This is a genomic window from Flavobacterium croceum DSM 17960, assembly GCF_002917885.1.
In the GTDB taxonomy this organism is placed as follows: Bacteria; Bacteroidota; Bacteroidia; order Flavobacteriales; family Flavobacteriaceae; genus Flavobacterium; species Flavobacterium croceum.
This window is the reverse complement of the sequence record NZ_PQNY01000014.1, coordinates 1-57671: the sequence shown is the minus strand read 5'-3', so window position 1 is coordinate 57671 and position 57671 is coordinate 1. Positions and strand designations below refer to the sequence as shown.

General features: G+C 31.1%; 51 protein-coding genes and 1 tRNA gene (1 of these 52 running past the window's edge). 26 read left to right on the top strand and 26 right to left on the bottom strand.

Features of this window, described 5'->3' with window-relative positions; translation table 11 throughout:
- Positions 1 to 54, bottom strand: the 5' end (the start) of a protein-coding gene (locus Q361_RS10765; protein ID WP_103726738.1) for a FemAB family protein. The gene continues 888 nt to the left of window position 1, outside the view; only the first 54 of its 942 coding nucleotides appear in the window; its start codon is at positions 52 to 54; the stop codon falls past the left edge of the window.
- Positions 55 to 66: 12 nt separating this feature from the next.
- Positions 67 to 795 (bottom strand): RDD family protein, encoded by a 729-nt coding sequence (locus Q361_RS10760; protein WP_103726737.1) that lies wholly within the window; start codon positions 793 to 795, stop codon positions 67 to 69.
- Between the two features lie 20 nt (positions 796 to 815).
- On the opposite strand from Q361_RS10760, the gene Q361_RS10755 reads away from it, so the two are divergent.
- The 15 genes from Q361_RS10755 to Q361_RS10685 all read left to right on the top strand — a co-directional run bounded on the left by Q361_RS10755 (position 816) and on the right by Q361_RS10685 (position 18959).
- Positions 816 to 1796, top strand: coding sequence for a stage II sporulation protein M (locus Q361_RS10755; protein ID WP_103726736.1), 981 nt, complete (start codon positions 816 to 818; stop codon positions 1794 to 1796).
- Positions 1786 to 2541 (top strand): DUF4129 domain-containing protein, encoded by a 756-nt coding sequence (locus tag Q361_RS10750; protein WP_103726735.1) that lies wholly within the window; start codon positions 1786 to 1788, stop codon positions 2539 to 2541. Before Q361_RS10755 ends, Q361_RS10750 begins: the two co-directional genes overlap by 11 nt.
- Position 2542: 1 nt before the next feature.
- Positions 2543 to 3856, top strand: coding sequence for a hypothetical protein (locus Q361_RS10745; RefSeq protein WP_103726734.1), 1314 nt, complete (start codon positions 2543 to 2545; stop codon positions 3854 to 3856).
- Between the two features lie 7 nt (positions 3857 to 3863).
- Complete coding sequence (locus Q361_RS10740; RefSeq protein ID WP_103726733.1) at positions 3864 to 4868, top strand: AAA family ATPase; 1005 nt, start codon at positions 3864 to 3866, stop codon at positions 4866 to 4868.
- 20 nt (positions 4869 to 4888) lie between these two features.
- Complete coding sequence (locus Q361_RS10735) at positions 4889 to 6220, top strand: DUF58 domain-containing protein (RefSeq protein WP_103726732.1); 1332 nt, start codon at positions 4889 to 4891, stop codon at positions 6218 to 6220.
- 16 nt (positions 6221 to 6236) lie between these two features.
- Complete coding sequence (locus tag Q361_RS10730; RefSeq protein WP_103726731.1) at positions 6237 to 7142, top strand: DUF2167 domain-containing protein; 906 nt, start codon at positions 6237 to 6239, stop codon at positions 7140 to 7142.
- A 4-nt stretch (positions 7143 to 7146) separates the two neighbouring features.
- Positions 7147 to 7941, top strand: coding sequence for a TrmH family RNA methyltransferase (locus Q361_RS10725; RefSeq protein WP_103726730.1), 795 nt, complete (start codon positions 7147 to 7149; stop codon positions 7939 to 7941).
- Between the two features lie 156 nt (positions 7942 to 8097).
- Positions 8098 to 9627: a serine hydrolase gene (locus Q361_RS10720; RefSeq protein ID WP_103726729.1), complete on the top strand. Its 1530-nt coding sequence runs from the start codon at positions 8098 to 8100 to the stop codon at positions 9625 to 9627.
- A gap of 52 nt (positions 9628 to 9679) precedes the next feature.
- Entirely contained in the window at positions 9680 to 11902 is a 2223-nt protein-coding gene (locus Q361_RS10715) for a RelA/SpoT family protein (RefSeq protein ID WP_103726728.1), read from the top strand.
- Positions 11903 to 11965: 63 nt separating this feature from the next.
- Positions 11966 to 12430, top strand: coding sequence for a Fur family transcriptional regulator (locus Q361_RS10710; RefSeq protein ID WP_103726727.1), 465 nt, complete (start codon positions 11966 to 11968; stop codon positions 12428 to 12430).
- 30 nt (positions 12431 to 12460) lie between these two features.
- Complete coding sequence (locus Q361_RS10705; protein WP_103726726.1) at positions 12461 to 13732, top strand: adenylosuccinate synthase; 1272 nt, start codon at positions 12461 to 12463, stop codon at positions 13730 to 13732.
- A 124-nt stretch (positions 13733 to 13856) separates the two neighbouring features.
- The gene (locus Q361_RS10700) at positions 13857 to 15494 is read left to right on the top strand and encodes an OstA-like protein (RefSeq protein ID WP_103726756.1); all 1638 of its coding nucleotides are present in this window, start codon (positions 13857 to 13859) and stop codon (positions 15492 to 15494) included.
- A 26-nt stretch (positions 15495 to 15520) separates the two neighbouring features.
- Positions 15521 to 16711: an aspartate aminotransferase family protein gene (locus Q361_RS10695; protein WP_103726725.1), complete on the top strand. Its 1191-nt coding sequence runs from the start codon at positions 15521 to 15523 to the stop codon at positions 16709 to 16711.
- A gap of 98 nt (positions 16712 to 16809) precedes the next feature.
- Complete coding sequence (locus Q361_RS10690; RefSeq protein ID WP_103726724.1) at positions 16810 to 18210, top strand: tetratricopeptide repeat protein; 1401 nt, start codon at positions 16810 to 16812, stop codon at positions 18208 to 18210.
- Positions 18210 to 18959 (top strand): shikimate dehydrogenase family protein, encoded by a 750-nt coding sequence (locus Q361_RS10685; protein ID WP_103726723.1) that lies wholly within the window; start codon positions 18210 to 18212, stop codon positions 18957 to 18959. The genes Q361_RS10690 and Q361_RS10685 overlap by 1 nt, the downstream gene beginning before the upstream one ends.
- Before the next feature lie 241 nt (positions 18960 to 19200).
- On the opposite strand, the gene Q361_RS10680 is transcribed toward Q361_RS10685, so the two are convergent.
- Positions 19201 to 19851: a DUF5661 family protein gene (locus Q361_RS10680; RefSeq protein ID WP_103726722.1), complete on the bottom strand. Its 651-nt coding sequence runs from the start codon at positions 19849 to 19851 to the stop codon at positions 19201 to 19203.
- Positions 19852 to 19995: 144 nt separating this feature from the next.
- Here Q361_RS10680 and Q361_RS10675 point away from each other — a divergent pair, with 144 nt between their 5' ends.
- Positions 19996 to 22014, top strand: a complete 2019-nt coding sequence (locus tag Q361_RS10675; protein WP_103726721.1) for a DUF349 domain-containing protein — start codon at positions 19996 to 19998, stop codon at positions 22012 to 22014.
- A 105-nt stretch (positions 22015 to 22119) separates the two neighbouring features.
- Entirely contained in the window at positions 22120 to 23484 is a 1365-nt protein-coding gene (gene hemN / locus Q361_RS10670) for an oxygen-independent coproporphyrinogen III oxidase (RefSeq protein ID WP_103726720.1), read from the top strand.
- A 40-nt stretch (positions 23485 to 23524) separates the two neighbouring features.
- Here hemN and Q361_RS10665 read toward each other — a convergent pair whose 3' ends face one another.
- From Q361_RS10665 to Q361_RS10625, 9 genes are all read right to left on the bottom strand, one after another.
- On the bottom strand, positions 23525 to 23755 hold the full coding sequence (locus Q361_RS10665; protein WP_103726719.1) for a YdcH family protein: 231 nt from the start codon (positions 23753 to 23755) through the stop codon (positions 23525 to 23527).
- Positions 23756 to 23786: 31 nt separating this feature from the next.
- Complete coding sequence (locus tag Q361_RS10660; protein WP_103726718.1) at positions 23787 to 24488, bottom strand: sulfite exporter TauE/SafE family protein; 702 nt, start codon at positions 24486 to 24488, stop codon at positions 23787 to 23789.
- An 11-nt stretch (positions 24489 to 24499) separates the two neighbouring features.
- A complete protein-coding gene (locus Q361_RS10655; protein ID WP_103726717.1) occupies positions 24500 to 24946 on the bottom strand; it encodes a FixH family protein in 447 nt (148 codons plus the stop codon).
- Positions 24947 to 24978: 32 nt separating this feature from the next.
- Positions 24979 to 26400 (bottom strand): cytochrome c oxidase accessory protein CcoG, encoded by a 1422-nt coding sequence (gene ccoG, locus Q361_RS10650; RefSeq protein ID WP_103726716.1) that lies wholly within the window; start codon positions 26398 to 26400, stop codon positions 24979 to 24981.
- 156 nt (positions 26401 to 26556) lie between these two features.
- Positions 26557 to 27519 (bottom strand): cbb3-type cytochrome c oxidase N-terminal domain-containing protein, encoded by a 963-nt coding sequence (locus Q361_RS10645; protein ID WP_103726715.1) that lies wholly within the window; start codon positions 27517 to 27519, stop codon positions 26557 to 26559.
- Positions 27520 to 27537: 18 nt separating this feature from the next.
- Positions 27538 to 27705 (bottom strand): CcoQ/FixQ family Cbb3-type cytochrome c oxidase assembly chaperone, encoded by a 168-nt coding sequence (locus Q361_RS13935; protein WP_103726714.1) that lies wholly within the window; start codon positions 27703 to 27705, stop codon positions 27538 to 27540.
- A gap of 5 nt (positions 27706 to 27710) precedes the next feature.
- Positions 27711 to 29894 carry a cytochrome-c oxidase, cbb3-type subunit I gene (gene ccoN, locus Q361_RS10635; protein ID WP_103726713.1) on the bottom strand — a complete coding sequence of 728 codons (2184 nt, stop codon included), beginning with the start codon at positions 29892 to 29894 and terminating at the stop codon, positions 27711 to 27713.
- A gap of 2 nt (positions 29895 to 29896) precedes the next feature.
- Positions 29897 to 30088: a cbb3-type cytochrome oxidase assembly protein CcoS gene (ccoS, locus tag Q361_RS10630; RefSeq protein WP_103726712.1), complete on the bottom strand. Its 192-nt coding sequence runs from the start codon at positions 30086 to 30088 to the stop codon at positions 29897 to 29899.
- 72 nt (positions 30089 to 30160) lie between these two features.
- Positions 30161 to 32536, bottom strand: coding sequence for a heavy metal translocating P-type ATPase metal-binding domain-containing protein (locus tag Q361_RS10625; RefSeq protein ID WP_103726755.1), 2376 nt, complete (start codon positions 32534 to 32536; stop codon positions 30161 to 30163).
- 105 nt (positions 32537 to 32641) lie between these two features.
- Between Q361_RS10625 and Q361_RS10620 the strand changes: the two genes are divergently transcribed.
- The gene (locus Q361_RS10620) at positions 32642 to 33322 is read left to right on the top strand and encodes a Crp/Fnr family transcriptional regulator (RefSeq protein ID WP_103726711.1); all 681 of its coding nucleotides are present in this window, start codon (positions 32642 to 32644) and stop codon (positions 33320 to 33322) included.
- A 53-nt stretch (positions 33323 to 33375) separates the two neighbouring features.
- Here the strand turns inward: Q361_RS10620 and Q361_RS10615 are convergent, their stop codons facing one another.
- On the bottom strand, positions 33376 to 33807 hold the full coding sequence (locus Q361_RS10615; RefSeq protein ID WP_103726710.1) for a VOC family protein: 432 nt from the start codon (positions 33805 to 33807) through the stop codon (positions 33376 to 33378).
- Positions 33808 to 33810: 3 nt separating this feature from the next.
- Positions 33811 to 34212, bottom strand: coding sequence for a VOC family protein (locus tag Q361_RS10610; protein WP_103726709.1), 402 nt, complete (start codon positions 34210 to 34212; stop codon positions 33811 to 33813).
- Positions 34213 to 34314: 102 nt separating this feature from the next.
- Between Q361_RS10610 and Q361_RS10605 the strand changes: the two genes are divergently transcribed.
- The gene (locus Q361_RS10605) at positions 34315 to 35811 is read left to right on the top strand and encodes an aminotransferase class V-fold PLP-dependent enzyme (RefSeq protein WP_103726708.1); all 1497 of its coding nucleotides are present in this window, start codon (positions 34315 to 34317) and stop codon (positions 35809 to 35811) included.
- Here the strand turns inward: Q361_RS10605 and Q361_RS10600 are convergent.
- The 7 genes from Q361_RS10600 to panB form a co-directional block, all read right to left on the bottom strand.
- On the bottom strand, positions 35801 to 37135 hold the full coding sequence (locus Q361_RS10600; RefSeq protein ID WP_103726707.1) for a hydroxymethylglutaryl-CoA synthase family protein: 1335 nt from the start codon (positions 37133 to 37135) through the stop codon (positions 35801 to 35803). The two genes, Q361_RS10605 and Q361_RS10600, sit on opposite strands and share 11 nt — an antisense overlap.
- A 175-nt stretch (positions 37136 to 37310) precedes the next feature.
- Positions 37311 to 38174, bottom strand: coding sequence for a KPN_02809 family neutral zinc metallopeptidase (gene ypfJ / locus Q361_RS10595; protein ID WP_103726706.1), 864 nt, complete (start codon positions 38172 to 38174; stop codon positions 37311 to 37313).
- 38 nt (positions 38175 to 38212) lie between these two features.
- Positions 38213 to 42091, bottom strand: a complete 3879-nt coding sequence (locus Q361_RS10590; protein WP_103726705.1) for a PAS domain S-box protein — start codon at positions 42089 to 42091, stop codon at positions 38213 to 38215.
- Positions 42092 to 42255: 164 nt separating this feature from the next.
- A complete protein-coding gene (locus Q361_RS10585; protein WP_103726704.1) occupies positions 42256 to 43593 on the bottom strand; it encodes an aldehyde dehydrogenase in 1338 nt (445 codons plus the stop codon).
- 9 nt (positions 43594 to 43602) lie between these two features.
- Positions 43603 to 45009: a DUF5723 family protein gene (locus Q361_RS10580; protein WP_245874627.1), complete on the bottom strand. Its 1407-nt coding sequence runs from the start codon at positions 45007 to 45009 to the stop codon at positions 43603 to 43605.
- Positions 45010 to 45054: 45 nt separating this feature from the next.
- Positions 45055 to 45756, bottom strand: coding sequence for an RluA family pseudouridine synthase (locus tag Q361_RS10575; protein ID WP_103726703.1), 702 nt, complete (start codon positions 45754 to 45756; stop codon positions 45055 to 45057).
- Positions 45757 to 45784: 28 nt separating this feature from the next.
- On the bottom strand, positions 45785 to 46603 hold the full coding sequence (panB, locus tag Q361_RS10570) for a 3-methyl-2-oxobutanoate hydroxymethyltransferase (RefSeq protein WP_103726702.1): 819 nt from the start codon (positions 46601 to 46603) through the stop codon (positions 45785 to 45787).
- 251 nt (positions 46604 to 46854) lie between these two features.
- Between panB and Q361_RS10565 the strand changes: the two genes are divergently transcribed.
- Positions 46855 to 47925 carry a DUF389 domain-containing protein gene (locus Q361_RS10565; protein ID WP_103726701.1) on the top strand — a complete coding sequence of 357 codons (1071 nt, stop codon included), beginning with the start codon at positions 46855 to 46857 and terminating at the stop codon, positions 47923 to 47925.
- Positions 47926 to 47940: 15 nt separating this feature from the next.
- Here the strand turns inward: Q361_RS10565 and Q361_RS10560 are convergent, their stop codons facing one another.
- Entirely contained in the window at positions 47941 to 49356 is a 1416-nt protein-coding gene (locus tag Q361_RS10560) for an L-serine ammonia-lyase (RefSeq protein ID WP_103726700.1), read from the bottom strand.
- A gap of 129 nt (positions 49357 to 49485) precedes the next feature.
- Entirely contained in the window at positions 49486 to 50055 is a 570-nt protein-coding gene (locus tag Q361_RS10555; protein WP_103726699.1) for a pentapeptide repeat-containing protein, read from the bottom strand.
- 76 nt (positions 50056 to 50131) lie between these two features.
- Here Q361_RS10555 and Q361_RS10550 point away from each other — a divergent pair, with 76 nt between their 5' ends.
- Both Q361_RS10550 and Q361_RS10545 read left to right on the top strand, forming a co-directional pair.
- Positions 50132 to 50653, top strand: coding sequence for an NUDIX domain-containing protein (locus tag Q361_RS10550; protein WP_103726698.1), 522 nt, complete (start codon positions 50132 to 50134; stop codon positions 50651 to 50653).
- 1 nt (position 50654) lies between these two features.
- Positions 50655 to 51911, top strand: coding sequence for an MFS transporter (locus tag Q361_RS10545; protein ID WP_103726697.1), 1257 nt, complete (start codon positions 50655 to 50657; stop codon positions 51909 to 51911).
- A gap of 86 nt (positions 51912 to 51997) precedes the next feature.
- Here the strand turns inward: Q361_RS10545 and Q361_RS10540 are convergent.
- Positions 51998 to 52071: transfer RNA gene (locus Q361_RS10540), tRNA-Arg, on the bottom strand.
- A 72-nt stretch (positions 52072 to 52143) separates the two neighbouring features.
- On the opposite strand from Q361_RS10540, the gene Q361_RS10535 reads away from it, so the two are divergent.
- On the top strand, positions 52144 to 52656 hold the full coding sequence (locus tag Q361_RS10535) for an adenine phosphoribosyltransferase (RefSeq protein WP_103726696.1): 513 nt from the start codon (positions 52144 to 52146) through the stop codon (positions 52654 to 52656).
- A gap of 245 nt (positions 52657 to 52901) precedes the next feature.
- Here Q361_RS10535 and Q361_RS10525 read toward each other — a convergent pair whose 3' ends face one another.
- The gene (locus tag Q361_RS10525; RefSeq protein ID WP_103726694.1) at positions 52902 to 53882 is read right to left on the bottom strand and encodes a hypothetical protein; all 981 of its coding nucleotides are present in this window, start codon (positions 53880 to 53882) and stop codon (positions 52902 to 52904) included.
- Between the two features lie 146 nt (positions 53883 to 54028).
- Here Q361_RS10525 and Q361_RS10520 point away from each other — a divergent pair, with 146 nt between their 5' ends.
- On the top strand, positions 54029 to 54562 hold the full coding sequence (locus Q361_RS10520; RefSeq protein WP_103726693.1) for a hypothetical protein: 534 nt from the start codon (positions 54029 to 54031) through the stop codon (positions 54560 to 54562).
- Here Q361_RS10520 and Q361_RS10515 read toward each other — a convergent pair.
- Positions 54559 to 55794, bottom strand: a complete 1236-nt coding sequence (locus tag Q361_RS10515) for an MDR family MFS transporter (RefSeq protein ID WP_103726753.1) — start codon at positions 55792 to 55794, stop codon at positions 54559 to 54561. The genes Q361_RS10520 and Q361_RS10515 overlap by 4 nt on opposite strands.
- A gap of 76 nt (positions 55795 to 55870) precedes the next feature.
- Between Q361_RS10515 and Q361_RS10510 the strand changes: the two genes are divergently transcribed.
- Together Q361_RS10510 and Q361_RS10505 are read left to right on the top strand one after the other, a co-directional pair.
- Positions 55871 to 56542, top strand: coding sequence for a TatD family hydrolase (locus Q361_RS10510; protein WP_103726692.1), 672 nt, complete (start codon positions 55871 to 55873; stop codon positions 56540 to 56542).
- Positions 56543 to 56608: 66 nt separating this feature from the next.
- Complete coding sequence (locus Q361_RS10505; RefSeq protein WP_103726691.1) at positions 56609 to 57328, top strand: tRNA threonylcarbamoyladenosine dehydratase; 720 nt, start codon at positions 56609 to 56611, stop codon at positions 57326 to 57328.
- Positions 57329 to 57671 lie beyond the last annotated feature (343 nt).

Here is a 57671-nt window from a genome sequence, read left to right as displayed (position 1 = left end):
ATTCCAAATAGCTGCGTCTTCTTTTGAATATATTTTTATACGGTAATTACTCAATTTAAAAAAGGATTACATATTTTGGGTATAATAGTTATAATCTTTCAGTATTGTACGAATAAAATCGTTGGTGTTTCCCGATTTATTTATTTCTCCTGTTACACTTTCTATTTTTGATTTAAGCTTTGATATTGTAGCTGTATCTTGCGATGCTAAAGCCGTATTAAATGTATCTTTTATAATACGTACATCATTATCTGACAGTTTGATTACAAGAGGGTACAAAGGAATATAGTGCGTGTCTATCTCTTCTAAAATTGTGTGCTCAATTCGTATTTTATTTTGTAAAGAAATAACTGTAGTTCCTGCTGCAATATCGCCCAATCGTTGCCCCTTTTTACTTACAAGAAACACAATTAAACCAATAATATTGGTTTCTACTATTGAGGCTATCCATCTTATAAAATAATCTAAAAAACTTGCTTGGTAACCATCTATTTTTACCACTTTAATTTTTCTTATTTTTTTTCCAATAGTCTGCCCCTCAAAAAGCGATTCAAAAATTAGTTCATATAAAGATGCAGGAAGCGTTACCGTAAGTAGAAAAGCCATTAACTCCATACCATCTAAATGTGATACCCACGTTTTTAAATTTAAAAGTGAAATTAATAAATACAAAAAATAAAAGTATAAAAGTTTTAAACCAATATCTATTAAAAACGCTAACATGCGATCGCCGAATTCGGCAATTTTAAAATTTATGGTAACATTTTGTGTTGTAGTAATGGTAATTTCGTTCATATTCGTTATTTTCGCTTTCTATGAGAGAGGTTGCTTTTATAAAACAAAATAAAGAAAAATGGCTTGAATTTGAACAAGCAATTTTTGGTAAATCTACTAAAAATCCTGATGAGTTGGCAAATTTATACATTCATTTGGTAAATGATTTATCTTATGCCCAAACATTTTACCCAAAAAGCAAGACTACAGTATACTTAAATTATTTAGCATCAAATATTTATCAAAAAATATACAAGACCAAAAGATTAGAAAAAAATAAAATTTCTTATTTTTTTAAGCAAGAAGTTCCGTTGTTGTGTTACCAATATCGTTCTTATTTTTTATTTGCTTTTGTATTGTTTTTTGCATTTTTATTCATTGGAATTATTTCAACAAAATATGATGAAACTTATGCCCGTTCATTTTTTGGTGACGAGTATGTAAACACTACATTAGAAAATATTAAAAAAGGAAATCCAGTTGCTATTTATAAAAGTTCGGGAGAAATAAGTAGCTTTTTGGGTATAACCATAAATAATATAAAAGTAGGTGCCAAAATGTATATATCTGGGCTTACTGGCGGAATACTTACATTTTACATGTTACTACAAAATAGTTCTATGGTTGGTTGTTTTCAATACTTTTTTTACCAACAAGGCGTATTATGGCAAAGCATAAAAGGAATTTGGTTGCACGGTAGCATGGAAATTTTTAGCATGATAATAGAAGCTGCTTGTGGGTTTATTCTTGCGGCATCTCTATTTTTTCCAAAAACTTATTCAAGAACCGACTCTCTTAAAATTGGTTTTGGAGATAGTATAAAAATTTATATTGCTACAATACCTTTTACTATAGCGGCGGGTTTTATAGAAGGTTTTATTACCCGATGGTCAAAAGAAATGCCTTTGATAATGAATATTTTTATAATTGCCGTAACATTATCTGGAATTTCTTATTATTTTTTATTGTATCCAAAAAGAGTATTTCAAAAAGTTTATAAAAATAGTATACATGCCTCATAAATTTAAAATAGTATTTCTAGTCTTATTTTTTGGCATATACTGCCATGCCTACGATCTTTTGAAAAGTGACGAGAAAACCTCGCAAGATTCATTAACGACAATAGTTAAAACAAACGAACCGACATATTCTAGAAATTTTAGTACAAATTTTAAAGAGCAATACAAAGATGCTGACTTTATATATGAAACTCAAAAAGAATCGGAATCTTTATGGACACGCTTTTTAAGGTGGCTAAATGAACTTTTTTCATTAGATAAAAATCCCGATGGGATTATACAAACATCAAAAATTATAGCATACATTGTAAAAATTGCTCTTTATATACTTATTGGTATAACCTTAATTTATATTGTAAAACTGTTTTTGTATAAAGATGGTAGTTGGTGGTTTACAAAAAATCCAAAATTAATTGAAACCGATTTAGAGGCTATCGACATTGATATAAATAAAGTAAATTTTGAAGAAATTATCTCAAATGTATTGGAAAATAACGATTACCGATTGGCAATAAGGTATTACTACTTATGGCTACTCAAAAAATTGAGTGATAAAAATTATATCGATTGGCATCCTGAAAAAACCAATAGAGAATATCTGTATGAAATAAAGTTTGAAAAAAACAGAAAAGATTTTGCTTATGCCTCTCAAATATACGAATATACTTGGTACGGAATGTTCGATTTAAAGCAGTATGAGTTTGAATTGGCAAAGAGTAAGTTTCAAAAAATAATACAAGAATTATAATATGGATAAAACATTAAAAATAATCATTGCTTTATTTGTATTACTTCTTGTATCGCTTGGGTTGATTGAGTATTTTAAACCCAAAGAAATAGATTGGAATCATACATATAGTACCACCGATAAAATTCCGTTTGGTTTGTATGTTTTAGACCATCAAATGAAATCGTTATTTCCTGAAAGTAACATAAAAAAAGTAAATAAGTCTTTTTACGAATATGTTACAGGAGATTCAGACTACGAAACGACAAATACTGTTGAAGAAATCGTGCCCGATACTCTTGATAGAGAATTAGATAGTATTGTGATTGAGAGCTACGATAATACAGACTATTACAACAATACAACACAAGATACAGTATCTGAGCTAAAAGGGCTATTGTTTTATGTTTCTGAGTTTAGTAGAATTGACAAAAATTCATTCGAAAAAATACTAAAATTTACAGCTCTTGGTAATACTACGTTTATTAGCGCTACCGATTTTCCGCCAATGCTTAAAGATTCTTTGGGTATTAATTCTGTTCTAGAAATGATAAACAAAGATAGCTTAACTGTTACATTATGCGACAATCCAACAACGCATTATAAATATAATTTGGGTGCCGAAAATGTTTATTTTAATAAATATAACATCAAAACTACTACGGTTTTGGGGTATCACCTCTTTAAAAACAAAAAAGTTGCCGATTTTATTAAAGTAAAATATAAAAAAGGATTTTTTCTCATTCACACACAACCTCAAGCCTTTATAAACTATTATTTACTAAATAAAAAAAATCATTATTTGTATACAGAAAAGGTACTGTCTTATTTACCCAAAAATATTGCAAATGTATATTGGATAGGTCATACTAATCTAACTGAAGAAGAGTTAAAAGAGCTAGGCATACTTCAATTCATAAAAAAAACACCTCCTTTATTATGGGCATGGCGGATTTTTCTTTTGGGTTTATTACTTTTTATTATTTTTTATGCCAAAAGAAAACAACGTATCGTACCTATTATAAAACCTGTTACAAATACTACTGTAGAGTTTACAAAAACCATTGGAAATTTATACTTTCAAGAGGGAAATCATCAAAACATGATTGACAAAAAAATTATTTACTTTCTCGAAAAAATACGAAGCGAATATTATATAGATACTTCAAATTTGAACGAAGATTTTGTTGAAAAACTACACCAAAAAACGGGTAAACCGCTAGACGATGTGAAACACTTGGTAAAGCTTATCAATTTTCATAAATCTTCTAAACATCAAGCTATAGAAAGCGACTTAATAGAACTTAATAAAGCAATAGAAATCATACTTAGTTAATAAAAATATGGAACAACAATTTGATAACCAAGAAAATACAACACCTTCTTTTGAAAACAGAATTGATTTACAACCCTTAAAAGAAGGTGTGGGAAAAATTAGAGCCGAAATAAGCAAAGTAATTGTAGGCCAACAAAAAATGATAGATCAACTCTTGGTAGCATTACTTGCAAACGGTCATGTACTTATAGAAGGTGTGCCTGGAGTAGCCAAAACTATAACCGCAAAATTGTTAGCCAAAACTATTTCAATAGGATTTAGCCGAATACAATTTACACCCGATTTAATGCCTTCTGATATTTTAGGAACTTCTATTTTTGATATGAAAAAATCGGAATTTGAGTTTAAAAAAGGCCCAATTTTTTCAAATTTAATTCTAATTGATGAAATAAATAGAGCGCCCGCAAAAACACAAGCCGCTTTATTTGAAGTCATGGAAGAAAGACAAATAACCATAGATGGTACAAAATATGAAATGCAAAACCCATTTTTGGTATTGGCAACCCAAAACCCTATAGAGCAAGAAGGTACATATAGATTACCCGAAGCTCAACTCGATAGATTTTTATTTAAAATCAATGTAAAATACCCGCAACTTGCAGAAGAAATTTTATTATTACAAAAAGAACACACACTACAAAATAAAAATAAACTTGAAGATATACAAGCTGTAGTATCTGGGCAAAATATAGTAGCTTTTCAAAATCTAGTCAAACAAATTGTTGTAGACACGAATTTATTAGAATATATAGCAAAAATTGTTTCCAACACACGCGAAAATGCGTTTTTGTATTTGGGTGCTTCTCCTCGTGCATCTATAGCAATACTAAATGCTTCCAAAGGTTATGCGGCACTAAATGGCAGAGATTTTGTAACCCCCGAAGATATAAAAGAAGCAGCTGTACCTGTACTACAACATCGTGTAATTGTAACTCCAGAACGCGAAATGGAAGGTATGAAAAGCGAAGATATTATTAAACAAATTGTAGATGGTGTAGAAATTCCTCGATAATTAAACCAAACAATAGCATTTTGAAATTTTTTAAGCAACTCTATATCAACCCTTTGTTTTTCTATTTAGTAATAGGAATTACAATATTATTTGGAATTTCGTTTGGATTTTTGCCGCTTTTTGCAATATCCAAAATGCTGTTACTTATTTTATTTATAGTGTTTTGTTTGGATATAATTCTTTTATTTTCAAAAAAAACAGGTATTACTGCCCAACGTATTACACCCGAAAAATTGTCGAATGGCGATAAAAACCCCATTGGAATTATTATAAAGAATAATTATTCATTTTTAATAAAAACCAAACTTATTGATGAAATTCCTATTCAATTTCAGATAAGAAATTTTGAAATTAATCGAACCATAAAAAGCTTTCAAACATTAGAATACACATATACTATAAAACCTAATACAAGAGGCGAATATCGTTTTGGAAACTTAAATATTTATACAGCTACAGCATTAGGCTTGGTTTCTAAACGATATAGTTTTGATGGCGATGCTTTGGTAAAAGTGTATCCGTCGTTTATGCAATTACGCAAATACGATTTAATTGCTTTTTCAAATAGATTGACTGATTATGGCATGAAAAAAATTCGCCGTATTGGACATACTATGGAATTTGAGCAGATAAAAGAATATGTTTTGGGCGACGATTTACGTACCATAAACTGGAATGCTACTGCCAAAAAAAACAATTTAATGGTAAACCAGTTTCAAGATGAAAAATCACAAAATGTATATATGCTTATAGATAAAGGTCGTACCATGAAAATGCCATTTAACGAAATGAGCTTGCTAGATTATGCCGTAAACGCTTCATTGGTACTCTCGAATGTTATTATTAAAAAGCACGACAAAGCAGGAATGCTTGCCTTTTCAAAAACAATAAACAATAGAGTTACTGCCGATAGAAAAGGATTGCAAATGCAATACATAACAGAAAATTTATACAATATAGACAATGCTTATTATGAAAGTGATTATTCAAAATTATATGCTGAGGTAAAAACAAATATCAAACACCGAAGCTTACTTATATTGTACACAAATTTTGAAACGTTAGACGGACTGAACCGACAATTACCTTATCTTAAAGCTATAGCAAAAAACCATTTATTAGTGGTTGTATTTTTTCAAAATACAGAGCTACATCAAATTACAAAAAATAAAGCCTCTACCCTACAAGAAATTTACGACAAAACAATTGCCGAAAAATTTATATTCGAAAAAAAACTTATTGCCAACGAATTAAAAAAATACGGTATACATTCGGTACTTACACAACCTGAAAACCTTACTATAGATACCATAAATAAATATCTTGAAATTAAAGCCCGAGGAATTTTATAAATTTAAATTAATTAAAATGAAAAAAACACTACTCCTAATTTTAACTTTTTTAGTAAACCTTATTACTTTTGGACAAAACGAAAAGCTTCTAGACTTTGAAAAAATTGAAGCTTCAATGAAATACGAACACGGAAAAATTCCCTTTGTAACTCAAAAAGCAACTTTAAATGTGCCTAAAGGATTCAAATTCCTTGATGCAAAACAAACACAATATGTTCTTAAAGATTTGTGGGGAAATCCTGAAGACACGAGTATTTTAGGCGCGTTATTACCCGAAAATAATGGCGTTACTTTTTCCAATAGTTGGATGTTTGTAATAACATATCAAGAAGATGGACATGTAGAAGATGACGATGCAAACGATATCAACTATGACGATTTACTTAAAGAAATGAAAAAAGACACCAATGAAGCTAATACAGAAAGAAAAAAAGCAGGATATCCAGCCATTACACTTGTAGGATGGGCTTCAAAACCATATTATGATAATAATTTAAAGGTATTACATTGGGCAAAAGAGTTACGTTTTGGCAATGACAAAGAAAGTACACTAAATTACGATTTAAGAGTACTTGGAAGAACTGGTATGTTTAATGTATCTGCAGTAGCAGCAATAAATCAGTTAAATGAAGTAAAAGCTACCATTCCAAGTGTTATCAATAGTATTCAATTTAATGAGGGTAGTAAATATTCCGACTTTGACTCTTCTACAGATAATGTTGCGGCTTGGACTATAGGTGGTTTGGTTGCAGGAAAAGTATTGGCAAAAGCAGGTTTTTTTGCAGTAATAGCAAAATTTGGAAAAGCCATTATATTGGCTATAATTGCTGCTTTTGCAGGAATTAAAAAGTTTTTATTTGGCAAAAAAGAACACGAAGTATCTAGACCAAAAGAAGAAAGCAATACAAATCAAGATTTGTAAATTAATGAACAAACAAATTACATCTGTACAAAATCCGCTGATAAAATCATTGCTTTTACTACAAGAAAAAGCAAAAGCCAGAAAAAAATCGGGTAATTTTATTATTGAAGGAAAACGTGAAATAGAACTTGCTCTCAAAGGTAATTATACTTTGGAGCAAATTTTAGTTTGTACCGATATGTTTGAAGATCATTTATTTATTAAAAAAATCAATGATGTAGAGACCATTGAAATTTCGAAAGAGGTCTACAGTAAATTAGCATATCGAGATACTACCGAAGGCATTATTGCTGTTGCAAAATGTAAAAACCATGCACTTATCGATTTAAAATTGCCAAAAAATCCTCTCATTTTAGTTATGGAAAACATAGAGAAACCTGGCAATATTGGAGCTATGCTGCGTACTTGTGATGCTGCCAAAGTCGATGCTGTTATTTTGGCAAATACCAAAACCGATTTGTATAATCCAAACGTTGTTCGTTCTAGCGTAGGATGCCTATTTACCAACCAAATTGCGGTAGCGAGCAATGAAGATGTTATTGCATTTTTAAACCAAAATAAAATCAAATTTTATAGTGCTACATTACAAAACTCAAATAGCTATCATGTAGAAAATTATACCAAACCTACAGCCCTAGTTGTAGGTACAGAAGCTACAGGACTTACCCAGATTTGGCGTACCCAAGCATATCAAAATATTAATATACCCATGCAAGGAGTCATTGATTCTATGAATGTTTCTGTAGCCGCAGCCATATTGATATTTGAAGCAAAAAGACAAAGAGATTTTAAACCATAGCCAAACAAAGAAAAACAATTACTAATATTGCCATTGATATTGACATTGATATTGCCATTGAATTTGAATTTGAATTTGACATTGACATTGATATTGATATTGAAATTGCCATTGACATTGAATTTGACATTAAACGAATACTAAATAACTAAAAAAATGAAAGAACTATTTCACATACTACTATTGTTATTAGGTTTTACACTACAAGCCCAAATAACCGAACAAGAGTTGGACAAAGTAGTCGAAAAAACAATGAGTACATTTAATGTTCCAGGAATTGCAGTTGCTATTGTAAAAGATGGTAAAATAGTTATTTCTAAAGGTTACGGCGTAAAAAGTATAAAAACTAAGGAAAAAGTAGATGGAAATACTTTATTCGGAATAGCTTCAAACAGTAAAGCCTTTACCGCAACAGCACTCGCAATTTTGGTAGACGAAGGTAAACTCAATTGGGACGATAAAGTAATTAAATACCTACCTGAATTTAAAATGTATAATGAGTATGTTACTCAAGAATTTACAATAAGAGATTTGCTCACACATCGTAGCGGACTTGGTTTAGGTGCAGGCGATTTAATGATTTGGCCAGATGGACATAATTTTACGTCAAAAGACATCATCAATAATATTCAATATTTAAAACCTGTTTCAGCTTTTAGAACCAAATACGATTACGATAATTTACTCTATGTTATTGCAGGAGAAGTTGTAGCAAAAGTAAGCGGTAAAAGTTGGAACGACTTTGTAGAAGAACGCATTATGCAACCTTTGGATATGAAAAAAAGTGCGTCTTCTTGGAACCGAGTTCAAGATACTACCAATGTTATTGTGCCACATGTACCTGTAAAAGGTCAATTACAAATTATTAAACGCTACACAAATCCTATTTTTGATGCTGCCGCAGGTTTATATACCAATACCAACGAGCTAAGTAATTGGCTTATTATGCAAATGAATAAAGGTACTTACAACGGAAAAAGAATTGTTTCTGAAAAACAACACAAAGAAATGTGGACTTCGCAAACCATTATGCCTGTTAGAAAATTATTTCCATATACTTGTAATTTCGATACCTATGGTTTAGGTTGGCGACTCACAGATATAAACGGACATTTACAAGTTTCGCACACAGGTGGTCTTGAAGGCATTGTTACACAAACCATGATGTTTCCCGATATAAATTTAGGAATCATCGTGCTTACAAATCAACAATCTGGCGCTGCATTTACTGCCATTTCCAATACTATAAAAGATCGTTATTACAATTTTGCAACTACAGACCATGTAGAAAGATTAGGTAAAAATGTGCAACAAAATGAAGATAATGATGATAAAGCCCTTGCCGAAGTTTGGAATATTGTAGAAAACAATACCAAAAATAAAATTACGGTTCAACCCCATTTATATACCGGAACATATACTGATGCGTGGTTTGGTGATGTAATTATTACTGAGAAAAAAGGAAAAATGTATTTCGCTTCTGTACGTTCGCCCAAACTTGCTGGAGAATTATTTTTTTACAAAGACAATACATTTGTAGTAAAATGGAATACCAGAACATTCAATGCAGATGCTTACCTATATTTCAACCCAAGCAATAAAAATTTTAGCATGAAAGCTATTTCAGACTTAACTGATTTTAGTTACGATTTTCAAGACTTATATTTTACAAAGAAAAACAATTAGCATTTGGCAAACTAAATTTTATTTTCTATTTTAGTGAAATGAACAAAAAGCTATGATAGAAATAGATTTAGAAGAAGAAAAAAAAGCCCTAGCTAGAGAATACAAAGAGTTACTGCGTGTAAGTTATCAAACACTCACAGAAGATGATAAAAAACTTATACGCAAAGCCTTTGATGTAGCTGTAGATGCCCATAAAGAACAACGACGCAAATCGGGCGAGGCATACATTTTTCATCCTATAGGTGTGGCAAAAATAGTAGCTTCAGAAATTGGTTTGGGCGCTACTGGCATTGCTGCTGCTTTGTTGCATGATGTGGTAGAAGATACGCCAATTACTGTGCAAGATTTGGAAAAAATGTTCAATCCAAAAATTGCACAAATTGTAGCAGGGCTTACCAAAATATCTCAGGTAAAAAAAGACATGAATATTTCGCTTCAAGCGGAAAATTTCAGAAAAATGTTGCTTACCTTAAATGATGATGTTAGGGTAATATTAATTAAAATAGCCGATAGATTGCACAATATGCAAACTATGGATTCTATGCCCGATTACAAACAAGTAAAAATTGCTTCAGAAACTTTGTACATCTACGCACCTTTAGCACATCGATTAGGCTTGTACAACATAAAAACACAATTAGAAGATTTAGGATTAAAATATACCGAGCCAGAAATATACAAAGATATTGTTGCAAAAATTAAAGAAACCAAAGAAGAACAAGAAGCATACATAAAATTGGTATCTGATGTTTTAAAAAAATCGTTAGACGAAGAAGGTGTAGAATATGTAATAAAAGGCAGACCAAAATCTATATATTCTATCAGAAGAAAAATGCTTGTTCAAAATGTAACTTTTGATGAAGTCTACGACAAGTTTGCTCTACGAATTATATACAAATCTGATCCGCACGATGAAAAATTCATAGCTTGGAAAATTTACTCTATAGTTACCGATCATTACCGTCCGAGTCCAAGCAGATTAAGAGATTGGATATCATCTCCAAAATCTACAGGATACGAAGCACTACACATAACGGTTATGGGGCCAAAAGGGAGATGGGTAGAAATTCAAGTGCGTAGCGAACGAATGGATGAAATTGCAGAAAAAGGTTATGCCGCACACTACAAATACAAACAAGGCGCTACAGAAGAAAGTGGTTTAGATACTTGGCTTAATTTATTAAAAGAAGCCTTAGAAAACTCCGAGACCAACGCAGTAGATTTTGTAGAAGACTTTAAACTTAATCTATACGCCAAAGAAATATTTGTTTTTACCCCAAAAGGAGAAATAAAATCGTTACCCAAAGGAGCAACTTCTTTAGATTTTGCTTTTAGTATACATTCTGAACTTGGTATAAAAACAAGAGGAACACGGGTAAATGGAAAATTAGTTCCGCTTAACCACGAGCTAAAAAGTGGCGATCAAATAGAAATTATTACATCACCAAATCAAAAACCTACCATAAACTGGCTCGATTATGTTACCACTTCACGTGCTAAAAATAAAATAAGAAATGTACTTAATGAAGATATTAAAAAAATAGCCGAAGAAGGAAAAGAATTACTCGTAAGAAAATTAAGACATTTAAAAATAACACTCAATGAAAGTGTTGTAAATGAGCTGGTAAACTTTTTTAAACTCAAAACAAGTTTAGATTTATTTTATAGAGTTGGAATAGGCTCGATAGAAAACCAGCAACTTAAAGATTATGCCGCTCAAAAAAGCAATACACTTATTAATTTCTTTAAAAATAAAATAAAGAGAAACAATACTTCAACACAAGAAGAAATTAACAGACCCGAAATAAGTAAAAATTACGATTTATTGGTATTTGGTAGAGAAAATGATCGTCTAGACTACAAACTTTCCAACTGTTGTAACCCAATACCTGGAGACGATGTTTTTGGTTTTGTTACTATAAACGAAGGTATCAAAGTTCACAAAAAAGACTGTCCCAATGCCATAAGCCTTCAATCCAATTATGCCTATCGAATTATGCAAGCCAAATGGATTGACTCTACCCAACAAGAATTCAAAGCCATTTTAAAAATAACCGGAATGGATACCCTAGGACTTACCAACGAGCTTACTCGTGTAATATCCAATCAAATGCATGTAAATATACAAAGTATTTCTTTAAGTGGAGATGCAGGAATTTTTAATGGTCAAGTTACAGTTGTAGTACAAAACAATACTATTTTAAAAAAATTAATTGAAAATATTAGAAAAATTGACGGCATAGATAAAGTGAGTAGAGTATATACTACATCATAAATTGCTCATAACTTTTCGTCTCATTAAGTACTAGATTATACAAAAAAATTATCTTTGCAAACTATGACACAAATTCTAGAAGATAATATTAAAAATCAAGAAATTGTAAAAACTGTTTTTACAGCTTACTTGGAAAACAAAGGGCACCGCAAAACACCCGAACGTTACGCTATATTACAAGAAATTTACAATAGTGATGAGCATTTTGATATAGAAAATTTATACATCAAAATGAAGAATAAAAACTACCGTGTATCGCGTGCAACATTATACAATACCATAGAATTACTTTTAGATTGTGGTTTGGTTCGTAAACACCAATTTGGTCAAAACCAAGCACATTACGAAAAATCGTATTTTGACAAACAACACGATCATATTATTATGACAGATACAGGCGAAGTAATAGAGTTTTGTGATCCACGAATTCAAACCATAAAACAAACACTCGAAGATATTTTTGGAATTGAAATACAAAACCACTCTCTCTATTTTTACGCAAATAAAAAACAAAATCAAACTACATAACCACAACTACTACACAACAACACAACAACAATGACAATAGATTTATTATTAGGATTACAATGGGGCGACGAAGGCAAAGGAAAAATTGTAGACGTACTCACCTCACAATATGATATTATTGCACGATTTCAAGGAGGTCCAAATGCAGGACATACCCTTGAATTTGATGGTATAAAACATGTATTACGCACTATTCCTTCAGGGATATTTCATAAAAATGCTATCAATATTATAGGAAATGGCGTTGTAATTGACCCAATCGTTTTGGTTAAAGAAATAGAAGGTCTAGAAAAATTTGAAATAGATATTGTTTCAAAATTACTCATCTCAAGAAAAGCACACATTATACTACCCTCGCATCGACTATTAGATGCAGCATCAGAAGCGGCCAAAGGAAAAGCAAAAATTGGTTCTACACTAAAAGGTATTGGTCCTACTTATATGGACAAAACAGGTAGAAACGGTATTCGTGTAGGCGACATTGAACTAGAAGACTTTGCCATTCGCTACAGAAACCTTGCCGATAAACATGAACAAATGATTCGTTTTTATGATGTTTCTATACAGTATAATCTAAAAGAAATGGAAGATGAATTTTTTGCTGCTATAGAGCAATTAAAGAAACTTCAATTTATTGATAGCGAAGAATATTTGGCTCAAGCGCAAAAACAAGGAAAGTCTATATTGTGTGAAGGTGCACAAGGTAGCTTACTCGATGTTGATTTTGGTACTTATCCTTTTGTAACATCTTCAAATACAACTGCAGCGGGAGCTTGTACAGGCTTGGGCATAGCACCAAATAAAATAAAAGAAGTATACGGCATCTTTAAGGCTTATACTACCCGAGTTGGAAGCGGCCCCTTCCCTACCGAAGATTTTACAGAAGCAGGCGATACTATGGCGAAAGTAGGAAACGAGTTTGGATCGGTTACTGGTAGAAAACGTCGATGTGGTTGGCTCGATTTGGTAGCCTTAAAATATGCCGTTCAAATAAATGGAGTAACCCAGTTAATGATGATGAAAGGCGATGTTCTTTCTGGATTTGACACTTTAAAAGTATGCACAGCATACAATTACAAAGGCACATCTATTAAACATTTACCTTTCAATATCGAGGAAGAAAACGTACAACCTATTTATACCGAATTTAAAGGCTGGAATGCCAATTTAACGGGGTTAGACAAGTACGAAAGTTTACCTTTAGAACTAAAACAATATATAGATTTTATTGAAAAAGAAGTCGAAGTACCCATAAAAATAATTTCTGTAGGGCCCGATAGAAAACAAACTATTTTTAAATAAAACACTTAAAACAATATTCTCAAAGCTCAGTAGAAAAGATATTCTACTGAGCTTTTTTTATAAATTCTTCTTAACAAACCTCAATACAAATTTGATTTTTTTACCTTTGAAAAAAATTTGTACTTTGAAAAAATATCTTTTAAGTATACTATTTGTTTTTTGGGCAACAATAATTGTATGCGGGCAACAAAAATCGAATAAAATAGTCATTGAAAATGCCGATTTTCAAGATATAAACCAACACGACTTACCCGATGCCGTTTTGCTTCAAGGCAATGTAAGAGCACAACACGATGGTGCTAAATTGTATTGTAATAAAGCGTACTATTTTACAAAAGAAAATTACATTAAGTGTTTTGGCGAAGTCCAAATTACGCAAGGCGATACATTATCTCTTAATAGTAAATATGCAGAATACAGCGGAAACTTAAAAAAAGCAATGGCAACAGGTGGTGTCGTTATGCAGTCGCCCGAAACTTCATTGGTTACAGATACAATTCATTTTGATAGAAATACACAACAAGCCTACTACAACAATAACGGAACGATTACAAATAGAGAAAATACGCTTAAAAGCAAATCGGGTAGATATTATGTAAAAGAAAAAAAATATCAGTTTTTAACCGCTGTAACTATTACAAATCCAAAATATACAATAAACTCAAACCATGTAGATTACTACACAAACTCTGGACATTCGTACCTTTATGGACCATCTACCATTAAAAGCAATGAAAATTTTATATATACCGAAAATGGTTTTTATAATACCAAAACAAACAAAGCCCATTTTGTAAAAAAATCGTATATAAAATACAAAGACCGCATCATAAAAGGAGATAGTTTGTATTACGATAGAAATAAAGAATTTGCATCGGCAACCAGAAACGTAACCATAACCGATTCTATAAACAAAGCCATTATCAAAGGACATTATGGAGAACTTTATAAAAATAAAGATTCTGTAATGATTACCAAAAAAGCTTCTGTACGCTATTTATACGATAAAGATTCGATGTTTGTTCATGCAAAAAAATTAATTCTTACAGGAAAAACTGGAAATCGTGTAATAAGAGGTTTTAATAATGTTCGTTTTTTTAATAAAGATATGAGCGGAAAATGCGATTCTATACATTCCGATCAAAAAACGGCACTTACCAAACTCATTGGCAAACCTATACTTTGGAATTTTGACAATCAACTTACAGGAGATATAATGCACCTTATCGGAAATAATAAAACCGAAAAACTCGACTCACTTAAAGTACTCAATAATGCTTTTATTATATCCAAAGATACTATTGGTACGGGCTTCAATCAGGTAAAAGGACAAAATTTATACGGAAAATTTAAAGATAGTAAGTTATATGAAGTAGATATGGTAAAAAACACCGAAGTGATTTACTATATGCGCAACGATAAACAAGAATTAATTGGTATTAATAAAAATGTAAGTAGCAAAGTAAATATGCAACTAGATGGAAATAAAATAGATACCATAACTTTCTTTACCAATATTGACGGAGATATTTATCCTGAAGCTGAATTTCCAGAAAATGCTCGTAAACTAAGAGGTTTTATATGGCGGGGCGACGAACGGATAAAAACCAAAGAAGAAATATTTCCTCCAGAAGAGCTAGAAATAGACCATCAAGAAAAAATGACAAGTACAAAAGAAAATAAAAAGAATGAAGCACCTATGAAAATAAGGAAAGAAACCAAAAACTACGATAAAATAAACGCTAAAACTCCACCAAAGTAGGTTTCAATCACATCTATTTCTATTTTATGTTTCAAGATTTTTTAAAATATCAGGCACAAACCTCACCTTATCCTTTGGGATTAGAAGTTTCTTATGCTAAAGGTTCTTATATTTACGACACGCAAAACAACAAATATTTAGATTTTGTAGCTGGTGTATCGGCTTGTTCTCTCGGACACCAACACCCAAGAGTCAATCAAGCCATAATAGACCAATTGAATACCTATTCGCACGTAATGGTATATGGTGAATACGCACAACATCCTGCAGTTGCCTACTGCAAACTTTTGGTAGAAAACTTACACGAAAGTCTTAATAAAGTATACCTCGTAAACTCGGGAACAGAAGCTACCGAAGGCGCTTTAAAACTTGCACGTAGGGTTACAGGAAGAAGCCAACTTATTTCATGCAACAATGCGTATCATGGCAACACAATGGGCTCCATGAGTGTTATGGGATTTGAAGAACGAAAGCAAATTTTTCGCCCACTTATTCCCGATGTAGATTTTATAACTTTTAATAACGAAGCCGATTTAGAAAAAATAACGACCAAAACCGCAGGTATTATTCTTGAAAGCATTCAAGGCGGAGCTGGCTTTATAGAACCACAAAATGATTTTTTAGTAAAAGTAAAAAAACGATGTGAAGAAGTTGGCGCTTTATTAATTATTGACGAAATACAACCTGGTTTTGGTAGAACAGGTACTCTTTTTGGTTATGAAAATTACAATGTAGTTCCAGATATTGTGATTATTGGTAAAGGAATGGCGGGTGGTATGCCTGTTGGCGGCTTTATTGCTAACGAAAAATATATGGATTTGCTAAGCCATAACCCAAAGCTCGGGCACATTACTACCTTTGGTGGGCATCCTGTAATTGCAGCTGCTTGTTTAGCAACGTTACAAGAAATTATCGAAAAAGACTACGCAAAACAATCATTAGAAAAAGAAAAACTATTCCGATCTCTTTTGGTACATCCTTTGATTAAAGAAATTAGAGGACGCGGTTTAATGCTTGCAGCCATGACCGAAAGTGATACTATAACAAATGAAGTAATTTTGCGTTGTCATAAAAAAGGACTCGTTTTGTTTTGGTTATTATTTGAAGGAAAAGCCATTAGAATAACTCCTCCTCTTACTATTTCAAATGAAGAAATAAAAGAAGGATGCCAAATAATGCTTGAAACCTTAAACGAAGTACAACAAGAATATAAGTAAGATTCTGTTAATTAATTTGTTTAAAACATAAAAAGAAACTTTTTATTAACTTACCAATTTAATGTACATTTATAGTACATAATACAAACCCTATTACTATGAATTTAAGTCACGAAGAAGAAGATTACAACTTATCATTATCTAAGTTTGAATCGATGCTCAAAACCAACAAAGTTTTCTTCTTCGACTCTGAAGAATTTGAAGACATTATACTTCATTACTTAGATATGGGCAAAACCAATTTGGCAAAAAAAGCCTTAAAACTTGGGCTAGAACAACACCCAAAATCGAGTGGTTTAAAATTAGTACAAGTAGAAATGCTTATTTACGAAGACAAGCTCGATATTGCCGAAAAATTGCTGAATGAACTCTTTGCTTTAGAGCCAACCAACGAAGAAATATACATACAAAAAGCGAATATATATTCTAAAAGAGATAACCACCAAAAAGCTGTAGAATGCTTGCAAGAAGCTTTAAAATATACCGAAGATTATGCCGATGTGTATAACCTTATGGGTATGGAATATCTATTTATGGATAATCTAGAAAAAGCAAAAGAAAATTTTATTAAATGCCTTGAAGAAGATATAGAAGATCAATCTGCTCTGTACAATGTAGTTTATTGCTACGAATTTCTTGACCAAAATAAAGAAGCCATCGAATATTTAAAAACTTATATAGATCGAAATCCGTATAGCGAAATAGCATGGCATCAAAAAGGAAGACTTTATTATGGCATAAAAGATTATCCAAATGCAGTGCGTAGCTTTGAATATGCGACTTATATTGATGAAAATTTTATAGGCGCATTTATGGAAAGAGGAAAAGCTCTAGAACGTCTTAAAGAATATGAAGAAGCTATTGAAAGCTATAAAAGAACTTTAGAATTAGACGATCCTACGTCGTATGCTTTACTTCGTATTGGAAAATGCTATGAAAAAATTGGAAACAAAACACAAGCGATTCATTTTTACAATCTAACAGTACACGAAGATCCATTGCTAGACAAAGGTTGGATTGCTATAACCGATTTTTATGTTCGTGAAAAAAACTTTCAAAAAGCCCTATTTTATGTAAATAAAGCACTTGCAATAGATAATCTAAATAGAGCTTACTGGAAACGATATGCCTCTATAAATCAAGCTATAGGCATGTATGAAGAAGCCGAATTTGGTTATAGAAAATGTATTGAATATGGCGATGATAATCTAGATACTTGGTTATTTCTAGCCGATGTGCTACAATACTTAGGAGAATTTGAAACTGCAATAAAAGATCTCTCTGAAGCGGCTACAATTTTTCTAAACGAATATGAAATAGAGTACCGATTGGCAGGATTATACTTTTTAATTTCTGATGAAAATAAAGGCCTATTTCACCTAACGAATGCTTTAAATCACAATTATAACAATAGATTTTTATTGGAAGAATTATTTCCTGTAGTATGGTCAAAAGCCAAAGTACAAAATCTCATAAAAAAAAATGAAACCCTAAAATAATGAGTGATTTAAAAAAAGTTTTTGGATTAATAGGAAAAAACATTGAATATTCATTTTCAAAAAAATATTTTACTGAAAAATTTTCAAAAGAATTTTTTACCGATTTTGAATACCAAAATTTTGATATAGAATCTATAGATTTATTTCCTCAAGTATTAAAAAACAATCCTAACTTAAAAGGATTAAATGTAACCATACCCTACAAAGAAGCTATAATACACTATTTAGATAGTATATCAAAAAGAGCAACTGCTATCGAGGCTGTTAATGTAATACGATTTATGCCCGATGGAAGTTTAAAAGGATATAATTCTGATTATTACGGATTTAAAAAATCTATTGAACCTCTACTACAACCACACCACAAAAGAGCATTAATATTAGGTACAGGAGGTAGCGCCAAAGCTATTGCATATGCACTCGAAGAATTGGATATTTTGTATACGTTTGTGTCTCGGGAACCCAAAGAACACACTATCGACTACAATAGAATAAACATTACAACATTTGAAAATTATCAAATAATTATAAACTGTACTCCTGTGGGTACTTTTCCAAATACAAAAGAGTTCCCTCCTATTCCTTACGAATACTTTACAGAAAAGCATATTGCTTTTGACTTAATTTACAACCCTGAGGAAACACAATTTTTAAAAAAAGCAAAGAAAAAAGGCGCTATTACCAAAAACGGATTGGATATGCTTGTATTTCAAGCAGAAAAAGCATGGAGTATTTGGAATAAAGACTAAACCACTATGGACTAGAAGTCCATAGGTTTGGTTGGCAGACTAAAAGTCTGCAAGGCTGAAAAGCAAAAAACTGCCACTGATTAAAATGATTTCCGCTGATTAAATCCTTTAAATCATCTTAATCAGTGGCAAAACTTTTTAGAAGCTAAAGCGAGATGCACTCAAAGTGCATAGTTTTAAACTATATTTGAGACCAATAAAAAAACTGCTCTTTACAGAGCAGTTTTTCATCAATTTTAAGTTAATCTCCTACTTCTTCTAGTACAGGAATTTCGTCCATGATATCCAATCTATGAGCAAGTTCTTTACGAGCATCTACCAAAGATAATTCAGCATCTGCCAATTGTTTATAAAGTTCTTCTTTTGCTTTACCTCTAGTTTTTTGGATTTTTCTAGTTATTTCAAAAATTTCGCCTTCGGTTTCCATAACTTTCAATCTTTCATAATATGTAACCGTTTCACTCATGTGAGCTAAAACAATCATCGCTGTTAAAAATGGATGATTGTTGGTTACATTGGTATCTTTAAGTTTACCATGCTCCAATTCTACCTTTAGTGCGTAGGCAAATTGTTGCATATTAAATTCTTCATTTTTACCTTTCGGATTTAAAAAAGCAAGTATAGCATTGGCATTTACAACAGTAGATAAATCTATCTGTGTTGCTACATTTTTCTTTAAATCTTTGTAAACCAAATCTCTAATTACTCGTGCTTCTTCAATAGTTGGATCATTCTTTGGATTTTCAAAATCTCTCTTAGACCAATCCCAATTTCTTGGGTGCACGGGCTTAATATACTTTTCACAAAAAGCAACTACATCAGACTTTAATGTGATGTATTTTCCGTCTCTTACTAAATAAATGTCATGATAATTTCCAGATTTTGCTGCCATACTATTCTATTTAAAAGTTTGTAAATCAAAGGTAATAATTTTTTTATGTAAGAATTTTACTAAACAAAAAAAACACTTTGAAAATTAACCTTACTTTAGTATCTTTCGCCCTTAAATATTGTATAACCCTTTACACATTAAACAATGTCAGAAGAAAAGATTGATAACCTGTTGCCAGAAAATAATGGTACAGATGGACAAACTAAAAATGAAGTTGTAGAAAACAATTTTGAAGCACCAATTCAAGCAACAGAAAATAGTGAAGAAGCAGTTGTAGAAGATATGCCAGCGCCTGAAAGCACAGTAGAACTTACAGATGAGCAAGTTGCTGATGACACTTTGGTACTAGAAGATGCAACTATAATAGCTACAAATGCTATTAATAATGCTAATGCAGAAGAGAGTGAAGATGAAACTATTGTTGGTAGACACGAAATTCCTACCAAAGATTATGAAGCACTTTCTATGGAAGATTTGGTATCAGAATTGGAAACTATAACAGATACAGACAAAGTAATGTCTGTTCGCGATCATGTTGAAGATATTAAAAAAGCATTTCTCTCAAAATATTTCCATCTTTTAGATGAAAAAAGAGAAGAATTTAATGCCGAAAATCAAGATCCAACAGTCGAATTTAGTTATCAATCTCCTTTAAAAGTAAAATTTGACGTTTTATATAATCAATATAAAAACAAAAAAAATACCCACTTTAAAAATCTTCAAGATTCTCTAAAAGCTAATTTAGAAAACAGAATGGCTATAGTAGAAGAACTTAAAGAATTGGTAAGCAATCCAAAAAGTAATATACCTTCTGCTCTAAAACAATTGGCCGAAATTAGAGAGCGATGGAGAAATAGTGGTCCAATTCCAAAAGATAAATACAACTTGGTATGGAATAACTATCATTTTCATTTGGAAAATTTCTACGATTTTCTAGACTTAGATAGAGAAGCTAGAGATCAAGAATTTAAAAACAATTTGGAACACAAGCAAAGAATAATTGCTCGTGCCGAAGAATTGTTGAACACTACAGACATAAGCAACTCTTTTAGAGAACTTCAAAATCTACACCGTATTTGGAAAGAAGAAATTGGACCTGTATCTAGAGAACATCGTGAGCAAGTTTGGCAAAAATTTAGCGAAATTACCAAACAAATGCACGATAAACGCGAGCAGTTTTTTGAAAGTTTTAAAGAAAGAGAAAAAGAAAATTTAGCTAAAAAACAAGCTATTATAGCTGAAATTGATAAACTTTCACAAGAACAAATTGAAAGTCATACAGGTTGGCAACAACAAATTGAAAAAATAGAGGCTTTAAGAAATGAGTTTTTTGCTACTGGAAAAGTTCCAACAGAGGTAAACGAAAAAACATGGTCTGAATTTAAAGACAGCGTTCGAAAATTTAATGTTGTTAAAAATTCGTTTTACAAAGAAATTAAAAAAGACCAAACAGATAATTTGCTCAAAAAACAGGCTCTTATTGACAAAGCAAACGGATTAAAAGATAGTGAAGACTTTGCCGCCACAACACCTGTAATGAAACAAATACAAGATGAATGGAAAAATATAGGTCATGTTCCAAGAAAACTATCTGATAAGTTGTGGAAAGAATTTAAAGGTGCTTGTAACCACTATTTTGATCGATTAAAAGATAGCAGAAAAGAAGAAATTGCCGAAGAAGTTGAAGCTTTTGAAAAGAAAAAAGATTTCTTAGAAAAAGTGCGTAGTTTAGAGCTTGTAGGTAATCACAAAGAAGATTTGGATACAATAAAAGCTCATATCGAAACTTGGAAAACTTTCGGTAAAGTGCCTTTTAACCGCCGACATATTGAAGGTAAGTTTAATAAAGTATTAGACCAATTATTTGAAAAATTAAGTTCTAGTAAAAAAGAAGGCGAAATGATGCGTTTTGCCAATAAACTAGATAGTTTGGCTACTAATGATTCGCGAAAAATAGAGAATGAAAAAATCTTTATTTTAAGAAAAATTGATGAAGTGCAATCTGAAATATTTCAGTTGGAAAACAATATTCAGTTTTTTGCCAATGCAAAAGCAGATAATCCAATGGTAAAAGAAGTGAAAAAAAGTATCGAAAGACACAAAGATGAACTTCAAACTTGGAAAGCAAAATTAAAACAAGTTAATGAACTTATCTCAAAATAAATTTTGAAAAGCTTACCCAAAAACAGGTAAGCTTTTTTTATGACAATTGTCATTTTAGAATTGCCTATTTGAAGCTATTTTAGCATACTTTAAATTACATGTGTTATGTCTGTATCAATAATTCAGAAATATAATGTTCCAGGACCTAGATATACCAGCTACCCCACTGTTCCATATTGGGAAGAAACTGGCTTTTCTAAAAACTTATGGATTGATACCCTACTAAAGTCATTTAAAGAATCTAATCAATCTGAAGGCATTAGTATTTACATTCATTTACCTTTTTGCGAAAGTCTTTGTACTTTTTGCGGATGTCATAAACGCATAACAAAAAGGCACGATGTAGAGCATCCATACATAGAAGCTTTATTAAAAGAATGGGAATTGTATTGTGCAATATTGCCCGAAAAACCTATAATTAAAGAGATTCATTTGGGTGGTGGTACACCTACTTTTTTTTCAGCAGAAAACTTAGAACATTTAATTCTAGGCATAACAAAACATGCTGAAATAGCAAAAAACCATGAGTTTAGTTTTGAAGGACACCCAAACAATACAACAAAAAAACATTTAGAAACCCTATATAATGTTGGTTTTAGAAGAGTAAGTTTTGGCGTACAAGATTATTCAGAAAAAGTACAAGCAGCTATACATAGAATACAACCTTTTCATAATGTGGCAAAAGTAACACTTTGGGCAAAAGAAATTGGCTACAAATCTATAAGTCATGACTTGGTTTTTGGTTTACCTTTTCAAAGCCTTAATGATGCCATAGATACTATTGACAAAACAAAATCGTTACAACCCGATAGGCTTGCTTATTACAGCTATGCACATGTGCCTTGGATAAAAGGAAATGGACAAAGGGGTTTTAATGATGAAGATTTACCTCGAGATGATGAAAAAAGAAAACTGTATGAAGAAGGTAAAAAACGATTAGCTCAAAATGGATATTATGAAATAGGAATGGATCATTTTGCTTTAGAAACAGATAGCATGTACCAAGCCTATCAAGAAAAAAAATTACATAGAAACTTTATGGGCTACACCTCTGGAAAAACCCAAGTAATGATTGGGTTAGGAGTTTCATCTATAAGCGATAGTTGGTATAGCTTTGCACAAAATATAAAATCTGTAGAGGAGTATTACGATAGTTTGGCACAGAATGAGTTACCTGTATGTAAAGGACATGTATTAGATGATGAAGATTTAATCATTAGAAAACATATATTGAATTTAATGTGTCATTTTTACACATCTTGGAACGATAGTAATTTGTATTTACCTGAGTTACCTGAAATAATTGATTCTTTAAAAGAAATGGAAGAAGATGGGTTATTAACCTTACATAATAATGAGATTACAGTTACAGAAAAAGGGAAACCTTTTGTACGCAATATTTGTATGGCTTTTGATTTAAGACTTAAAAGAAAAATGCCCGAAACACGTTTGTTTTCAATGACAGTATAGCATAAAAAAGCACGCTTTGGGCGTGCTTTTTATTTGAATGTTACTTTCTAAGTATTGAATAAATTTCGTCTTTTAAATGCAACAATTTAGCTTTTAGTTCATGAACATATTCATCAATATGGTTTTCCTCTCCTGTATTGATTCGGTACACTTCACTTTCTACTTTGCTATATTCTTCAAACAATTCATTAAAATGTGGGTCTGCTTCTTTTAATGTTTGGATTTTCTCTGCAAATTCAGGGAAATCGTGTGGCAAATCGTGTCTTTCCATAATAAAAAAATTTAGTTAGTATATTTAGTATTTAATGACAAGTAGCATCTGGTTTTACAAATAAATTCATAGTGCTGGGAGAAACATAAGGCAAATCGAGCCCTAAACCTCTCATCACAAACAACATACCTATTACAACCGAAACTACTGGTATTAATTTTTGCAATTTATTTCTTATTGGGTTTGATAAAAAATGAGAAACATAAACTATCAAACTCATCATCGGTATAGTACCCAAACCATATACAATCATGTATACAGTACTTTTAAAAGGACTTTGTATTGCTATCGCTCCAAATAAAGCAGCATATACCAATCCGCAAGGTAAAAAGCCATTTAAAACTCCTATTGCATACAGTGAAATTGGCGACTTTTTTTTGAGTTGTTTACCCAATGACGATTTTACTGAGCTTATAATTTTATAAATAGGTTTTGAAAAATTGTACTGCATAAATATTCTTTCGGGAATAAGCGTAATAGTAATCATGAGTATCCCCATAATTATAGAAAGTTTTTGCTGAAATCCAGCTATAAACAATCCTTTTCCAATCATTCCAAAAATCAATCCTAAAAAACCATAAGAGCTCAATCTACCCGCATGATACATCAATAACTGAAGTGTTTTTAACGCAGGATTTGTTCTGCTTACAGGCAACATCATAGCAATAGGTCCGCACATACCTATACAATGCAGGCTACTTACCAATCCGAAAAGTAAAGCAGTAAATAACATTGGGTGTTGTATTAAAAATAAATTGATTTTTTAGATAAATACTCTTTTCCGTTGCTACTCCAAGCGATATTAATGTCCCAACGACCGCCAACCAAATTACTTTTAGGTATGAGCAAATGTGGACTAGAAAGAGAAATAGGAATTTCAAAATCTAATTTTTGATTGGACGGTCTATAGAGGGACACTTTTCCTTTTATAGTTTTATAATCTATATCGGCTGGAAAAACTACATCTATTCCTTCTGTTGTTGTTTTTATTTCTAACTTGTTTATGAGCTTGTTTGCTCTTTCTTCTTTGTCAATATCCGATTGAACTGTACCTTCTTTTTTATAATAATCTTCTGTTACAAGTTCGTTATCATATTTTGAATCTGACTGAACAAGAAATACAAAAAATAAAATAAAAGCCATAAAAAGTGCAAAAGCAATTACAATTCCTTTTCCCCAGTTAATTTTCATTTGTTGTTATATTTAGAGTTATTGGTATTTTATTAGTTAAAACTTCTAGGTCCTAAAAAAGTAGCTGTTTCGGTATCTATTAAATGCTTCCCGTTATACACCTCAACTTTTACATTGGTTTTATCTCCGTTTAAAAACGCAGGATGTATTTTCAAGAAAAAGATACCTTTACCTAGTTGTTGTTTTGCTATTTTAAAATGTTGATTACCTACTACTTTTAATTCTCCCTTTGGTGAAACCAATTTAAAATGTACATCATTCAAATCTTGATTGGTTTTGTTGATAATTTTGTAGGTATATATATTCGATATCTTATCGCCTTCATGTTGAAATAATTGTCCTGGCATTTTTAATATGGTAGCTTCTACCTCTGTTCTTAAAAATAACATGCCAATAAATACCCCTGTAAGTATTACTAAAACTGCTGCATAACCTTTCATTCGGTTTGAGAAAACAAATTTTTGTTTTTTAGCAATTTCATCTTCACTAGCATATCGTATTAGTCCTTTTGGCAAGCCAACACTATCCATAATAGTATCGCACTCATCAATACAGGCTGTACAATTTACACATTCTAATTGTGTTCCATTTCTAATATCTATACCTGTAGGACAAACTTGTACGCAAAGTTTACAATCTATACAATCGCCTTTACCCGATGCTTTTCTGTCTTCAGTTTTTATTATTTTTCCTCTTCCTGCTTCACCCTCTCCACGAACGTAATCGTAGGCTACATTAATAGTTTTGTTGTCTAAAAGAACTCCTTGCATTCTACCATACGGACAAGCTATAATACACACTTGTTCTCTAAACCAAGCAAATACAAAGTAAAAAACAGCAGTAAATATTAATAAAGCAATAAGTGTACTAGAATGTGCTGCTGGGCCGTTTTCTATATATAATAATAATGTATCACTACCTATTAAATAGGCTAAAAAGACATTAGCAATAAGAAAAGATATGATAAAGAATACAAGTACTTTAAGTGTTTTTTTTCTAATTTTTTCTGCATTCCATTCTTGCTTACTTAATTTTATTTGTGCATTTCTGTCGCCTTCTATAAGGTATTCTATTCGTCTGAAAACCATTTCCATAAAAATGGTTTGCGGGCAAATCCAACCGCAAAAAATTCTACCAAACGCAACAGTAAATAAGGCAAGACTTACTACACCTATAATCATAATGATTACAAAAATGTGAAAATCTTGAGGAAAAAAAGGAAATCCAAATATATTGAATCTTCTTTCTAATACATTAAACATTAAAAATTGATTACCATTTATTTTTACAAATGGCGCCGCAAATAAAAATAGTAGTAGCAAATAACTTACTATTTTTCGTTTGTCATAATATCTCCCTTTTGGTTTTTTGGGAAATATCCATGCTCTTTTACCTTCTTGATTAATAGTGCTTATACTATCTCTAAAGGCATCATTTGGGGTTTCTTCTTTCATAGTAGATAATTATTGTATTAGCAAAATATGTATCGCATTATCTACATTACTATTTGCAAAAGCAAAGTTGTTTTTAATAGCGATTTCATAGCAAATTTCTTTTTTAGGGTAAAAATCCTGCATAAGCTTTTATGCAGGATTTTAGTTTTCTTTTTCTTATTTTTTAACTGGAGTAGCATCGGCTACTTTTGTTGAATCAGTAGCTTTTGCATCTGCAGGGGTAGCAGCAGGTGCTCCTTCTTCTACCCATTTTTTAGCTTCTGGCTCTGTTGGTTTTGGATCTTTAGGATTTGATCCTTGTAATGATAGTACGTAACTAGCAATTTTTTGGATATCAGTAGGTTTTATAGTAGATTTCCAAGCTTGCATACCTTTGCCATCTCTACCTCCTTCCATAATTGTATTAAATACATTTTTAATACCTCCGCCATTTATCCACATATCATCTGTAAGGTTTGGACCAATTTGTCCACCTGCGTCTGCTCTATGACAAGCTACACATGTATTTTGGAAAATTGCTTTACCTTGTGCTAAACTTTCTTTGTCTGTAAGAAGTGTAACTTTGTCTTTTGTCATTAAATCTGGTGCACTTTTTTGGTATTCTGCAACTGCTAATTTTGCTTCTTCTACAGATTTAGTGTATTCTAAAGCTTGATTATCTGCTCCAAGCATATGGAAACGAACTAAATAAATTCCTGCGAACAAAACAGTAGCATAGAATAAATATACCCACCATGGTGGCAGTACATTATCTAGCTCTTTGATACCGTCGTAATCATGATCTAGCATTACATCAGATTCTTGTTCTATACCTTTAGAACGAGTAAGTTTACTTACTACTCCTTTGTAGAAGGCACTTTCGGTAAATGGTAACGATTGTGCTTCATTTAATTGTTGTTTTTGCTCTTCTGTTAATAAATGATAGGTTACTTTGTCTATTGCGTTTAAAACAATTTCTATGGCAATAAGCAAGAACAGAAAAACTGCTAAGAAGATAGATACCATAGGGTATTTTATAAATGCCGGCTTATCTCCTGAGTCTATAAAATATTCCAAAGCTGCAAAAACTATTGCAAATATCAGTGGAATTCTTACATATGATGGGATTAATTTTTTCATTTGAAAATAAATTTATATTTAGTCATTAAATGGTAATTCGCTCAACTCTTTTAAAGTATCTTTCTTGTATGTGTAAGCCCAGATAAAAAATGCTACAAATACCACGAAAAATATAGTTAAAGAGATTATAGGATAGATAGCAACTCCATCAATTGTTTCTAAGTTGTGTTTTACAAATTTTAACATTTTAATTATTTTTTAGGTTTTGTATCTGTACCTAATCTTTGCAAGTAAGCAATTAGAGCAACAATCTCACGATCTTTCATCGGAACGAATTTTTCACCTCTAGCCGCTGCATTTTTCTTGCTATCTTCATAAGACTTCACAAAATCTGGATCTTGATGTAAATTAGCTTCAATTTTTGAGGATTGATCTTCAATACTTTTTCTTGCATTTGAAATGTCTTGGTCTGTGTATGGAACTCCTATTTTTACCAATGTTTTCATCTTATCCTCTATTAAAGAATTATCTATCGCTTTGTTATCATATAGCCATTTGTATGGAGGCATAATAGAGTTTGACGATGTACTTCTTGGATCCCACATATGGTTAAAATGCCAATTATCGTTGTATTTACCACCAAGTCTATGCAAATCTGGACCTGTACGTTTTGAGCCCCATAAGAATGGATGGTCGTATACATATTCTCCTGATTTTGAATAATCTCCATATCTAGCAGTTTCTGAACGGAATGGTCGTATCATTTGAGAGTGACAATTATTACAGCCTTCTCTTATATATATGTCACGACCCTGTATTTCTAATGGAGTATATGGTTTAACTGATGCAATTGTTGGAATATTTGATTTAACAATAAGCATTGGAACTATTTGTATAATTCCTCCTATAGCAACAGCTACTGTTGTAAGTAATGTAAATTGAACTGGTTTTCTTTCTAACCAAGAATGCCAAGTCTCTCCTTTTAATTGGTGAGGACTAATTCTTGAAAGAGCAGGAGCTTCTGCCAACTCATCTTCTATAGAAGAGCCTTGTCTAATAGTTTGAATAATATTATAAACGAGTACTATAATACCTACAAAATATAAAGTTCCTCCTGTTGCTCTTATCCAATACATTGGTATTAACTGTGTTACAGTTTCTAAGAAGTTACCATAGACTAATGAACCATCTGGGTTAAACTGTTTCCACATAGAGGCTTGTGTAAAACCAGCAACATACATTGGTAATACATACAAGATTATACCTAAAGTTCCTATCCAGAAATGGAAATTTGCTAATTTGTCAGAATATAAAGTAGTTTTTGCCATACGAGGTATTAAATAGTAAATCATACCAAACATGATAAAACCATTCCATCCTAAAGTACCAACGTGTACGTGAGCTACAATCCAGTCTGTAAAGTGTGCTATTGCGTTTACATTTTTTAATGATAGCATTGGTCCTTCAAAGGTAGACATACCATAAGCAGTAATAGCTACTACAAAGAATTTTAATACGGCATCTTCTCTTACTTTATCCCAAACTCCTCTTAGAGTAAGTAATCCATTAATCATACCTCCCCAAGATGGAGCAATAAGCATTACAGAGAATACCACACCAAGATTTTGAGCCCAATCTGGCAATGTAGAGTATAATAAATGGTGAGGTCCTGCCCAAATATAAATAAATATTAGCGACCAAAAGTGTATGATTGATAATCTGTAAGAATATACAGGTCTATTAGCCGCTTTAGGAACAAAATAGTACATTAAACCTAATATTGGTGTTGTAAGAAAAAATGCTACTGCATTGTGACCATACCACCATTGTACTAAAGCATCTTGTACACCTGCATATACCGAATAACTTTTTAAAGAACTAAAACTTACTGGAAGTTCAAGATTATTAAAAATATGAAGTAATGCAATCGCAACAAATGTAGCAATATAGAACCAAATAGCTACATAAATATGGCGCTCTCTTCTTTTAATAATAGTTCCTATCATATTAACACCATAGGCTACCCATACTAAAGCAATAGCAATATCAAATGGCCATTCTAGCTCTGCATACTCTTTTGAAGATGTATATCCTAATGGTAAAGTGATTGCGGCTCCTAAAATGATTAGTTGCCATCCCCAAAAATTAAATTTACTGAGAAAATCACTATACATTCTAGTTTTTAACAAACGTTGCATAGAGTAATAAGACCCTGCAAAAACTCCGTTACCTACAAAAGCAAAAATAACTGCATTGGTATGTAATGGTCTCAATCTTCCGTAACTAAGCCAAGATATTCCATCTGTTAGCTGCGGAAATAAATATAAAAAGGCTACTAGTAGCCCTACTAACATTCCTATAACTCCAAAGGCTATTGAAGCATATAGAAAGTTTCTTACAATTTTGTTGTCATAATAAAATTGTTGCATTTCCATAATTAAATTGGTTTTTGTTCTTCTTTTTTTGTAATTGTTTTGGTTCTAGGTTGCACCTCGTCGTCAAAAAGCATTCTAACGGAAGGTGTATAATCGTCGTCATACTGACCTGTTTTGACAGCTCTGATAAATGCTATCAAAAACAGAACAGCAACAAATATACTAACAGTTATTAATAAATAAATTACACTCATACCTTATATTTTATTTAACAAAATTACTCTTGAACCCTATTAAAAAATATGATATTTATCATACCTTATCAATTAAGATTCTTTTGCAAATAGGTTACTCGCCAAAGTTACAAAACTTACGATAGTTATAGTGCTTAAAGGCATAATAATTGCTGCTACAATGGGTTCTAATTTACCCGAAACAGCAAAACTAAGCCCAACAACATTATATAATAATGAAATTGCAAAGCTCATATATATAGTTTTCATCGCATTTTTTGAAAAATTCATGAAAAAGCTAAATTTTGAAAATTGTGAAGCATCCATAATTCCATCGCAAGCTGGTGAGAAAACATTTACATTTTCAGAAATTGCAATACCTACATTACTTTGTGCCAAAGCACCTGCATCGTTAAGTCCATCTCCTACCATCATTACATTTTTACCTTTGTCTTGCAAATTTTTTATAAAAGCTAATTTTTGTTCGGGTTTTTGATTGAATTCTAAAACAGTTTTCTCTGGAAGCATTTTAGACAAAATTTTTCGTTCTCCATCATTATCTCCCGATAAAACAACCAAATTATATTTTTGTGAGAGTTTTTCAAACAATTTCTCTAGACCTTCTCTATATTGATTATTGAAAACATAACTTCCTTTATATACACCATTTATTTCTATATGCACTTTGGTTTTCTTGTGTGTATTTTCACTCATGTGTTGTAAATACTGAGAAGAACCTATCTTAAATATTTGGTTATTAATGGTTGCAAAAATTCCTTTGCCAATTACCTCTTCAAAGCTAGACGTTTCTATTTTTTCTTGATTTGGTAAATAATCGTATAATCTTCTACTTAATGGATGATTGGAACCTCTTAATACATTTTTTAATAATTTTATTTCATCGGTATTAAGCTCTGTACCTTCGTAAGTAATGGCTGTTTTTTTATTGGTTGTAATTGTTCCTGTTTTGTCAAATACTATTATATCTACTTTTGCCAATTGTTCTATAACTGTAGCGTTTTTTAAATACAACTTTCTATTACCCATAATGCGCAATACATTTCCCATTGTAAAAGGAGCTGTAAGAGCCAAAGCACAAGGGCAAGCAACTATAAGTATTGCTGTAAAAACATTAAATGCTGTATTGGTATCTATAAAAATCCAATACATAAACGAAATTATAGCTAATGTTAGTAAAGCAGGTGTAAAGTAATGGCTTATTTTATCGGTGATATTTTTATGTTTTTGCTCTACCTTTTTTTGAAAAACATCATTACTCCAAAGTTGTGTAAGATAACTTTGCGATACAGAAAAAAGCACTTCCATTTCGATAATCTTGCCCAATTGTTTACCGCCTGCATATACTTTATCTCCTGATTTTTTTTCTATTGGAACTGCTTCTCCTGTTACAAAACTATAATCGAGAGATGCTTTTTCAGATATTAAAATACCATCTACAGGTATCAACTCTTGATTTCTAATAAGCAATCTATCGCCTTTTTCAATATCATAAACTTGTACAGGAATTTCTTCTCCGCTTTTGTCGATTTTTGTTACAGCAATAGGAAAGTATGATTTATAATCTCTTTCAAATGATAAAAAACTATAGGTTTTTTGTTGAAAAAGTTTGCCAAGAAGCATAAAAAATACCAACCCAGTCATACTATCAAAAAAACCTTGTCCGTAGTCGAAAATTATATCTATAGTACTACGCACAAACATAACAATAATACCAAGAGCAATGGGTATTTCTATATTAAGCAAACCTGCTTTTATGCTTTTCCAAGCAGCCACATAATAGCCACTAGCCGAATAAAAAAATGAAGGTAATGATAACGCAAAAACAAGCCAACGAAGAAATACTTTGTATTTATTAATCCAAAATTCGTCTACTTCAAAATATTCTGGAAAAGATAAAAGCATAATATTTCCAAAACAAAAGAAAGCAACGCCAATTTTGTATATTAAACTTCTATCGATACTTTGTTGCGATTTTCCATAGTTCTCCAACGAAATATAGGGCTCGTATCCTATAGAGCATAAGAGTTCTACTATTTTTTTAAGATTTGTTTTTTCGGGGTGGTAGGAAATTCTTACTTTTTTCTCTCCAAAATTAACCTGAGAAGTAATTATACCTGTGCTTAATTTTTGTAAATTTTCCAAAATCCAAATACAAGAACTACAGTGTATATGAGGTATATATAGTGATACAATACTCATTTCTTGCTCTTGAAATTCAAGTAATTTATTTACAATTTCTACATTATCTAGAAAATCATATTTTCCTTTAATATCTAAGGGAGTTGCTCCAGGTGCAGCTTGAAAATCATAATAACAAGCCATATCGTTTTGACTAAATATTTCGTAAACAGTTTTGCAACCATTACAACAAAATTTTTTTTCATCAAAAACAATTTCGTCTTTTTTTACGACATCATTACCACAATGGAAACATTTATTTGTGTCCATATTATTGCTCATTTACCTATAACAAAGGTAATAAGTAGTTCAAATAATTTATATGATATTTGTCATAGATTTAGTATCTTTGTCTACAGAAATAATTTTTCTAGAATGAATAAATGCGAACAATGTATAGTGAGGCAATTTAGTTCTCTAAAAGCGCTTACAAAAGATGAACTTGTAAAAATGGCAGAATGCAAAACTTCTTATACTATAAAAAAAGGAGAAGCCATTTTTGAAGAAGGAGAAGTTACAAACGGTATTTATTGTGTAAAAGATGGTGTTTGCAAAATGACTAAACTAAGTGCAAACGGTAAAGACCAAATTGTAAAACTTATAAAAGCAGGCGAATTATTAGGACAACGTTCTATGATAAGTGATGAGCCAGCCAATTTAAGTGCCATTGCTCTAGAAGACATGGAAGTTTGTTTTATACCTAAAGCAGAAGTTATGCAGTTTTTTAACGAAAATAATCAGTTTTCTATGAATGTGATGAAAACGATTTGTAACGATTTGAAAGATGCCGATGATCAAATGGTTGCTATGGCACAAAAAACAGTTAAAGAACGTTTAGCAGAAACATTGCTTTATTTGGAAGATACTTTTGGTAAAAATACCGATGGTACTTTACATATTCAACTTTCTAGAGAAGAATTGGCTGGTATGATAGGCACAGCTACTGAAAGTTGTATTAGATTATTATCTGAATTTAATAAAAATGAATATATTGAACTTATAGGTAAGAAAATTGCTATTAAAGATAGAAATAAGCTCAAACGCCTTGCTGATTAAAACAAAAAAACACAACTTTTAGGTTGTGTTTTTTACTTTATACAACTGATAAATTATTTTACCTCATCGTAATTTATCATCCAATTAACGCCAAATTTGTCGGTAAACATACCAAAATAAGCACCCCAAAAAGTATTTGTTAAAGGCATTAGTATATACCCTTTTTTTGATAACCCTTCAAACAATCTGGTTGCCTCTTCCCTACTATCTGCATCAATAGAAACCGAAATATTGCTACCCATAATTACATCGCCACTTTTAGAATTGCTATCACTACCCATTAACTTATAATCTTTATTAATAGGAAGGCATACATGCATTACTCTTTGAGCATCAGATTCTAATAACGGATCTGGGGCATCATCTTGGGGCATATCGCCAAATGTACTAAAATCGGAATACTCTGTATTGAAAACAGATTTGTAAAAATCAAAAGCTTGTTGGCAAGTGCCATTAAAAATTAAATAAGAATAAAGTTTTGCCACAATCTAAGATTTTGAGTTTGTATCCATCCAATAAATTTCCCAAACATGACCATCCAAATCATGAAAACTTCTACCATACATAAAACCATGCTCTTGGCTTTCTCGAGCTTCTTTTGCACCAATACTTACAGCACGATCTACAATTTCATTTACAGCTTCTCTACTCTCTACAGAAATAGCGTTGAGTACTTCACTATGGCTATGTGCATCGCTTACAGGGTTTTTAGTAAATTTCGAAAAATATTTCTCATCAAGCATCATAATAAATGCGTTGTCATTTACTTCTAAGCAAATAGCAAATTCATTGCTAAAACCCTCTTGAAACTTAAAACCTAAACGGTCAAAAAAATCTCTAGAATGTTTTACATCTTTAACGGGTAGGTTTACAAAAAGTTGTCTTGTCATAATATAAAATTTAATGGTTAAAAATAGAAAATATTCTGGAAACTGTATTTTTTTTTATTAAAATTTAAAAATCATTTATCTTTGAAAACAAATAGATAAACTATGTCAATTGTTGAAAAAGAGTACACTGTGCTGGAAAAATATTTTGAAAAATTTAGAAAAAATATTGTAGGTATAGAACAAAAATTTGAATCTCCTTATGGAGAAAAGAAAATAATTTATACCGATTGGACTGCTAGCGGAAGGCTTTATCAACCTATTGAAGATAAACTCACAAAAGATTTTGGCCCTTTTGTAGCCAATACACACACCGAAACTACGGTTTCTGGTATGGCAATGACCAAAGCCTACCACGAAGCAAGACACATTATAAAACAACATGTTAATGCGAATGACGATGATGTATTGATTACAGATGGTTCAGGAATGACGGGAGTTATTAATAAATTTCAAAGAATTTTGGGTTTACGCATTCCAGATAATTTAAAAAAATACACCAACATACCCCACGAATTAAAACCTATTGTTTTTGTTTCGCACATGGAGCATCATTCCAATCAAACTTCATGGATTGAAACCATTGCAGATGTAGAAGTAATTCCTGCTTGTGATGAAGGTCTTTTTTCATTAACAGAATTGGAAAAACTACTCCTAAAATATAAAGACCGGGTTTTAAAAATTGCGTCTATAACATCTTGTTCTAATGTTACAGGGATAAAAACACCTTACCATGAGGTTGCCAAAATAATGCACCAACATAAAGGATTGTGTTTTGTAGATTTTGCTTGTTCGGCTCCGTACATTTCTATAGATATGCATCCTATTAATGATGCAGAAAGTTATCTAGATGCGATATTTTTCTCGCCTCATAAATTTTTAGGAGGACCAGGCACTTCTGGTGTACTCATTTTTAATAAAAATTTATACAATAACACTGTGCCTGATTGCCCAGGTGGTGGTACTGTAAAATGGACAAACCCTTGGGGAGAACATCATTATATAGATAGTATAGAAGAACGAGAAGATGGTGGAACCCCAGGTTTTTTACAAGTGATAAAAACCGCTTTAAGTATTAAACTGAAAGAACAAATGGGAGTTGAAAATATTTTAAAAAGAGAACATGAACTTATTGAATTTGTTTTTAACAAATTAAGTATCATAGACAATCTTAATATTTTAGCACCAAAACAGCAAAATAGATTGGGCGTTTTTTCTTTTTATATTGATGATTTACACTATAACTTGGGTGTAAAATTACTTAATGATAAATTTGGAATCCAAACACGTGGAGGCTGTAGTTGTGCCGGTACTTATGGGCATTATTTGCTCCATGTAGACCAAGAAACTTCAAAAAATTTAGTCTGTCAAATTTCACAGGGCGATTTAATAAAAAAACCAGGATGGATAAGAATGTCTATACATCCAACTACCACCAATGAAGAAATAGAACTAGTTTGTAACGCTATTATAGAGTTGGCAAAACATCATAAAGAATGGTCTGTAGATTATGAATACAACTACCAAACTAATGATTTTATCAACAAAAATAGTACTAGTAATACTACCAATCAATTTATTGAGAGTTGGTTTAATCTATAAATTTATAGTATCTTGCTCCTATTAGTAAAGGGTTTTCTTTTTCTATTTTGTCAAGTTCAAATTTATTACTATTCGTTGATATTGAATGTTTCAATTGTTTTTTATGTAATTTTTCATAGGTAGAAAAATCAATTTCTTTTCTATCCAATAATGTTTCAAACAATGGGATTTGTGCTATTTTATTATGCCAATTATTTTCTATAATACCTTCAAATACTTTTGATTTTGATCCGCTACCATAAGCAATAAAACCAATTTTATTTTGAGATATATCTATTTTTTCTTTGTAAGAATTGCATAATGCTGATAGCATTGCCATAAAAATAGAACCCGTATATAAATTACCTATCAAGCTTGATGCTTTTTCTGAAGGTGCTATTTTTTCTTCAATTATTTTTAAATATTCTTCAGACTTTGCAATTAATTTTTTGTCATCGGAAGATTTTATGTTATAGCCTTTTTCATGGATATAAATTTCTATAAACGTTCTTCGAGCTTGAAAACAATAGGGTAAGTGCATAACAATGTATTGCCAATCTGTAAAAAGTGTTTCTCTTTTATTTACTAACTTTTTATAGTGTAAATAAGCTTCCAAAGTGCGATTAATATAACAACTATTGGAATATTGACCATCAAAAATAGGTTGCTCTTTGTATATAGACACTTGCTCTTCTGATATATTATTTAAAACTTTACTGTTACTCTCGAAAATCAAATCTTTTTTATCAAAATAACGTCTCGGTTTAAAAAAATCAAATACTCCTTGTGTTGAAATTCCTGCATTTTCTGAAAAAGATATAATACTAGGGCTTGAAGTTACAAGCATTGCCAAAGCCCCTGCTCCTTGAGTATACTCTCCTGTTGAGTTCAACTCATATTTTGCAAAATCTGTAGCTACTACTATTGCCTTTTTGTTTGGATTTAATCTTATATAATCTAATGTGTTTTGCAAAGCATCTACAGCTCCTATACAAGCAAACGTAATATCTAAGGCATCACAATGTGAAAACGATTGTTCCATTTTTTGCTCCAACAAACTAATTATATAACTTGCAATAGGTTTAGAAGCGTCCACTCCACTTTCTGTCCCTACATAAATTCTAGAAATTTCAGATGAATTTAGTTTTTCATTTTTCAATAAAGTATACACTGCATTAGCTGCAAAAGACACTACATCTTCATTTACATCAGGTAATGACATGGCTTGAAGCCCCAAACCATTAATTAGTTTTTCTGGTTTTATATTTCTATTTTTTGCCAAAGACTCTATCGATAAATATAATTGTGGTATGTAAAAGGATATGGCATCTATACCTACTTTCATTTGTAATATTTTAAATTAATTATTCTATTTTATGCTAAATAAATACAAAAATAAAAAGCCATATTCAATATATTGCATTGAATATGGCTGTATTTATATCTTTTTTTAAACTTTTATCTATATTTCAATAAAAGTTCATTACTAATATTTTTAGCGAAAAAAATAGTGCGAAAAATTATCTATTTAATAAAGCAGAAAAAGTATCTCCTTGTTTGATATCTCCTGTTTGATATCCTCTTTTAAACCAATAAATTCTTTGTTCTGAAGTTCCGTGTGTAAAAGAATCTGGAACCACACTACCTCTCATTCTTTTTTGTATTGCATCATCACCCACAGCATTGGCGGCACTTATGGCTTCTTCAATATCACCTGCTTCTAAATATTTTTGATTATATTTTGCCCAAACACCAGCATAAAAATCGGCTTGAAGCTCCAAGCAAACAGAATATTTATTGGCGTCTGCCTCACTTAAACCTTGCTGTTGTTTTCGCATCCAATTTGATGTTCCTAGTATATTTTGTACATGGTGTCCTACCTCATGAGCTATAACATAAGCTGTAGCAAAATCGCCTCCTTGTGCTCCAAAACGTGTTTTTAATTCTTTCATAAACTCCAAATCCATATACACTTTTTGATCGGCAGGGCAATAAAAAGGTCCAGATGCAGAAGTGGCATTACCACAACCCGTTTCTACGGCTTCAGAAAAAAGAACCATTTTGGGTTGTACATATTCGCTACCGTTATCTTGAAAAATTTGACCCCAAGTATCTTCGGTATAAGCAAAAACCGTTTTGGCAAAATCGCCCATTTCTTTTTGCTCTGGTGTAAGCTCCGAAGGTTCTCCGGCAGGTGCGGTTTGTTGCCCTTGATTCATTTGCTCTAATACAGGTGTAATCATTCGAGCATTTTCTCCTCCAAATAAGTTTAGTAATAAAATTACAATACCTAAAACACCACCTCCCATAATGGCTTTTCCTCCTGTAGACATACCTCTGCGGTCTTCTACATTATCGCTTTGTCTATTTCCAATCCATTTCATATTTTAATTTCTTTTTTTTACAAATATAATTTTTTTCTTTATTTCTTTATCCACTTTTGCAACATGTTATACAAATCTTGTTGCACAATAGGCTTGGTTAAATAATCATTCATTCCTGCGTCTAAACATTTTTGTTTTTCGCCTAAAACTGCTCCAGCAGTCAGTGCTATTATTGCTACATTTATTCCTTCTGGCGTATTTCTTATGTGTTGCGATGCTTCGTAACCATTCATTATTGGCATTTGTATATCCATAAATATAACTTCGGGATTAAATTGTTTGAATTTCGATACAGCATCTCTTCCATCTACAGCTTCAATTATTGTAGCATGAGGAATAATTTTTGAAACCAAAGTTTTGGCTAAAAGTAAATTTATTTTATTGTCTTCTGCTATAAGAATACTTTTTGCATTAATTTCTAATTGATTATCTACATGAGATAAATTAGTATTTTGTATTGGCTCATTCTCTGTTATTACTTGTTCAACTTTTGGAACTTTAATTGTAAAATAAAATGTAGAACCTATTCCATGAATGCTTTTTAACTCTAAATAAGAATTCATAAGTTTTAATAAACTATTGGAAATTGATATTCCTAAACCTGTTCCTCCAAATTTTCTAGTTGTTGAAGTATCACCTTGTGAGAAGGCTTCAAATATTTTTTGTTGATAATGATGTGGAATACCTATACCTGTATCAATAACCGAAAATTGTAAACTACATAGTTCGTCTTCTTTTTTTTCTAAACAAATTATTTTTAAAGTAACCGATCCTTTTCTAGTAAATTTTACAGCATTACTTAACAAATTCATCATGATTTGTTTAAGCCTAATACCATCTATTTGAATGATATTGGGAACATTAATGTCTATATTTAACTTAAGTTCTATATTGCGTTGTTTGGTTTCGTACTTAAATAATTCTACTACATCTGAAGCTAGTTCTCTAATATCATAATTACTAATATCCAATTCCATTTTTCCAGATTCAATTTTTGAAAAATCTAGAATATCATTTATTATCTCCATCAATGAATTGGCAGACTTGTTTATGGTATCCATATATTTGGTTTGCACTACATCTAGATTGGTATTTCTCAATAAATCTGTAAAACCAATTATACCGTTAAGTGGTGTACGAATTTCATGACTCATATTGGCTAAAAATTCTGATTTTGCTTTATTTGCAGCTTCAGCAAGTTGTTTTTCTTTCAGTAAAACTTCTGCTTCTTTATCTTTAGTTATATCAAAATAAATTCCTCCTATATAAATAATTTCGTTTTGATTATTGCGTATTGAATCTGCAAATTCTTCTACCCAAACTATGTGTCCGTCCTTATGAATAATTCTGTAGATAGAATGTATTTGTTTGCCTTCTTCAATATTTTTTAATTGGCTTGTTAAGATGGTTTCTTTATCATCTGGGTGTATCAAATCTAGAAATGAGGCATCACCAAATACAAAGTCATTCTTGCTAAATCCAGTAAGCTCTTCTACTTTTTCATTAAGGTAAATTTTTGAGGACTTTTTATCAAAATTTGCTAAATAAACCGTACTAGGGATATTATTGGCAATTAACCTAAACTTATCTTCACTATCAGAAATTTTTTCTTGGTTTATATTTCTTTCAATAACTGTTGAAATATTATTGGCAAGCGTTTTGAGCACACTAATTTCATCATCACTCCATATTCTCTCTGTAGTACAATCGTCAAAACCTATAAAACCTATAAGTTTATCTTTTAAAAAAATAGGTAAAATAAGTATCGATAGTATATCTTGTTGTACTAAACTTTCTTTGTATTTTGAATTTTTTAAGTTTTTTATTAAAAAGCTGTATTGACTACCATTGTATAGTTCTTCTAAAAATTCTTGAAAAATTTGATGAGGAAAATTTTGTAAGTCTTGATTGTTTATTTGTGGTGTTATGCCTGGTTTTACCCATTCATATCTTTGACTTACTGTTTTATTTTCTTCATTATTATCAAAATAATAAATTCTATCTATATTGGCGGCATTACCTATAAGAGATAATGAATTTTTAAAAATTGTATCTAAATCGTCATTTACCAAAAAGTCATTTGTAATTTGTGCTATAGCAGAAAGTAACTCACTTTTGTAAGCTAATTTTTTTTCAACTTCAATTCTATTATTTGTTTCTATAACTATGGCTATAGCGTCGCTTAAAGACTTTGCGAATGATATATCTTCATAGTCCCAATTTCTAGGCTTGCAATCTTCTAGACATACAATACCTACAAGAGTACCGTTTATAAATATGGGTGAATCTAGCAGAGATTGTATTTTAAAATGAACAAAATAGTTAGATACCAATTCTATGAGTTGATCATGCTGGTAAACATTGTTGGCTATAATTTGTTTTTCTTTGTATAGTTCTGAAAAATAAATGGGATAGTCATTTTGTTCTATTATAAAGTCTTTTTCAAACGTATCTGTATCTTTGCAATATAAATTATTACAATATAATTTTTGATTTTTAAATTCCCAGAATGATGCTCTATCTATGCCTGTTTCTTCTGAAACATTCTTTAAAATAAACTTAACAATACTATCAAAATTTTCTGTATTAGTATAAGATTTTTTGGTAATGGCTCTTAGTATTTCGTCATGTTTTTTAATTTTGCCTAACTTTATTTGCTTTTCAAACTCAAGCTCTTGCAATAGTGTTACATCGCGGGCTATTATAGATATGCCATCAAACGTATTTTCATCTGTTTTTTTAATTGACACATTTTGTGATAACCACAATACGCTGTTATTTTTATCTATAAATGGAAATAACAACGATTGGTTTGGAATATTTTGATTGGACTGCTTAAAATAATGATCTAAAAATTTTTGTTGATAATCTTCTTGTATGAAATTGGTAATTTTTTTATGAATTAATTCATCATAATTATAACCTAATATTTTTAAAGCATAAATATTTACAAAGATAATTTCAGCTTCATTATTTAATTCATAAATAATGTCGGTAGCTTTTTCTACTAAATCAATATATTTATTTTTAAGTAATTCTTGGTGAGTAATGTCTTGACCTATACCAATAATTATATCCGTTGTAAATCTTCTATCTTTCCATTGTATATACTTATATTCCCCATCTTTGCATTTAAGTTTTCTGGTGTAAACTCTATTATCTTTATATCTATCAAAATAAGTTTCACCTTCAAAATCTTTATCTTCTGTTAAGTTCCAAAAATTAAAGCCTAATACTTCTTCTGGTTCATAACCCAAAATTTCTTTTATTTGATCACTCGAAAAAATTACTTCTCCTCGTTTATTAACTGCAACAACAAGAACATTTCCTTTGTTAATTACCTCATAGGCAAACAAATACCTATTTTTACTTTTAGTAATGGCTTCAAATCTTACATAATGAATTAAAAGAATGATAAGGAACGATATGGTAAGTAAAATAAGTTTTTCTTTGGATAAATAATTGAGAAAAAGTTGTGATAATGTTAATATTAATGTTGCTGAAATAAATATCCAGTAATATTTCATTCGTCTAAATGCTACATTACATAAATTAAATAAAACAATTATAGCTACATAATTAACTAATGCAAATTTTGAGAAAATTAAATTGTAGTAGGTAAAACAAAAATATATTAAATAACATATTGAAAATAAGGTGGTAAACGATTTTTTAAAATAACCGTAATACTCATACAAATAGTAAATAGACAATATAACAAGCCCAAAAGCTATATAAAAAAATATATACTCTTTTCTAACATCAAAAACATAGTATACTATCTCAATAATGGGAATGCCATAACCTAAATACAAAAAAAACAATTTTTGTTGCCCTAATCTAGATTCTAATTCATTGTAACGAGAAATAGAATTAAAAATAGTCTCATTTTTTAATTTTATAGCTCTGTAATACAAATAAATAATGATTATTAACAACACAAGAAAAACCCACACATAGCTAAATGAGAAAAAAGTATGATATACTAGGTGTGTAGGCTTACAAATCAATATTTAATTTCATTTAGGTTGTTTAATGTATAAATTTACGAAATTATAAATATACTATTGAAGTAATTTTTTTAAAATTTGCTTAAAAAATTAAGAATCTTTCTTACTTTTTTTAGTTTAAGCACGAATGGAGGATACCTTAAAGAAACATCTAACCTTAAAGATCTACGAACCACAGATTTTTTATGGGTAAACGTATCAATACTGTAAACACCATGATAAGCCCCTAAGCCACTTTGCCCTACGCCTCCAAATGGTAATCGAGAGTTAGCAAAATGAACCAAAGTATCGTTAATAACTCCTCCTCCAAAACTAAAATCTTTAATTACTTTGGAATAATTTGTTTTGTTTGTTGTAAAATAATAAAGGGCTAGAGGTTTTTCGTATCTGCTAATAATAGTTTCTAAATCGCGGTATAATGTATACCCAATGATAGGAAGAATAGGCCCAAAAATCTCTTCATGCATTAAAGGTGAATCAAAGCTAGGTTCCAAAACAATGGTAGGTTCTAAAAATTTTTGGTGTATTGAAAATTCTCCCCCAAAAACAATTTGTTGGTGCTCTAGAAGTTTTACTAATCGGTTGGTATGATTTTCAGATATTATTCTTGGGTAATCTAGCGAATCTATCACTTTATCTCCATAAAAAAGCTTAATATATTTAATTAGAGCTTCAATAAATTTTTCTTTTACCTTTTCGTGAACTAAAACATAATCTGGAGCAATACAAGTTTGCCCTGCATTAATAAATTTACCCCAGACAATTCTTTTGGCAGATAATTCAATTTGAGCTGTTTCATCTACAATACACGGGTTTTTACCTCCTAATTCTAAAGTAACAGGCGTAAGATGTTTTGAAGCCGCTTGGTGAACAATTTTACCAACAGCTACACTTCCTGTAAAAAATATGTAATCCCAACGTTTACTCAGTAACTCTGTTGCCTTTTCAACTCCGCCCAACTCTACAGAAACATATTTTTTTTCAAATACTTTTTCAATAATCTTTAAGATTACCGAATTGGTATTTGGAACCCATTCTGAAGGTTTAAGTACAATACTATTACCCGCAGCAAATGCGGCTATCATAGGACAAAAAGAAAGCTGAAAAGGATAATTCCAAGGAGCAATAATTAATACTTTTCCGTAGGGTTGTTTATAAATAAAATCTGATGACGGAAAATTTAATAGTGAAGAAACTTCCCTTTTGGGTTTGAGCCAAAAGGGAAGCTTTTTAATTGTTTTTTTAAGTTCAGATTTTACAAAAAAGATTTCTGTAAGAAAAACTTCGGCTTCACTCTTATTAAAATCAGAATATAAAGCATAAGTTATGTTTTGCTCGTTTTTTTCTATTTCAACAAGCAAGTTTTTTAAAATTTGAATACGCTTTTTTACAGAAATTTTGTTAGGCATCTTTTTATTTTATAAAAAAGCCCATCTAAAACCTGTATAGATATCTGCTTGTTTAGTATCGCTGGTAAGAGCTGTAAGTATAGACCCCGAACCAATATAAAACCCTCCTAATCGTATACCAAAACCGCCAGTAAATCCAGCTACTTCAGTGTTTGAAAGTGGTACATAGGCTTCAAAAAAACCTAGATTAATACGCGGTGTTACTGTAAAGATATTTTGAGCTGTAATTTGATCATTTTCTGAATCTTTATTCACTTTTTGTTGCCAATATGCCGAAACATATAGTTTTGATATCACTTTTACATCTGCATAAGCATTTATCGTAGTCGGTAGTTTTACTTTCAATTCTCGGTTTGAAGAAACTTTTGTTAAATATCCATTTTGCAACAAGATATTCTCAACATCTTTTAAACCATCTGCGTTTTCAAATAAACTTAAATCTAAACCTAGCGGATTTGGGTTTAATGCGTTGGGTTGAGTATTTAAGGCATAATTTGTAGTAGAATTATTATTATCTTTAAAGGTCATACTACCTATGTTTTTTACAGATAATCCTAAATTGAGTAAGTATTTATTTTTGTACTTGTTTCTTACTTTTTCTTCAATTTTATCTGGAATAAGCGCACTATCTTTTTTGTATTGATAATTAATACCTAAATCGCCCGCAAAACCGTTAATGTTTCCAAATATAGAACTTGTATAATCTGAAACATTAGAAAAATTATTAGCTAAATTTCCGGAATAGGCTATGTTCATATTTGCTTGCGTATTGGTTAAATAAGCTGTTCCACCACTATTTGTAATGGTTCCATTAAATTTATCCAATCCCATGTTGGCATAAGCGCCTGGCATTAATATTTTAAAAGTAACACCTGCATTAAATTTGTGATGTAACGAGTTTACAAAATTTCTAGCAGCTGTAATACCTACTTCTCCCCATACTGTACCTGAAAGCCTCTGGTTGTAATCATTTTTTATAGAAGTCATACTGAGTATACTGTACGCATTTGCATTATTAATTGCGTCTCCCAATTTTGTATCTACATCTATAATATCCAATTTTAAATTTGCTTTTGTATACAGTCCAAATCCCCATTTTTTAAGGTTTACAGCTACGCTTGGGCCGTATATTTCGGCATTAACTCTCATGTTTACAGGCTCAGATCCTGTAAATATTAAGTCTTCTATATTTTTATCTGAAGTAATATCTTTAAAACCTACTTTATTGTTGGCACTATTTACACTCATACCAAACAAATTAAATTCAAATCGGTTTGACATGTTTAAAATTTCAGCAGGGTTGTTACCTACAGTAAGTACTCCTACTCTACTAGAATTTGTTAATCCCGTAAAATGTTCTTGCGCCATACTCAATGTACAAGCAAAAATGGCTACTAAAAAAATTACTTTCTTCATAAATGGTTATTTTAAATACTAATATTTTGTAAAGTTAAGTTCTTTTTAAGAATTTACAAATTTCCAAATGTTATCATTGGGTAATGGTGCTGTAAAACTCATATTTTGTTTTGAAACAGGGTGCACTAAGGCTAAGCTTCTAGCGTGTAGATGTATGCCTCCGTCTGGGTTGCTTCTATCAAAACCATATTTTAAATCTCCTTTTATAGGGCAACCTATAGCAGCCAATTGAGAACGTATTTGGTGATGTCGTCCTGTATGTAAAACGATTTCTAATACATAAAAATTGTGCAAGGTTTGAATAATTTTATAGTCTAATACTGCTTTTTTACTATTTGGTACTTCTTTTAAAAAAGCTTTTGATGTATTGTTTTTTGTGTTCCTTACCAAATAATGTGTAAGTTGGTCGGCATTATGTGGCGGACAATTTTTTACAACAGCCCAATAAACTTTATTAGTTTCTCTATTGCTAAACATTTTATTAAGTCGCTCTAATGCCTTACTGGTTCTAGCAAAAACTACAATACCTGTAGTAGGGCGGTCAAGCCTATGTACAACGCCCAAAAAAACCTCTCCTTGTTTATTGTATTTGTCTTTAATGTACTCTTTTACTATATCAGACAAGGGTTTGTCACCCGTTTTATCTCCTTGTACAATATCGCCAACTCGCTTATTTACCACAATTATATGGTTATCTTCATATAAAACTTGAAGATTACTTTTGGTAGATATAACTTTTGTTTCCAAAACTTAAAATAAAACTTGTTTATTATGTTTAATATTGCTCTTTTTCGTTTGGAAAATCTTTGCTTTTAACATCTGTTACATATTGCCCAATAGCTTGTGTCATAAGTTCGTAAAGATTTAAGTATCTACGTAAAAATCTTGGGCTAAATTCATTATTCATTCCAAGCATATCGTGTACGACCAATACTTGACCATCAACTCCGCCACCAGCGCCTATTCCAATAACAGGAATCGATATACTTTTGGCTACTTTTTCTGCTAATGATGCCGGAATTTTTTCTAATACCAGTGCAAAACACCCAATTCGTTCAAGCATTTTGGCATCTTCTATTAATTTTTCTGCTTCGGCTTCTTCTTTGGCTCTTACAGTATATGTACCAAATTTATAAATAGATTGAGGCGTTAATCCTAAATGTCCCATAACGGGAATACCTGCATTAAGTATTCTTTTTATAGAATCTTTTATTTCGCTTCCTCCTTCAAGTTTTACAGCGTGTCCTCCACTTTCTTTCATAATTCTAATAGCAGAACGCAAAGCTTCTTTTGGATCTGATTGATAGCTCCCAAAAGGTAAATCTACCACAACCAATGCTCTATGAATGGCTCGCACCACACTACTCGCATGGTAAATCATTTGATCTAATGTGATTGGAAGAGTTGTTTCGTGCCCTGCCATAACGTTACTTGCCGAATCTCCTACCAAAATAACATCAATACCTGCTGTATCTACAATTTTTGCCATTGTAAAATCGTATGCTGTAAGCATCGAAATTTTTTCGCCATTGGCTTTCATTTCAATTAATGACTTTGTGGTAACTCTTTTATAATCTTTTTTTGCTACAGACATCGTATTTTATTTTATGTGGTAAAAATACTAAAATTGGCGGTAAGCCTATACAATATTGTAATAAAAATCAATCTGATGCTTTGTTGCTTGTAGTACTCATAAACTATTAACTATTTTAACTACTAAAATATAAATAAAATTATGGAATATGAATTTATAAAAAATGTCAGAAAAATTTGTCAAGTGGTTTGTCTATTGAGTATTTTTGGTAGAAATTTTAGTTAAAAAATTGTTTTTAAATAATAAAATTAATGATTACCAAATTACAAATAATTAAACGTTATGTTCGCTCTATTTTTGATTTGAAATCGAGTCAAGAAGACGAAGTAGAAACCTATAATGAAGTACAAGAAGGTATTTATTTTAAAGGTAAAAACTTATGGTTGTTGGCTATAGCAATTATTATTTCGTGTATAGGTTTAAATATAAACTCTAAAACAGCAGTAATTGGTGCAATGATAATTTCGCCTCTTATGGGACCTGTATTTGGTGTTGGATTTGCGCTCGCTATTTCAGACACCGAATTACTAAAACTGAGTTTTAAAAATATCAGTATTATTGTAATTATATCGTTGTTTTTTTCTACTCTATATTATTTAATAAATCCATATAGTATCGCAACAGACGAGCTATTATCTTTTTCAAAACCTACCATATTTGATGTATTGCTGGCATTTGTTGGCGGAATAGCTGGTTTTATTGCCATATCGAGACACAACGGAACTCAAGTGCTTATTGGTGTAGCTGTGGCAACATCATGTATACCACCACTTTGTACTGCTGGTTTTGGTATTGCTACTTTGCAATGGCAGTATCTTGTTGGCGGGTTATATACTTACATTATTAATGCTCTTTTTATTTGTATTGGTGCTTATTTAGTCACTAAGTATTTAAAATTTACACCAAAATCCAATACAAAAGTTAAAAATGTAAACAATTGGTTCGGCATTCTCGTATTCATTACAATTATTCCAGCGGTTTACCTCGCTTATGATTTGGCTACAAAAAATTTATACAACAATAAAGCTCAGCATTTTATTTCCGAAGTTATTCAAAAGAAATACCATGTAGTTCATCATAAAATTGATGTAGACAATCGTGAAATTACACTAGACTTACTTGTTGAAAAATACAATGCAAAAATTAATGATTCTCTCAAAAAACAACTATTAAAATACAATCTTAAAAATACCAAACTAAAAATTTTTCAAACTGTAGAAGCTGGAAAAGGAAATAAAAAAGAATTTGATTTATTAAAAACCGAAATAGATTTATTAAAAAATGAAATTAATGTTTTAAAAGAAGCAAATACCCGTAAATAATTAATTTTTAAAGCATTAACAATCTGCAATATTTACCGCAACAGCCAATCCTCCTTCAGATGTTTCCTTGTATTTATGATGCATATCTTTAGCAGTTTCCCACATTGTATGTATCACTTTATCGAGAGGCACTTTGGCATTTTTGGCATCTGTTTCTAGTGCAAGTTCGGCCGCATTTATTGCTTTGATAGCTCCCATTGTATTGCGTTCTATACAAGGTACTTGTACTAAACCTGCTATAGGATCGCAAGTAAGCCCTAAATGATGTTCCATAGCAATTTCTGCAGCCATTTGTACTTGTTCTGGGCTACCTCCCAACAATTCGCACAATGCTCCAGCAGCCATAGCGCTTGATACGCCTATTTCTGCCTGACAACCGCCCATAGCCGCCGATATAGTCGCTCCTTTTTTAAAAATACTACCTATTTCGCCAGCAACCAACAAAAATTGTTGTATTTCTTTTTCGCCTGCATCGTGGTTTTCTATTACCAAATAGTACATAAGCACAGCAGGTATTACTCCGGCACTACCATTTGTAGGTGCAGTTACTACACGTCCTAAGGCTGCGTTTACCTCATTTACTGCCAAGGCAAAACAAGAAACCCATTTTAATATTTGTCTAAATTTTACTTCTGTTTTTCTGATGACTTGTAGCCATTCTTCTGGCGAATGATAAGGTAAATCTCCTATCAAATTTTTGTGCATATCAAAAGCTCTTCTTCGCACATTAAGTCCGCCAGGCAAAGTTCCTTCTGTATGGCAACCTATATACATACATTCGAGCATTGTATGCCAAACACGCATAAGTTCTTTGTCTACCTGCTCTTTTGAGCGCATGACTTGTTCGTTGTCCAAAACAATTTCTGATATTTTTCTGTTTTGAACTTTACAATATTCCATCAATTCTGCGGTATTTTGTATTGGATACGGAATTTTATGGGATATTTTATTCTCAGTATTGTCATTTTCTTGTACAACAAAACCACCACCTATAGAATAATAGGTTTCGCAAAAAGTATCGTTTTCAAAAAATGCGGTAAAAGTAAGTCCGTTGGCATGAAAAGGCAAGAAATTCTTATTAAAAACAATGTGTGTTTCTGGGTTAAAATCTATAAAATAATGTTGCCCTAAATGCAGTTTTTTGGTTTGATTAATTGTATCAATAATTCCAGAGATAGCCTCTACAGGTATATATTCGGGATCTTGACCGCTAAGCCCTAACATAACCGCAAAATCTGTTGCGTGTCCTTTTCCAGTAAGCGATAAAGAACCATACAAATCTACTCTTACTGTATGCGCTTTTTGTGTGTAATATTTATGTTCTAAATGTTCTAAAAACTTTTCGGCGGCACGCCAAGGACCCAAAGTGTGCGAACTAGAAGGACCTACTCCTATTTTGAGCATGTCAAAAACCGAAATACATTCTTGCATAGCGTTAGTTTATATTGATAAACACAAATATAAGTAGAATAATAAATTTTTGATAAAAATAATCTACTATTATTAAGAAAAATAAAATTTTAAAGTATAAAAATCTACAAATCAAATATATTACCTCAACTATTTAATTTGAATTTGATACTTTTCCAATAAACCGATTACATTTTCTTGCGAAAAAATAGCACCTTTAAGTTTATTATTTTCTGGATCTATTGAAAAATTATAACTCGTTAAAAAATCTACTTTTTGTAAATTAGATTTACTAAATACGGCTAAGCGTAGATTACAATTATCAAAAACAGCTTGCTCTAAATTGGTTTCCATAAAATCTACCGAAACCATACTACAATCTAAAAATTGTATTTTGTTTAGTTTTAATTTGTAAAATTGAGCATAATCTAACAAACAACTTTTAAAATGAAATTCATAAATAATTTGATCGGTCATAGAAAAATTTACCGAAGTAAAATCACAGCCCACAAACCAAACACCTCGCAATGATACATGGTTTATTTTTGCATGATTAAAATTACAATCTTCAAATGTGCAGTCTAAAAACCGAGCGTTTTGCAACGAACTATTTCTAAAATCACATTTTATAAACGTGCAGTTTTCAAATTCTTTGAAAGAAAAATCATTGGCAGTAAAAATTTCATTCTCAAAACGAGCATCAAAATTAAAATCGGTCATGAATTTATTTTTTGGTAAAACTAATAATTTATAAGCTATTTGAAACCTTTATGTATCTTTGAGTTTTAATTTTTTTATGGAAAAATCGTTTATTACTTATTGTCCAAACTGTGCTTCAAAAGCTGTAGTTGTTGAAAATAATTTTAAAATACAATGCCCATCGTGCCACTACACGCTCTACCATAATATTGCAGCAGCAGTAGCTTTGATATTTACTTTTGAAGATAAAATTTTATTTACAGAAAGAAATGTAGAACCCGATAAAGGCAAACTCGATTTACCTGGTGGTTTTATAGATCCCGATGAAAATGCGGAAGCAGCTGCTTGTAGAGAAGTATGGGAAGAATTGGGTATTGAATTGAATAAAAAACAATTAAAATATATTACCACTGCTCCAAATAATTATTTGTATAAAAATGTTCCGTATAGAACTATGGATATTTTTTATGAAATTTCTATGAGTACAGACACAATACACATACAAGCTCCTGATGAAATTAGTAAACTAATTTGGCTTAAAAAATCGGAAATAGATTTAAACAAAATCGGATTTATATCTGTTAAAAATGTAATTTCTGAGTATTATTTATCAAAATAACATGTTTTTAAAAAAATTTATTACCAAAAATCCTTCTCTTACCATAAAAGAGTTCAAACTTTTTTTGCTATCGCGTTTTGGGATTATTTTTTGCCTAAATATGCAATCTACAATACTTTATTATTGGGTATATCAATTAACAAATAATAAACTTTCATTAGGATTGGTTGGTTTGGCCGAAGTTATTCCTGCAATTGGATTTTCTTTACTAGCAGGACATTATGTAGATGAAAGCGAAAAACGAAAAGTAGTACTCACGTGTTTATCGGGTTATATTATTACTGGCGTCGTATTATTCTTTTTGGCAACGCCTTATTTTACAGAAAATAGTACAACCAATACTATTGTATATCTTATCTACGGAATGGTATTTATAGGTGGTATATTAAGAGCGTTTTACGGCCCGGCAATGTTTTCACTTTTTGGTCTAATAGTTCCTAGAGAATTATATACCAACGGAACCAGTTGGAGTAGTATGTCTTGGCAGCTTGGCGCCGTAATTGGTCCTTTAGTAGCTGGAGTTTTTATAGCTTCTTTAGGCATACAAAAAGGTTTATTGTTTGTTATACTCATATTATTGATGCTATTTCTACCTTTAACATTAATCAATAAAAAACCTATTTTAAAAAAAGAAAAAGAACCTATTTTACATAGTATTACCGAAGGAGTTAAGTTTGTTGTAAAAACGCCCGAATTACTCGCCGCACAACTATTAGATATGTTTTCGGTATTGTTTGGTGGTGCTATTGCTTTGCTTCCTGTGTATCAAAAAGAAATTTTACATATTAATGAAATGGGCTTTGGAGCACTTAGAGCAGCCCCTGGTATTGGAGCAATACTAACATTGGGGTTACTATCGTTTTTACCCTTAAAAACCCAGCCTGGTAAAAAATTATTTTTGTGTGTAACGGGTTTTGCACTTTCTATTATTGTTTTTGGAATATCTACCAATGTGTATTTATCATTTTTTATGTTATTATTATCTGGAATGTTTGATGCTGTAAGTGTTGTAATACGAAGTACAATTTTGCAACTACTCACTCCCGATGCCATGCGCGGAAGAGTTTCTGCTGTAAATACAATTTTTGTAACCTCATCGAATGAATTGGGCGATTTTGAGAGTGGTGTTATGGCAAATTGGCTCGGAACAGTGAGAGCCGTAGTAGTTGGTGGTTGCCTTACACTAGGTGTAGTGGCTTTTACTTTTGTAAAAGTGCCTAAATTGAGAAATTTTAAATTTGAAAAACATCAAACTTAAATCAATATAAATAGGAATTATATAGAAATTACTACAAAATAAAAAACGTAAAACTCTATTTTTCAGAATTTTACGTTTTATTTTAGTGACCTCGACAGGATTCAAACCTGTAACCTTCTGAGCCGTAATCAGATGCGCTATTCAGTTGCGCCACGAGGCCTTTATTTTGTGGGTGCAAATATAGATAAAATTGATTAACTTGCAAAGAATTTTTACTCATTTATTTAAAAATATGAAATTAGAAAAGTATATTCGTGATATTCAAGACTTTCCAAAAGAAGGAATTTTGTTTAAAGACATTACCCCTATGCTCAATAACTTTGAAGCTCGACAAGATTTTTTACATGTTCTTTTACAATCATTAGAAAATAAAAAAATTGATAAAGTTGTAGGTATTGAAAGTCGTGGTTTTTTGTTTGGAATGCTGTTGGCACAAGAGCTAAAAGCAGGTTTTGTTCCGGTAAGAAAGCCCAATAAATTACCTTTTTCTACATTGTCTGCTAGTTATACGCTAGAATACGGTACAGATACACTAGAAATACATACAGATTCGATCAATCCTGGCGATAAAGTACTTATACACGACGATGTTTTGGCAACAGGTGGCACAGCTAAAGCTGTTTGTGAACTGGTTGAAAAATTGGGTGGCGAAATTGTTCAGCTTAATTTTTTAATGGAACTACACTTTTTAAAAGGTAGAGATAAGCTTAAAAATAAAAATATTTTTGCTGCAATTACCTATTAATCTAGTTTTTGTAAACTATTTCAAAGCTCTAGTGGTTACAAAATATCTCCATGCTAAAATGGCTTTTTGAAACCTCGTAGCTTTTGTAATATCTAGCTTTTGTTTGGTAAAACTAGGTAGAAGTATTTTGTTTAGTTGAGCTAAAAGTTTGTACATTATTTATTTTTTCTGCAAAAATAGAAAAGACCACTCAAAAACGTTAAATTTTTGAATGGTCTTTTTTTTAAATTCTAAATAAATACAATTTAGATTCTTTGTGTTTTTAATTCTGATTTTGCTTTCTGCAATTCTTTTTTAGCTTTTTCAAGTTCTGATTTAGCTTTTAACATTTCTTCTTTTGCTTTTAGCATTTCTTCTGTGGTTTTATCTACAGCGTTGCCTGATTTTTCCTCTTTGTTAAAATTCTGTTTTTCAGATTCTTCTTTAGATTCATCTAATCTTTTACGCATACTATCCATTTCTTTTTGCAAACGATCAAATTGCTCTTTCATACTTTCATTGGGCTTGAGCAAATCGTTTAAATTTTTGTCATCAAAATTAAATTTACCAAGCATGTCTCCACTACCCAATTGTATCTGATTATTCTTTTTTATTTGCTCTATTTCTTCAGGTGTATAATCATCACCACCTTCTATCACTTCTCCGTTTTCTATAATTAACGTTTTTTTACCAGGCTTTTTAATCACAATTTTAGACGAACCTTTACCCATGCCTTCTCCATTTGGGCTTGAAAAATTAAATTGATGTTCTTCCAATTGATTTTTAAGCATATCCATATTTGGCATATCGCGTAACCCTAAGCCCATACCTGGAAAATCATCTCCGCTCCACATCATATTTGGAAAAGAAGATGTTCCTCTTGGAGCTTCGCCAAAACCAACACCTTCTGAAGTTTTAAAAAATTTTATTCCCGAAATAGGTTGTTTTCCATTATATTCGGTACTTCCTGTGTTGCCTTCTGCATCTTTAAAATCAACTTTTATCGACATGATTTCTCCATTTTCATTACGTTTAACATTAGAATACTTAATTGTAACACCGTGTTCTTTTAAGGCTTTAATGTCGTCATTCATTTCAGACTCGGGAGTAGTTTTATTCCAAGTCATAAACAGCACATTATTGTTTACTTCTTTTAATGTTTTTTGTTTTTGTGCCCATGTATTTGTAGTGGTTATAAACAATGAACTGACTACAAATGTTGCTAAAATTACATTTCTTTTAAACATATGAATTTAGTATTTGATTGATTTCTTGTTCAAAATTAATAGAGTCTTTTAAATGGTTCAAGCTGTTTTACAATATTTTAACTTATTTTAAGGTGAATTTAGCATTTCAACTGTTTTTTATAATTTTGTTATGAAAATATAAGCTCTTGTACAACAAACACAATTTTTACAGAAATACGTATTGCGAATTTAATGAAGCGCATCTAAACGAAATTAACTCGTTAGTTTGTTCGTACAAAAGTAAATCGGGTAGTAGATATTATTTTACAGAACAAGGTGTTTATAGATACTCCAATCATTGGGGAAGAGCTGCTCATTGTAAATGGAAGTTAAATACTCATACTAAAAACACAAACAGAACCAAACTAGGTTTTGCAAAATGGACTGATTTTTTTCCGGAAAACGACTATGAAAAATTGTACTTTATTAAAGTAGATTTTGAAGCTAAAACAGCTCAGTATTATCATAAAAATAGTATTCACTTTAAGAGCGAAGAAGTATTGCGAAACAGTACCGAAACCATGAACCTTTTAAAAAAAATTAGGCAATTGCTTACAGAAAATCAGTGGTGCAAATACTTAAAGGTAGTTGATGTAGATTTATTAAGAAAACAAATTGTAGAAGAAATGCTTACGAGTGGAAAGAGTTTTCAAGAAATTAGACAAAAATATTTACTTTAAAAATCGCTTTTAGTTTGAGTTTCTTTTGCTAAAAGTTGTAAAACTTTATAACCCGCATAAGTTCCAACTAAACCTAAAACGCCCATAAAAAGCCAATTTTTTTGATACCCAAAATAATCAACAATTCCCATTCCCAATTTGGCACTTAAAATATGAGCTGCACTAAAACTCATTGTAAATATGGCCATATACCTTCCTTCGTGCCCTTTTGGAGCTCGGCTCATAGCAAATGAGTTGGAAAATGGAAATGCAAACATTTCGGCTACCGTCATAAATAGCATCATGATGACTAATATGCCTGCCCAAACATTAATAAGCATTAAAAACAAACTTACACTCATTAAAAAACAACCAAGAGTTACAACCTTAACTTTATTTATTTGATGTCGCTCTATATAACTTACAATAGGCATTTCGAGAAAGAAAATTAAAATACCATTTAATGTAAGTAATAAACCCGTTTGGAGTTCTGTTAAATTAAATTGATCTTTATGATACAAAGGAATGGTTGTAAATAATTGAAAAAACAAAACCCCTGTAACAACACACATAAATAGAAAAATCCAAAAAGGTTTGTCTTTAAAAACAGATTCTCTACTAGCTTCCAAAAGTTGTTTGGCTTCTTTAGATTCGATGGGTTTCTTTTTTTCTTTTACCAATAGCCAAAAAATAAGAATAGATAAAATACAAGTAATTCCATCTGCCCAAAAGAGTCCTTTATATCCAATATTCATAATGATTAATCCTCCTAAAGCAGGCCCTGCGGCAAAACCTAAATTTACAGCCAAACGAACTAAAGTAAGAGCTCGGGTTCTATTTTCGGGTTTTGCATACACATTTAATGATACAAACATGGCAGGTCTAAACATATCTGCCACTACCATTGTTAAAAAAATTGCCAAACAAAAACCAATATAAGTTGTAATATACTGCAAAGCAATAAAGGCAAAACCAGTTACTACTAAACTCATAATCATAATACGATAAAAACCAATTTTGTCTGAAAGTTTCCCTCCAAGCCATGAGCCTAGCATAGAACCAAGACCAAAAAAGAACAAAACATTTCCAATTTGCGCATAATTGAACCCTAAATCATCTTTTAAATATTTAGATAAAAAAGGTAATACCATAGTTCCTGCTCTATTGATAAATGTAACTAAAGTAAGTATCCAAATTTCTCTAGAAAATCCTTTAAAGTTATTTATATATCGGCGTAGGTAATGTAGTAACATAGTATTTTTAAAGTGCAAAGGTACTAAGTTATGTGTCTTTTTTAGTACTTTAGCTCGAACTATTTGTGAAACAAACATGTCAAAATACATCAACTTACATACACATACATCGTCAAAAAATTTGAACACTATAGAGGTACTAAACCAATACCCAAATGAGTTTAATGAAGCTGTGCGTTTTTATTCTATAGGAATTCATCCTTGGTACATTGATTTGAATAGATTGGACAAAGATTTGGAAATTATCAACCAAAAGTTAGAAAACAACAATGCGCTTGCCGTGGGAGAATGCGGGTTGGATAAACGCATCTCTACCCCTGTAGAACTACAAAAAAAGGTATTTGAACAACAAATACTATTGGCAGAAAAACACCAAAAACCACTCATCATTCATTGTGTTTCTGCGTTTCAAGAACTAATTGCTATTAAAAAAAAACTTTCTATTACGGTTCCTATTATTATACATGGTTTTTCCAAAAATGAAATACTTGCAAATCAATTAATAAGAGAGGGATTTTATTTATCGTTTGGGAAATATTTAATAAAAAATCCAGAACTCAAAAATGTATTTAAACAACTACCACTAAATCAAGTATTTTTAGAAACCGACACTATAGAGGAAACAATTGAAGATGTCTACACACTTGCGGCATCTTATAAAGAAATTGAGGTAGAAACAGTAAAAATTCAATTGCTAAAAAACTTTAAATTAGTATTCCCAAATTATAACGAGGATTTAGACGACTAACAATTTAGATACAAAAAATTCATAATTTTAAATACTTTTGTACTTGTAAAATAAAAACAACTATTTATGGCAAAATGGCAAGAAAGAGCAGTATTATTATTTAAACCCGAAGGTGTCGAAAAATTAAAAAAATCTCATGTTTTGGTTGTAGGTTTAGGCGGTGTAGGTTCTTTTGCAGCAGAGTTTTTAGTGCGAGCAGGAATAGGCAACCTTACCATTGTTGATGGCGATACAGTAGACATTACCAATATCAATAGGCAATTACCTGCATTGCATTCTACAGTAGGAATGCCAAAAGTAGAGGTTGTAAGCCAGCGTTTGCTTGATATAAACCCTGAATTAAATTTAATTCCTATTAAAGAATTTCTTTCTCCAGAAAGAGCCTATGAATTGGTTGATAAAAAGTTTGATTATGTTTTGGATTGTATAGATAGTGTTACTCCTAAACTCAATTTAATTTTGGCCAGTAAACGAAAAAAAGTAAAATTAATAACAAGTTTAGGAGCAGGCGGTAAATATGATGCCTCAAAAGTAAAAGTTACAGACATTAGTAAAACCGATTATTGTCCGTTGGCAAAAGTAATCAGAAAACGATTAAAAAAAGAAGGAATTTCTTCGGGGGTTAAAGCCGTATACTCATATGAAAGACCCGATTACGAGAGTGTAAAAATGACAGATGGCACAAATTTTAAAAGGTCGTTTTATGGAACCAACAGTTGGATGCCCTGTCTTTTTGGGCTACATGCAGCCGAAACTGTAGTAAAACACATTATTGGAAAAAAGTAATTTAGAAAATCTTTTTCAAATAATGATTTTCTTAAAAGTAATTAAGATTTTGATTATTAATCCTTTAAAAATAAATTTAACACTATTAGGCAATTTTTTTATGCATTATTTATGAGAAGGATTTTATGCGTAAAAATATAATTTTTTACGCGCAAAATTTATAGATTTTGTCAAGTTAAATTATAATTAACTGAAAAACAACAGTATAAAAATTATTGTTTATTATAAAGGATTGCGTATATTTGTGTGTTGGGCGTCAGTTTCGCTGAACGTAAAAAAGAGAGAAATCCTTAAAGAAGATTAAAGTTTGAGCATAGAAAAATAACAATTCACGATTATTTTA

What these genes read in the sequence shown, in the direction of transcription:
- Q361_RS10760 (WP_103726737.1), bottom strand. Translation starts at nt 795, where the DNA reads ATGAACGAAATTACCATTACTACAACACAAAATGTTACCATAAATTTT.
- Q361_RS10755 (WP_103726736.1), top strand. Translation starts at nt 816, where the DNA reads ATGAGAGAGGTTGCTTTTATAAAACAAAATAAAGAAAAATGGCTTGAA.
- Q361_RS10750 (WP_103726735.1), top strand. Translation starts at nt 1,786, where the DNA reads ATGCCTCATAAATTTAAAATAGTATTTCTAGTCTTATTTTTTGGCATA.
- Q361_RS10745 (WP_103726734.1), top strand. Translation starts at nt 2,543, where the DNA reads ATGGATAAAACATTAAAAATAATCATTGCTTTATTTGTATTACTTCTT.
- Q361_RS10740 (WP_103726733.1), top strand. Translation starts at nt 3,864, where the DNA reads ATGGAACAACAATTTGATAACCAAGAAAATACAACACCTTCTTTTGAA.
- Q361_RS10730 (WP_103726731.1), top strand. Translation starts at nt 6,237, where the DNA reads ATGAAAAAAACACTACTCCTAATTTTAACTTTTTTAGTAAACCTTATT.
- Q361_RS10725 (WP_103726730.1), top strand. Translation starts at nt 7,147, where the DNA reads ATGAACAAACAAATTACATCTGTACAAAATCCGCTGATAAAATCATTG.
- Q361_RS10720 (WP_103726729.1), top strand. Translation starts at nt 8,098, where the DNA reads ATGAAAGAACTATTTCACATACTACTATTGTTATTAGGTTTTACACTA.
- Q361_RS10715 (WP_103726728.1), top strand. Translation starts at nt 9,680, where the DNA reads ATGATAGAAATAGATTTAGAAGAAGAAAAAAAAGCCCTAGCTAGAGAA.
- Q361_RS10710 (WP_103726727.1), top strand. Translation starts at nt 11,966, where the DNA reads ATGACACAAATTCTAGAAGATAATATTAAAAATCAAGAAATTGTAAAA.
- Q361_RS10705 (WP_103726726.1), top strand. Translation starts at nt 12,461, where the DNA reads ATGACAATAGATTTATTATTAGGATTACAATGGGGCGACGAAGGCAAA.
- Q361_RS10695 (WP_103726725.1), top strand. Translation starts at nt 15,521, where the DNA reads ATGTTTCAAGATTTTTTAAAATATCAGGCACAAACCTCACCTTATCCT.
- Q361_RS10690 (WP_103726724.1), top strand. Translation starts at nt 16,810, where the DNA reads ATGAATTTAAGTCACGAAGAAGAAGATTACAACTTATCATTATCTAAG.
- Q361_RS10685 (WP_103726723.1), top strand. Translation starts at nt 18,210, where the DNA reads ATGAGTGATTTAAAAAAAGTTTTTGGATTAATAGGAAAAAACATTGAA.
- Q361_RS10680 (WP_103726722.1), bottom strand. Translation starts at nt 19,851, where the DNA reads ATGGCAGCAAAATCTGGAAATTATCATGACATTTATTTAGTAAGAGAC.
- Q361_RS10675 (WP_103726721.1), top strand. Translation starts at nt 19,996, where the DNA reads ATGTCAGAAGAAAAGATTGATAACCTGTTGCCAGAAAATAATGGTACA.
- hemN (WP_103726720.1), top strand. Translation starts at nt 22,120, where the DNA reads ATGTCTGTATCAATAATTCAGAAATATAATGTTCCAGGACCTAGATAT.
- Q361_RS10665 (WP_103726719.1), bottom strand. Translation starts at nt 23,755, where the DNA reads ATGGAAAGACACGATTTGCCACACGATTTCCCTGAATTTGCAGAGAAA.
- Q361_RS10660 (WP_103726718.1), bottom strand. Translation starts at nt 24,488, where the DNA reads ATGTTATTTACTGCTTTACTTTTCGGATTGGTAAGTAGCCTGCATTGT.
- Q361_RS10655 (WP_103726717.1), bottom strand. Translation starts at nt 24,946, where the DNA reads ATGAAAATTAACTGGGGAAAAGGAATTGTAATTGCTTTTGCACTTTTT.
- ccoG (WP_103726716.1), bottom strand. Translation starts at nt 26,400, where the DNA reads ATGAAAGAAGAAACCCCAAATGATGCCTTTAGAGATAGTATAAGCACT.
- Q361_RS10645 (WP_103726715.1), bottom strand. Translation starts at nt 27,519, where the DNA reads ATGAAAAAATTAATCCCATCATATGTAAGAATTCCACTGATATTTGCA.
- Q361_RS13935 (WP_103726714.1), bottom strand. Translation starts at nt 27,705, where the DNA reads ATGTTAAAATTTGTAAAACACAACTTAGAAACAATTGATGGAGTTGCT.
- ccoN (WP_103726713.1), bottom strand. Translation starts at nt 29,894, where the DNA reads ATGGAAATGCAACAATTTTATTATGACAACAAAATTGTAAGAAACTTT.
- ccoS (WP_103726712.1), bottom strand. Translation starts at nt 30,088, where the DNA reads ATGAGTGTAATTTATTTATTAATAACTGTTAGTATATTTGTTGCTGTT.
- Q361_RS10625 (WP_103726755.1), bottom strand. Translation starts at nt 32,536, where the DNA reads ATGGACACAAATAAATGTTTCCATTGTGGTAATGATGTCGTAAAAAAA.
- Q361_RS10620 (WP_103726711.1), top strand. Translation starts at nt 32,642, where the DNA reads ATGAATAAATGCGAACAATGTATAGTGAGGCAATTTAGTTCTCTAAAA.
- Q361_RS10610 (WP_103726709.1), bottom strand. Translation starts at nt 34,212, where the DNA reads ATGACAAGACAACTTTTTGTAAACCTACCCGTTAAAGATGTAAAACAT.
- Q361_RS10605 (WP_103726708.1), top strand. Translation starts at nt 34,315, where the DNA reads ATGTCAATTGTTGAAAAAGAGTACACTGTGCTGGAAAAATATTTTGAA.
- Q361_RS10600 (WP_103726707.1), bottom strand. Translation starts at nt 37,135, where the DNA reads ATGAAAGTAGGTATAGATGCCATATCCTTTTACATACCACAATTATAT.
- ypfJ (WP_103726706.1), bottom strand. Translation starts at nt 38,174, where the DNA reads ATGAAATGGATTGGAAATAGACAAAGCGATAATGTAGAAGACCGCAGA.
- Q361_RS10585 (WP_103726704.1), bottom strand. Translation starts at nt 43,593, where the DNA reads ATGCCTAACAAAATTTCTGTAAAAAAGCGTATTCAAATTTTAAAAAAC.
- Q361_RS10580 (WP_245874627.1), bottom strand. Translation starts at nt 45,009, where the DNA reads ATGAAGAAAGTAATTTTTTTAGTAGCCATTTTTGCTTGTACATTGAGT.
- panB (WP_103726702.1), bottom strand. Translation starts at nt 46,603, where the DNA reads ATGTCTGTAGCAAAAAAAGATTATAAAAGAGTTACCACAAAGTCATTA.
- Q361_RS10565 (WP_103726701.1), top strand. Translation starts at nt 46,855, where the DNA reads ATGATTACCAAATTACAAATAATTAAACGTTATGTTCGCTCTATTTTT.
- Q361_RS10560 (WP_103726700.1), bottom strand. Translation starts at nt 49,356, where the DNA reads ATGCAAGAATGTATTTCGGTTTTTGACATGCTCAAAATAGGAGTAGGT.
- Q361_RS10555 (WP_103726699.1), bottom strand. Translation starts at nt 50,055, where the DNA reads ATGACCGATTTTAATTTTGATGCTCGTTTTGAGAATGAAATTTTTACT.
- Q361_RS10550 (WP_103726698.1), top strand. Translation starts at nt 50,132, where the DNA reads ATGGAAAAATCGTTTATTACTTATTGTCCAAACTGTGCTTCAAAAGCT.
- Q361_RS10545 (WP_103726697.1), top strand. Translation starts at nt 50,655, where the DNA reads ATGTTTTTAAAAAAATTTATTACCAAAAATCCTTCTCTTACCATAAAA.
- Q361_RS10535 (WP_103726696.1), top strand. Translation starts at nt 52,144, where the DNA reads ATGAAATTAGAAAAGTATATTCGTGATATTCAAGACTTTCCAAAAGAA.
- Q361_RS10525 (WP_103726694.1), bottom strand. Translation starts at nt 53,882, where the DNA reads ATGTTTAAAAGAAATGTAATTTTAGCAACATTTGTAGTCAGTTCATTG.
- Q361_RS10515 (WP_103726753.1), bottom strand. Translation starts at nt 55,794, where the DNA reads ATGTTACTACATTACCTACGCCGATATATAAATAACTTTAAAGGATTT.
- Q361_RS10510 (WP_103726692.1), top strand. Translation starts at nt 55,871, where the DNA reads ATGTCAAAATACATCAACTTACATACACATACATCGTCAAAAAATTTG.
- Q361_RS10505 (WP_103726691.1), top strand. Translation starts at nt 56,609, where the DNA reads ATGGCAAAATGGCAAGAAAGAGCAGTATTATTATTTAAACCCGAAGGT.